The organism is Kitasatospora sp. NPDC059408 (assembly GCF_042751525.1).
Taxonomy (GTDB): Bacteria; Actinomycetota; Actinomycetes; order Streptomycetales; family Streptomycetaceae; genus Kitasatospora.
Genome location: NZ_JBHYWI010000042.1, coordinates 1 through 54,685, shown reverse-complemented (window position 1 = coordinate 54,685; position 54,685 = coordinate 1). Strand labels below are relative to the sequence as shown.

Genomic DNA, 54,685 nt, shown 5'->3' with positions numbered 1-54,685 from the left:
GACGTACAGCCGCCCGGTGCCCGGCCGGCGGGCGGGCGCCGCCAGGGCGCCGATGTCGGCCGGGTGGACGGAGGAGTGGCCGAGCGCGGCGGCCCAGACGCCGCCGTGCGCCGCCCGGTCCGCGTCGGCGAGGAACGCCGCGTGGTCCGCCTCGCCGGTGATCCGCACGACCGTCGGGCCCGCGATCGACAGGTACGGCAGCGAGCAGTAGTCGAAGGTCTGCACGTAGACCTCGTCGGCCACCGACAGTTCGTCACCCGGGTGCGCCAGGCCGCCCCCGACGGAGATCCCGGGCACCCCGGTGCCACCGCCGTCGGCGTCCTCCGCGAACAGCCAGGCCCCGGGAGCGACCAGGCCGGCGGCGAGCACCGGGTCCACGTCGCCGCCCGGCTCGACCAGCACGCCGCCCGGATTCCGCCGGGCCGGCGCCGTGTCGCCGGCGAACCATTCACAGAGCCGGTCCACGCCCTCGCGGAGCTTTTCCTCCACCGCTGTTCTCCCTCTCCGATTGCCGCCGGCGCCGCCTTTTCCCGGCGTGCCCGATCAGGACGAACGTACGGCCGGAAAGCCCATCGGGAACACCGTTGAACGACCCTGGAGTCGACCACAGGTATTTGTCCGCACCTCCGCAGCGAAGAGCCGTCGGACACGTAGCGATCCCCGAAGCAAAAACCGCAAGGTGTTCCCACCGGCCGTACCGGGGGCCAGGATTGGGAGCAACACCGCAACCGGACTGGAGGCACGGAATGCCCGCTGTCGAGTTTGAGAACCTGCCGGAATTCGACGTCGAAGAGCTGGAAATGCTCGACGCGCCGGGTTTCCTCGGCTGGGACAAGGAGACCTGGGCCGGCTTCGCGGTCGGCGCCGGCATCAGCGCGGGAATCCTCGCGACCTGACGAGCGACACCCGATGGACCACACCTGATGGACCACGCCCGATAGACCACGCCCGATAAACGACTGCCAATTGGAGAATCACATGCAGCAGAACCAGGACCAGGATCCGGCCACCCGCCCCGACTTCGCGGTCGAGCCCCTGGAGGAGCTGGACGCCCCCGGCTTCATGGACGGCCTCGGGACCGGCATCACCATCGTCGGCGGCGGCGCCGCCATCCTCGAGGCGGCCGGCGTCATCGCCCTGACCTGACCGCGGTCGACACCCGAGAAATCCCACCGGTCGACCGGTCGACCGATCAACCAGTCAAGGAGAACCAGTGAACCAGGACATCACCACCCAGCCGGAGGCCGCGGACTTCGCGGTCGAGGAGCTCGACACCCTCGCCGCCCCGGGCTGGCTGGACACCGCCCATGACGTCACGCAGATCACCGCCCTCGGTGGCGCGGCCTTCGTCATTGGCCTGAGCATCACCTGATCCACCGTAGGCTGTGGGGGCGGGCGACGGGGGCGACCCCGTGCCCGCCGCCACAGCAGGCGCTGCGAGACCGATGCACCGCCACCTCATGTCCGAAAGGAGCTGGGGGTGCTCCGGTTCCAACCATGGCGGCGCACCTCCGACCGACCATGCGAAGCTTTTACGTAAGCCTGGGCATCGTCAGCCTGGCCATACTCCTCACCAGCCTTCTCGCCCGGCACACCGACGGCCCGCTTCAGACCGGCCTCTGGGTGCTCGTCGGCGTCGAGTGCGTGGCCGCGTTGGCCGTCATGGCCCGCAGGAACTGACCGCCCGGGCTCCATCTGGAGCCACATTTTGAAGCCTCTGATCGTCTGCACAGATCTGACCAAGGAATACGGCGGATTCCGCGCCGTGGACCGGGTCTCCTTCGAGGTCACCGCCGGCAGCGTCACCGCCCTCCTCGGGCGCAACGGGTGCGGCAAGTCCACCACGCTCCGGATGCTGCTCGGGCTGACCGCCCCCACCTCCGGCAGCGCGCTGATCGACGGGGTCCCGTACCGCGAACTCCCTTGCCCCGCACGGGTCGTGGGCGCGGCGGTCACCGACGTCCCCGGACATCCCGCGCTCACCGTGCGGGCCCAGCTGAGCCTGGTCGCCGAAGCCGTCGGCGCCCCGCCCGGGGCCGTCGACGAGGTCCTGCGGACGATCGACCTGGAGGAAGCCGAGTACCGCCGGATCGACGTGCTGTCCCTCGGCATGCGCCAGCGGCTCTCGCTCGGCTGCGCCCTGGTGGGCTCGCCCCGGATCCTGGTCCTGGACGAGCCCGCCAACGGCCTTGACCCGGACGGGATCCGCTGGCTGCGCGGCTTCCTGCGCTCCTTCGCCGAAGGGGGCGGCGCCGTGCTCGTCTCCAGCCACAGCCTGGACGAGGTCCAGCGCACCGCGGACCACGTGGTCGTGCTCGACCGGACGGTCCGGTACGCGGGCCCGCTGGACGGCCTGCTCGACGACGCCCACGCCAGTCTGGACGACGCGTTCCACCACCTCCTGGACGGCACCCGCGACACCGAGGGGGCCGCCGCGTGAACGCCGGACCCACCCACCCCGCCCGGTTCACCACCGTCCTGCGCACCGAGCTGCGCAAGCTGCGCGCCGGCCGCGGCCTGCTCTACACCGTCGGCACCGGCCTCGCCCTGATCGCCCTGGCCGCCATCGGCTCGGCCCGGCACGCCACCGAGGCGGCCATGCCGGCCGAGGAGGCGGCACTGGCCGTCATCCGCCAGGGCTTCGCCGGGCTGCTGTTCGCCACCATCACCGGCTCGCTCCTGGTCACCGGGGAGTACCGGCACCGCACCTGGACCCGCACCTACCTGGTCACTCCGGACCGGACGCGGGTGCTCGCCGCCAAGGCGGCGGCCTCGGTGGCCGTCGGCCTCCCGGTCGGCGTGCTGTCCGCGCTCGTGAGCACCGCCATCGCGGCCGGCTTCGGCCACGCCCCCGTCAACACCTGGGAGGTGTGGCGGCTGCTGCTGACGATCGTGCTGGTCAGCACCCTCGCCGGCCCCTGGGGGGTGGCCCTCGGCTACCTGATCCGCAACCAGGTCGCCACCGTGCTCGCCGTCGTCGCGTACACCAGCGGCATCGAGGCCGTCGTGATCGTCGCGCTCCCCGACTTCGGGCGCTTCCTGCCCGGCGGCACCCAGCTGTCCCTGCTGCACGACCCCGAGCTGACCGCGCCGCTGCCCGGCTGGGCCGCGCTGGCCCTGCTCCTCTGCTACATCGCGGCGGCCCTCCTCGGTGCGGTGTTCCGGGAGCGCACGGCGGAGCCGAACTGACATGGGGACCGCCACTGCCGCACCCGTCCGGGACGTCCCCGCCAGGCCGCAGGTGCGGCCCGGGATCGAGCTCATCGCGCCGGAGAACGGCGAGCGGGCCTGGACGGCCGCCGACCACGACTCGGGCCGGTTCACCCGCCTCGGCGCCGGCGCCGCCACCCTCCTCCAGGGCCTCGACGGCACCCGTGACCTGGACCGGCTCCGGGCCGACCTGGCCCCGTCCGTCCCCGCGGAGGTGCTCGACACCGCGCTGCGCCGCTTCACCGACCTCGGGCTGCTGACCGGCACCGCCCCCGAGAGCCCGGGCAACGGCCGCTTCCAGTACAGGCGCCCGGCCGCCCTGCAGTTCACGGTGTTCCGGCGCCCGGGCTTCCTCGCTCCGGGCCGCCCGCTGCCCCGGCTGATGGCCAACCGGGTGAGCACCGCGCTGTGCGGTGCCGCCGTGTTCGCCGGGCTGGCGGTGGTCCTCTCCGGCGCCGTCCGGATCTCCGAGGCCGCCTGGCGGCCCCAGCCCTGGCAGTACTGGGCGATCGCCATGGGCGTCGTGATCGCGGTCAACGGCCTGCACGAACTCGCCCACGGCGCCTGCCTCGCCCGGTACGGCGGGCACGCCCGCCGGATCGGCGTCATGCTGCTGTACCTGACGCCGGCGATGTTCTGCGACGTCACCGACGTGTGGCGGCTGCGCGACCGCCGCCAGCGGGTCATGGTCGCGCTGGCCGGGGTCACCTGCCAGCTCGGCTGCGCGGGCGTGCTCGCGCTGGGCTCGGCGGTCACCGCCGGCGCCGCCTGCGACCTGCTCGGCGTGTGCGCGACGATGACCACGTTCGCGGGGCTGTTCAACCTGCTGCCGTTCATCAAGCTCGACGGCTACATCGCCCTCATGGCGTGGGTGGACATCCCGAATCTGCGGGAGAAGAGCATGGCCGACGTCCGTGCCCTCGCCGGCTGGGTGGCCTTCGGCGGACCCCGGCCCGCCCGCACCCTGGCCGACGGCTGGGCCGTGTACGGGGCCGTCTGCCTGCTCTTCCCCTGGTTGCTGCTCGGCAACCTGCTCATCGCCGGGCGGGCGGCCCTGATCGGCTTCGGGCCGATGGGGGCGCTGTCCTGGCTGTGCGTCCTCGCCGCGCTGGCCCTCCACATCGCGGTCCGGCTGTTCCACGCCTACCGTGCGAGCGGCGCCCGCACCCCCTTGCGCGGTCTGCTCGCCCTGGGCGCGGGCGCGGCGGTCCTCGCCGGCCTCGCACACGCCCGCCCGTACACCGAGACCGAGTACGGCGCCTACACCGTCACCGGCGACGGCGTCCGTCTGCTGCTCCCGGACGCACCGGGAATCCGCGCCCCCCAGCCGGGTGGCGAGGTCTCCCTCGTGCACCTGGGGATCCTCGGACGACAGCCCGTCGGCACCGCGGTCACCGGAACCTCCACGGGCACGGAGACCGTCCCGGCGGAGCCCTTCCTCCCGGTCACGGGGGTCCCCGGCTCGCTGTCGGCGAAGGTGTACACGCTCTCCCGCCCCACCGGCGCCGAACCGGGGGACCAGGGCATGGCGGTCGTTGCGACCGGGAGCACGGACCTCCTGACCCACCTGGCCAGAGCGGCCGTGCTCGACCCGTGGCGACTCGTGGTCGACGGCTGACGTCGCCTCCGGGGAATCCCCGCCCTACGGACGGCCCGTGAGCCAGTCGGCCGTGGTGGGGAGCCAGTCGGGGAGGGCGGTGCCCAGCAGGTGGTTGCCGTGCGGGACGAGGAGGAGCTCGGCGGCGGGGGCCTCGGCGGCGAGGGGGGTCGCGTTGGTGACGCCCGGGATCACGTCCTCGCCGCCCTCGACGACGAGGACCGGCACGGTCAGCGCGGGCACCAGGCCCGTCACGTCCAGCCGGGCGGCGAACGCGCGGGCGGCCTCGGGGCCGCCGCAGCGCTGGACGAGGGTCGCGCGGACGAACGGGGGGAGCTCGTCCCACGCCAGCCGGTACGGGCCGCTGACCAGTGCGGCGGCCCGTACGCGCGGCTCGTGGGCGGCGGCCGTGGCCGCGTAGTAGCCGCCGAGGCTCAGGCCGACGACCGCGATCCGGTCGGGGTCCAGGCCGTCGCGGCCGGCGAGGGCGTCGATCGCGCGGCCGACGACGCGGTGGTAGTCCGGTTCGGGGGCGCTGCCGGCGGCGAGGACGCCCTGGCCGGGGCCGTCGATCGCGAGGACGGCCGAGCCGCGGGCCAGCAGGGCCTCGACGACGGCGTGGAACTCCTCCTTGCCGGAGTCCATCCCCGGCACGACCAGTACGACCGGCCGGGGTGCCGCCGGGCCGCCGGACGGGCGGCGCAGCCAGCCCGCGAAGCCGTCGCCCTCGACCCGTTCCGCCGCCGGGTCGAGGTGGGCCAGCGCCCGCCGCATGGCCTCGTCCGCGTCGGCGGCGGTCCGGGCGGCGGCCTCGCGGTCGGGGTGCGGGAGCCACCCGGCGACGTGGTGCCAGCGGGCGGCCGTCCGGTACGCCTCGCCGGCGGTGACGCCCCGGCCCTCGGCGGCGGCGCGCCCGGCGGCCTCCGCGTGGCGCTGCCCGGCGGCGGCGCACGCGGCGGGCCAGTCGTGCGCGGAGGCCAGCGGGGCGGTCACCCGGTCGTAGTCGTACGGGTCGAGGCCGGCGCCGTGGGCGCGGGGGCGGCTGACCTCGACGAAGGCGGCGAGGAAGCCGGGGTCGTCGAGGAAGGAGAAGAAGGAGTCGTCGGACATCGTCGGTTCCCTTTCGGCGCGGATCAGTTGACGGTCAGGACGGCCTTGCCGCGGATGCGGCGGTCGCGCAGGTCGGTGAGGGTGGCGGCGGTCTCGGTCCAGGGCGCGACCCGGCCGAGCTCGGGGGTCAGGCGGCCCTCCGCGACCAGGCGGACCAGGGTGGCGAGGTCGCGGCCGTCGGGCACGTCGGAGTCGGCGTAGTGGAAGTGCCGCAGGGTCGCGGACTCCGGGCCGGTGAAGAAGTCGAAGAAGTCGAGCGTGGCGGGCCGCCGGGAGGCCTGGCCGAACCAGATCAGGGTGCCGCGCCGGGCCAGCCGGGCGAGGGCGAGCGGCAGCGCGTCACCGCCGGTGGACTCCAGCACCAGGTCGTACGGGCCGCGCGCCGCGCCGACCTCGTGGACCACCTCGGCCGCGCCGAGCTCGGCGAGCCGCCGGCCGCGCTCGGGGGAGGCGGCGACGACGGTCAGTTCGGCCCCGGCGGCGGAGGCCAGCTCGGTGAAGTAGTGCCCGACGCCGCCGGAGGCACCGGTCAGCAGCACCCGGCGGCCGGCCAGCGCGCCCGCCGTGCGGAGCAGGCGCAGCGCGGTGAGGCCGGCCAGCGGCAGGGCGGCGGCGCGGACGGCGTCGATGGAGTCGGGGAGCTCGGCGAGCGAGCTCGTGGGCACGCGCACGTACTCGGCCCAGCCGCCCGCGGGCGGGTGGCCGACCACGCGGCGGCACACGCCCGGCCCGGAGCCGTCGGCGGCGGCCTGGACGACCAGGCCCGCGACGTCCTTGCCCGGCCGCCAGCCCGGCTCGGGGGCCTCCAGCTTGAAGGTCTCGCCCCGGTTGACCGAGAACGCCTCGACCTTGACCAGGGCCTCCCCCGGTCCCGGCTCCGGCTGCGCGACCTCCGCGAACCCGACCGGTGCGTCCGCCCGGCCGGTCGGTACCAGCGCCTTCATCCCGTTCGCCCCTCTCGGCGTGCGTCCCGTTGACCGGCCCAGCACACCGCGGCGGCCCGGAGCCGGTCCAACAACCGCCGGGCGCCGCCGACAACGGGCGGTTGTCGTCCGGGGAACGGCGGCACCCGGCCTGAGCCGAAAGGCACGTCCTAAGCTGATGCCTCATGGATCTTGATCTCGCGCAGGTGCGGGCGTTCGTGGCCGCCGCCGAGGAGGCGCACTTCGGGCGGGCGGCGGGGCGGCTCGGGGTCAGCCAGCAGGCGCTGTCGAAGCGGGTGGCCCGGCTGGAGGGCGCCCTCGGGGTGCGGCTGCTGGACCGGGACGCCCGGGGCGTGGGCCTCACCGAGGAGGGCCGGCGGTTCCTGGAGCCGGCCCGACGGGTGCTCGACCAGGGGGACCGGGCGGTGGCGGCGGTGACGTGCGCCGCCCGGCCGCTGCGGATCGACGTCTGGGGGCACCTGTTCGCGCCGATGCGCACGGTCGCGCAGGCGCTGGACGGCGCGCCGGGGCTGGAGGTGGAGCCGGTGCCCGGCCGGGACCTGCCGTCGGTCGCGGCGGCGCTGCTGCGCGGGGAGTCGGACGCGGGCTTCGGGCGGGTGCACCCGCTGCCGGAGGGCCGGGACGCGGGGCTGACGCACCGGCTGGTGCGGCTGGAGCCGGTGGACGTGCTGCTGTCGGCCGGCCACCCGCTGGCCGGCCGGGACGTGCTGCGCCCGGCCGAGCTGCGCGGCAGCGTGCTGCGCTACCCGGCGGCGGTGGACCGGCTGGACTTCCTGACCAGGTTCGCGGACCGGTTCGGCATCGAGCGGCGGGCCGGCTCGACCAACCTGGGGCTGGAGCACTTCGTCGAGCAGGTCCGCGCCGCCCCGGACTGCTTCTCCCTCGTCCCCGCCGACGTCCCGCTCCCGGACCGTCCGGGCGTGCGGACCGTCCCGCTGGTCGAGCCGACGCCGCTGTACGCGTGGTCGCTGCTCTGGCGCACCGAGGGCGGCCCGGGTGACGGCGCGGCCGCCGACCAGCACCCCCGGCTCCAGCCGCTGCTGCGGGCGTTCGCCGAGGAGGCCCGGCGCAGCAGGTGGCTGGAGTACGACCCGGCCCGCGACTGGCTGCCGGACCCGGACGAGGCCGCGCTCATCCCGTAGGACCCCCTGGCCCCGTCACGCCACCGCCTGGTACGCGAGCACCTCGAAGTCCCGTGCGACCGCGGGCGGGGTGGGGCCGTCGAACATGCGCTGGGTGAGCAGGATGCCCGTCAGCCGCTCCTTCGGGTCGTTGAACCAGGTGGTGCCGAGGCCGCCGTCCCAGCCGTAGCGGCCGGGGGTGGGCAGGCCGTCGCGGGTGGTGGCGACGGAGACGCCGAAGCCCCAGCCGGTGAGTTCGTCGCGGCCCAGCAGCGGTGCGGAGGCGGTGAGTTGGGCGGGGGTGAGCTGGTTGGTGGTCATCAGCTCGACGGTGGGGCGGGAGAGGATCCGGACGTCTCCGTGGGTGCCGCCGGCGAGGAGCATCCGGGCGAAGGCGAGGTAGTCGTCGACGGTCGAGACGAGGTCGGCGCCGCCGTCGTCGAGGGCCGCGGGCCGGGACCAGGCGCTGTCGGCGGGGTCGTCGTAGACGACGAGGCCGCGGGCGGGGTCGTGCCAGTACTCGACGGGGAGCCGGTGCAACCGGTCGGCCGGGACGGTGAAGCCGGTGTCCCGCATGCCGAGGGGGCCGAGGACGCGCTCGCGCAGCACGTCGCCGAGGGGCTTGCCGCAGGCGCGGGCGAGCAGGATGCCGAGGACGACCGAGCCGGTGTGGTAGTGCCAGCCGGCCCCGGGCTGGTGCAGCAGCGGCAACTCGCCGAGCCGGCGCAGGAATTCGTCCGGCGCTGGGTAGTCGGCGCGCGGCGGCAGGACGTTGACGCCGCGTTCGGCCATGGCGGCGGCGATCGGGGCGCCGCTCGGCGTGGTGAGTCCGTAGCCGAGCCGGAAGGTGAGCAGGTCGCGCAGGCTGATCGGACGGGCGGCGGGCTCGGTGTCGTCGAGCGGGCCGTCCGGCCGGCGCAGCACGCGCCGGCCGGCGAGTTCGGGCAGCAGGTCGTCGAGCGGGTCGTCGAGGCGCAGGACGCGCTCCTCGACCAGGGTGAGCGCGGCCACGGCGGTGACGGGCTTGCTCATGGACGCGATGCGGAAGATCGTGTCGCGCCGCACCGGCGCGCCGCCCCCGGCCGTGTGGCTGCCGAGGACCTCGACGTGCTCGTCGGCGTCCCGGGCGACGGCCGCCACCAGGCCGGGCACGGCACCCCGTTCGACGTGCCCGGCCAGTACCCGGTGCAGGCGCTCCAGCCGTTCCTTCGACAACCCGCTCATCGTCCACCGCCCTTCCGGACCGCTGACGGTCCGTCGATCGACTCGTCCGGCACCACGATGGCGCACGGCGGCGACGATCGGGGCGGAACGGGGCGGGAAGGGGCTGCCGCGGCTCAGTTGGTGCGGAGCCAGTGGTCGGTGGTCCGCAGCACCGAACCGTCCGCGGCGTAGGTGGTGAAGGTCTTGACGCCGGAGCCCGGCTTCGCCATGAGGCCGAACCAGCGCAGCGTGGAGTCCCCGGCCGCGACCGGGACCGCCTCGGTGGAGCCGCCGGTCGCCCAGGTGATCACGACCTTCGCCACCTCGGGCCCGACGCCGCCGGCCACCACCGGCGGGAGGCCGGACTCCGCCGCGTCCTTGAGGCCCAGCGACGTGCTCACGCCGGCGACCCCTCCCTCGTACGGTCCGCCCGGCTCGTTGACCACGTGGACGGAGTCGTCCGGCTGCCGCTTGCCGTCCACGGTGTAGTAGAGGTTCGCCAGGTCGTTGTGCGGGGCCCAGTTGCCGGCCGCGTCCTGCGGGAGCAGCGAGCGCGGGTCCGGGTCGGCGGCGGTCCGTTCCTTCCGCATCGTCTCGATCTGCCGGAGGGCGTCCTGCTCGGTGGCCGGGCCGGGCCACTCGGCGACCCAGGCCTGCCAGGTGTGGCCGTTCGCGCTGCCCTCGCCGATCTTGACGCGGATCGGGGTGAACGGGTCCCGCGCGGCCCCGGCCGGGCTGCCCGGGGCGGACGGCGTACCCGACGAAGCCGGGGAGGCGGAGGGAGCGGCAGCCGTGGAAGGAGCCGCCGCCACCGCGGCGCCGCCCGTCCCCGGCCCGTGGCCGCCGAACGCCGAGGCGACCCCGGCCACCGCGACGACCGCCGCCGCGGCCGCGGCCCCGGCCAGCAGCCGACGGCACCGCAGCCGACGCCTCCCGCCGGCGACCAGCCGGTCGTACGGCACCGCGTCGGCCTCGATGCTCCCCGCCAGGTCACCCAGCGCCCACGAGGCGGCGGCCTCCTCCGCCGCCGTCGGCGCGTGCTCGTTCCCGGGCATGGACTCCGTGCTCATCTGCTACCTCCGATGGTGGTCAGTCCGTCCAGCGAGGAGGACTCCCGGAGCTTGGCCAGCCCCCTGGCCGCCTGGCTCTTCACGTTCCCGACCGAGCAGTCCATCGCCGCAGCGGTCTGGGACTCGCTGAGGTCCTCCCAGTACCGCAGCACCACGGCCTCGCGCTGGCGCGGCGGCAGGGCGGCGAGCGCGGCGAGCAGCACGGCCCGGTCGTCCGGGTCGGCCCCGGCCGGGGCGGGCCGGTCGGGCGGGGCCTCGACCAGGTACTCGGCCGGTCTGCGCCGCCGCCACCGCCGGGCGTGCTCGTTGACCAGGATCCGGCGCACGTACGCGTTCGGGTCGTCCGCCGCGCGGACCTTGTTCCAGTGCACGTACGCGCGCTCCAGCGCCTGCTGGACCAGGTCCTCGGCGCCGTGCCGGTCCCCCGCCAGCAAGTACGCCGTGCGCAGCAGCCGCGTCCACGCGCTGCCGGTGAACGCGCGGAACTCGTCGTCCCGCGCGGCCTTGTGGGCTCCCATGAGCACCTCCTCACCCCACCTGAGTCCGGGGCGCCCGGAAACCGTTGCCCGCACCCGCCCGGAATCCTCCGGGCCCGCCGTGGCGTTCTCGCACCGACCCGGCCACCCGCCGTTCGCGGATCGCCACCGGCGACTGTGACACTGGAGGGGCTCGAAAACCGAGGTGCGCGCCGCCGTGCCTCCTTGCGAACCTAGAGGGATGCCCGCAGTGAGTTCTCCCGCAGTCCAGTCCGCCGCCGCTCCCGCGGAGGGCCCCGGTATCGGCGAGCTGGCCGCCCGCCTGCCCGAGCTGACCCTGCGCGACGAGGTGCGGATCGGACGCCGGCTGGAGGGGGCCCGCCGGGTCCGCAAACCCGAGGCCCGGCAGAAGATCGCCACCGAGATCGCCGCCGACATCGAACGCGCCGAGCTGCTGGTCGAGCAGCGCCGGGGCGCCGTCCCGAAGATCACCTATCCCGCCGAGCTCCCGGTCAGCCAGAAGAAGGACGAGATCCTGGCGGCGATCCGGGACCACCAGGTGGTGATCGTCGCGGGCGAGACCGGCTCCGGCAAGACCACCCAGATCCCGAAGATCTGCCTGGAGCTCGGCCGGGGCGTGCGCGGCCTGGTGGGCCACACCCAGCCCCGCCGGATCGCGGCCCGCACGGTGGCCGAGCGCGTCGCGGAGGAGCTGCGCAGCCCGCTCGGCGAGGCCGTCGGCTGGAAGGTCCGCTTCACCGACCAGGTCGGCCAGGACACCCTGGTCAAGCTGATGACGGACGGCATCCTGCTCGCCGAGATCCAGACCGACCGGGACCTGCACCAGTACGACACCCTGATCATCGACGAGGCGCACGAACGCAGCCTCAACATCGACTTCATCCTCGGCTACGTCAAGCAGCTGCTGCCGCGCCGCCCGGACCTCAAGGTCGTGATCACCTCCGCGACCATCGACCCCGAGCGCTTCGCCCGGCACTTCAACGACGCCCCGATCATCGAGGTCTCCGGCCGGACCTACCCCGTGGAGGTCCGCTACCGCCCGATCCTCGACGAGGACGCCGAGGACGACTCCACCGACGCCGACCGCGACCGGGACCAGATCCAGGCGATCTGCGAGGCCGCCCAGGAGCTCCAGGCCGAGGGGCCGGGCGACATCCTGGTCTTCCTCTCCGGCGAGCGCGAGATCCGCGACACCGCCGACGCGCTCACCCGCCTGAAGCTGAAGTCCACCGAGATCCTGCCGCTGTACGCCCGGCTGAGCTCGGCCGAGCAGCACCGGGTGTTCCAGCGCTCCGGCAGCCGCCGGATCGTGCTGGCCACCAACGTCGCCGAGACCTCGCTGACCGTCCCCGGCATCAAGTACGTGATCGACCCGGGCACCGCCCGCATCTCCCGCTACAGCCACCGCACCAAGGTGCAGCGGCTGCCGATCGAGGCGGTCAGCCAGGCCAGCGCCAACCAGCGCAAGGGCCGCTGCGGGCGCACCTCGGACGGCATCTGCATCCGGCTGTACTCGGAGGAGGACTTCCTCTCCCGGCCGGAGTTCACCGACGCCGAGATCCTGCGCACCAACCTGGCCTCGGTCATCCTGCAGATGACGGCCGCCGGCCTCGGCGACATCGCCGCGTTCCCGTTCCTGGACCCGCCGGACTCGCGCAACATCAAGGACGGCGTGCACCTGCTGCACGAGCTCGGCGCCCTGGACCCGGACGAGAAGGACCCGCGCAAGCGCCTCACCGCGCTCGGCCGCAAGCTGGCGCAGCTCCCGGTGGACCCGCGGATGGCCCGCATGGTGCTGGAGGCGGACAAGAACGGCTGCGTGCGCGACGTCATGGTGATCGCCGCCGCGCTGTCCATCCAGGACCCGCGCGAGCGCCCCACCGAGAAGCGCCAGGCCGCCGACGACCGGCACCGCCGGTTCACCTCGGAGACCTCCGACTTCCTCTCCTACCTGGCGATGTGGCGCTACGTCCGGGAGCAGCAGAAGGAGCTCTCGTCCTCGGCCTTCCGCCGCATGTGCAAGGCGGAGTTCCTCAACTACCTGCGCATACGGGAGTGGCAGGACATCTACACCCAGCTGCGCACGGTGGCGAAGCAGTTGGGGGTGACGATCGAGGAGCCGCATCCGGACGCCGAGCCGGACGCGGACCGGATCCACCAGTCGCTGCTCGCCGGGCTGCTCTCCCACATCGGCCTGTTCGACGTGGAGAAGCGCGAGTACGGCGGCGCGCGCGGCGCCAGGTTCGCGGTCTTCCCGGGCTCCGGCCTGTTCAAGAAGCCGCCGCGCTGGGTGATGTCGGCCGAGCTGGTCGAGACGTCCCGGCTGTGGGCCAGGATCAACGCGAAGATCGAGCCGGAGTGGGTCGAGCCGCTGGCCGGCCACCTGCTCAAGCGCAGCTACAGCGAGCCGCACTGGGAGAAGAAGGCCGGCGCCGTCCTCGGCTACGAGCGGGTGACGCTCTACGGGATGCCGATCGTCGCCCAGCGCAAGATCAACTACGGGAAGATCGACCCGGAGCTGTGCCGCGAGCTCTTCATCCGCAACGCGCTGGTGGAGGGCGACTGGGAGACCCACCACAAGTTCTTCGCGGAGAACCGCAGGCTGCTCGGCGAGGTCGAGGAGCTGGAGAACCGGGCCCGCCGGCGCGACATCCTGGTCGACGACCAGACCCTCTTCGACTTCTACGACGCCCGGCTGCCCGAGGACGTCGTCTCCACCCGGCACTTCGACGCGTGGTGGAAGAAGGCCCGGCACGAGCAGCCGGACCTGCTCAGCTTCGAGAAGTCGATGCTGATCAACGACGCCGCGGACGGTGTCACCGAGGCCGACTACCCGGACCACTGGCAGCAGGGCAAGCTCCGCTTCACGCTGACCTACCAGTTCGAACCGGGCAGCGACGCGGACGGCGTGACCGTCCACATCCCGCTGCCGGTGCTCAACCAGGTCACCGCGGAGGGCTTCGACTGGCAGATCCCGGGCCTGCGCGAGGAGCTCGTCACCGCGTGGATCAAGTCGCTGCCGAAGGCGGTCCGGCGCAACTTCGTGCCCGCGCCGGACTTCGCCAAGGCCGCGCTGCGCGCGGTGAAGGACCGCCAGGAGCCGTTGCTCCCGTCCCTGGAGCACGCGCTCAAGCGCCTGACGGCCGTGACCGTCCCGCCGGAGGCCTGGGACGACGACCGGGTGCCGGACCACCTCAAGGTCACCTTCCGGGTCGTGGACGGCCGCCGCAAGCTCGCCGAGTCCAAGGACCTGGAGGAGCTGCGGCTGCGGCTCAAGCCGAAGCTCAAGGAGACGCTGTCCTCGGCGGCATCCGGCCAGGGCATCGAGCAGGGCGGGCTGACCGCCTGGCCGGCCGGCCTGCCGGTGCTCCAGCGCACGTTCGAGCAGCGCTCGCGCGGCCACTCGCTGCGCGCCTACCCGGCGCTGGTGGACGAGGGGCAGTCGGTCGGCGTGAAGCTGTTCGACACCCCGCAGGCCCAGGAGCGGGCGATGTGGGACGGCACCAGGCGGCTGCTGATGCTGACCACCAACTCGCCCGCCAAGTCGATCCAGGGCCGCCTGGGCAACCAGGCCAAGCTGGCGCTCTCGCACAGCCCGCACGGCTCGATCACCGCCCTGTTCGAGGACGTGGTGGCCTGCGCGACGGACCGCCTGATGACCCTGGGCGGCGGCCCGGCCTGGGACGAGGCGGCCTTCGGCAAGCTGCACGACAAGGTGCGCGCGGACCTCTACGACCTGTCCGCGGACGCCACGCTGAAGACGGCCACCGCGCTGATCGCCTTCCACAAGGCCTCGACCCGGCTGCGGACGGTCGGCAGCCCGGTGCTGCTGAACGCGGTGAACGACGTCCGGCTGCACCTGGCCTCGCTCGTCCACCCGGGCTTCGTGACGGACACCGGCTGGCAGCGCCTGCCGGACCTCAAGCGCTACCTGCTGGCGGTGGACCGCCGGCTGGAGGCGCTGCCCAACCACCCGCAGCGGGACGCCCAGCAGCTGCTGAAGGTCCAGCAGGTGCAGCAGGCCTACGGGGAGCTGCTGGCGGCCGTCCCGGCCGGGCGGCAGCCGTCCGCGGAGGTGCGGGCCATCCGCTGGATGATCGAGGAGCTGCGGGTCAGCTTCTTCGCGCAGTCGCTGGGCACGCCGACCCCGGTGTCGGAGAAGCGGATCATGAAGGCGATGGAGGCGGCGCGGGCCGCGCTCTGAGTTCCCGCCGGTGGCCGGGGGTGGGGCCCTCAGGAGCCAGTTCGACCTGGGGGCCCACCATGGGCTACGATCTGTCTTGTTCGCAGCGCGGCAAGCGAGTGAACGAGATCAGAAAACTCTGGTCCCGTGGAGCAGTTGGTTAGCTCGCCACCCTGTCAAGGTGGAGGTCGCGGGTTCAAGTCCCGTCGGGATCGCCGCAGTGCGAGAGGCCCGGAACCGTTCAGGTTCCGGGCCTCTCGCGTTTTGGGCGCACACCCCTTTACCCCGCACTTGGTCTGGACCACAAGTGACGGAGCGCGTGACGGTCGTCACTTACGTTTTCCCCACAACCGGCGCGGCACGACCTCGCTCGGAAGCCACTAATTTAATATGTAAAATTGTACAGTTATTCACTGTAAATCCCCCCCGCCCCATGGGCATCAAATCGTTATCCGGAGTTCAACATTCCGACAGATCGGCGACCGGCCCCGGGCATGGCAAAGGGGCTGCTTACCGGACCCGGCGGAGTCCGGTAAGCAGCCCCTTTAAAGAGCCTTCGGCCTATCAGGCCTCGGTGCGCTGGGCGGGAATCCCGGCCAGCAGTGCGCGCACCTCCGCCTCGCGGTAACGGCGGTGACCGCCGAGCGTGCGAATCGACGTCAGCTTGCCCGCCTTGGCCCAGCGGGTGACCGTCTTCGGGTCCACGCGGAACATGGTGGCAACCTCTGCCGGCGTCAGCAGCGGCTCAGCATCAGGGGTACGAGCGGTCATGAGCGGCCTCCTCGGGAGAACCGAACCAGGGCGGTTCTATCCTTCAAATTCTGCACCTTGGCCCGCGATGCCCGAAATGGCATAGACGGGCCGAGTCGGTTATAGGACGAACGGCTTGTCCTGGTGTCTACAACTACACCATCCGTCCAGCCCTATCGACCAAACCGCCAAAATTGACCCCTCACGGGTTCAAGGCCGACGGATGGCGATGGACCACCCCATAACGGACAGTCACACGCCAGTGACATCCGGTTACGAGGGGACCAGACCCTCCGTTTCCCCGCAAAGCGCGCATCGACTCCAGAACCACCCAAAAGTGGGCACGCTCGCGTGGAGTTGGGCTGGTTGTCCCATTTTTGCACATAGGGGTAAGTTCGCGTCAACGGTGAGTAGTGTCACGTTCGACAGGTATTGACCCGAACCGGGACCTTCGTCATGCGGCTCGGGCCGAAGGACCCTTCCAGTCATACACGGGCGCTCGGACGCCAGTTCGCCCGCTAGTTCGCGTACCGCAGCGCCAGGACGCGCCGCCAGCGCACCGTCAGCTCCCCGTACACCCGCAGCGCCTCCGCGTCGTCCCCCGCCCGCAGCGCCCGCAGGCCGTCCTCCAGCTCCCCCGCCGAACGGTCCGCCAACAACCGCTCCGGTCCCAGCAGATGCACCAGCCCCCCGTAGTCCAGCTCCACCAGCGAACGCGGATGGAACTCCTCCAGCCACCGCCCGACCTGCTCGGCCCCCCGCACCAGCTCCCCCTCCGGAACCGCCTCGCGCAACGCCCGGTAGGCCCGGGCCACCCGTCGGCGCGCCTGCGACATCGGCGTCAAGTAGAACAGCGCCGGCGCCCGGTGCCCCGCCCCCTCCCCCTTATCCCCCGCTTCCGCCGGAACGAAGCAGCGGTCCTCCTCCCCGAACGGCAGGAACCACCGCACCGGCACCTCCCACCGGCTGGTGAGGATCCACGGCCGGGCGTCCGGGTGCTCGGCCCGCCAGCGCTCCCGGTCCGCCTCCGCGGCGGCCCGCGCCACCGGCGGCAGCGCGGTGTCCAGCAGCGCCACCGGAGTCCCCGCCCGCAGCTCCTCCAGCGCCTGCCAGCTGCGCAGCCTGGTCGCCCACGGGCAGACGTAGAGGACGCCGTCCACCAGCCGCACGAAGGCCCGCTCGCTCTCCCGCTCGGGCAGTGCCCGGGGCGTGCGCCCGACCAGCCCGGCGAGTGCCTCGCGCTGCTCCGCCAGCACCGCCTCGGCCACCGGCCGGGCGGCCTCCGCGGCGTCCGGACCGTGCTGCGCCGCGTACGCCTGCCAGCGCGCCCGCTCGGGCTCCGGATAGGCGGCCAGCGGCTCGTAGACCCGCAGGTGGGCGGCGTACGGCGGCTGTACGGAAGTACGGACGACGGTCACGTCCTGCATGGTCGCACGCGGGGCGCGGCGCCGGGAGGGCGCGCCCCCGAACGGTTCGCGCCCGCACTCCGGGGGCCCTCCCGTCTCACCCCTCGGACAACCGGCACAAGCTCGGACAAGAGGGCCGATCGTCGACGGGCACGCGACTACGCTTCGCCTTAGGCGCCCGCACCACAGCAGCGGGCCTTCGATACTGGAGTCACCACAGTGACCGACGTACAGACATCCGCCACGCACCCCGCACCCGGCGTGCTCAGCAGGATCTTCCGTACCGAGCAGGACGGCGCCCCCGGCGACGGCCACGAGCAGGTCGTCCTCTGCCACGACCGCAGCTCCGGGCTCAAGGCGATCATCGCCATCCACTCCACCGCGCTGGGCCCCGCCCTCGGCGGCACCCGCTTCTTCCCGTACGCCTCCGAGGAGGCGGCCCTGGAGGACGCGCTGAACCTGTCCCGCGGGATGTCCTACAAGAACGCGCTCGCCGGGCTCGACCTCGGCGGCGGCAAGGCCGTCATCATCGGCGACCCGAACAAGGACAAGAACGAGGCGATGCTCCGGGCCTACGGCCGCTTCGTCGAGTCCCTGCGCGGCCGCTACATCACCGCCTGCGACGTGGGCACCTACGTGCAGGACATGGACGTCATCGCCCGCGAGACCGGCTTCGTGACGGGCCGCTCGCCCGAGCACGGCGGCGCCGGCGACTCCTCCATCCTGACCGCCTTCGGCGTCTTCCAGGGCATGCGCGCCAGCGCCCAGGCCCGCTGGGGCCAGCCGACCCTGCGCGGCAAGCGGGTCGGCGTCGCGGGCGTCGGCAAGGTCGGCCACTACCTGGTCGGCCACCTCGTCGCGGACGGCGCCACCGTGGTCGTCACCGACCCGTTCGAGGCCGCGGTCAACCGCGTCCGCGCCGCCCACCCGGAGGTGGAGGTCGTCGCCGACACCACCGCCCTGCTCCAGGCGAAGCTGGACGTCTACGCCCCCTGCGCGCTCGGCGGCGCCCTGACCGACGACGTCGTCGCCGCGCTCGGCGAGTCCGGCACCTCGATCGTCTGCGGCGCGGCCAACAACCAGCTGTCCCACGCGGGCGTCGAGAAGGACCTCGCCGACCGCGGGATCCTCTACGCCCCGGACTACCTGGTGAACTCCGGCGGCGTCATCCAGGTCGCCGACGAGATCGACGGCTTCAACTTCGAGCGGGCCAAGAACAAGGCCACGAAGATCTTCGACACCACTCTGGAGATCTTCACCCGGGCCGCCGCCGACGGCGTCCCGCCGGCGGTCGCCGCCGACCGCCTGGCCGAGAAGCGGATGCGCGAGATCAGCGCGCTGCGCACGGTCCTGCTCCCGGGCGCCCGCCGCGCCTGATCCGGCCCCGTCCGGAGCCGATCCGGTCACTCCGTGCGCGGGGGACGGTCCTCCTCCGTCCCCCGCGCATCACGATGTGGAACCGGATTCTCACTTCTGCGCCCGAACGGGTGATCCGAGGTCCCCCTTGGGGGGATAATCGATCCCGGAACGACGGACCTCAGACACCTCCGGACAGCGCGCAAACCGCCGCAAAACCTCCCTTGACCTGGGAAGACCTGGTCGCGGGTGCGGTCGGTGCGCGCCACGTCACACCGACGACGTACCGTCCAGCGGCGGAAACAGGTACCGTTAATGCTCCAAGGGACGGTCCTCCCCATTCGGGCAGGCCGGTCCTGATCATGAACACGTGTCAGACTCGGGGCCGTGAGCCCCATCGTTGAGGGGGTCGACCCATGGGGCGCGGCCGGGCCAAGGCCAAGCAGACGAAGGTCGCCCGCGAGCTGAAGTACAACAGCGGCGGGTTCGACGCTAACCGTCTGTCCAACGAGCTGGGCGTATCGCCGTCCACCGCTTCGATCGACCCCGAGCCGATCGAGGAGGAAGAGGACGACGACCCGTACGCGGAGTACGCCGCCCGCTACGCCGACCTCGACGACGAGGACGACACCGAGCCGGGCACCGGGCCGTCGCAGGCCTCCCGCCGCTCGTAACCGCCGTACCGCCGGACCGGTCCGGGCGCCCCAGGGCGCCGGGCCGGTCTTCGGCGTTCCCCCTGACGGGCCGTCGGCCGCCGGCGGCCCGGGGACGCGAGAGGGCCCCTCCGGTGCACCGGAGGGGCCCTCTCGTCACATCTGACACACCTGGCGCGCCGGGGGCGCGGTGAGCCTGTCTCAGCCCGCCGTGAAGCCCTCGTAGGCGTTGTAGAGGGCCGCGCCGCCGTCGTGCTCGTCGGTGCGGTCGACGATGTCGCCCAGCAGCCAGGCCTCGACGCCGCGGTCCTCCAGGATCGACAGCACGACGTCCACCGAGTGCGGCGGGACGACCGCGACCATGCCGACGCCCATGTTGAGCGTCTTCTCGATCTCCAGGGTGCTCACCTTGCCGACCTCGGCGACGGTCTGGAAGACCGGCAGCGGGGTCCAGGTGCCGCGGTCCAGGCGGGCGTGCAGGCCGGCCGGGATGACCCGGGCCAGGTTGGCCGCCAGGCCGCCGCCGGTGACGTGCGAGAAGGCGTGGACCTCGGTGGCGCGGGTGAGCGCCAGGCAGTCCAGCGAGTAGATCCGGGTCGGCTCCAGCAGCTCCTCGCCGAGGGTGCGGCCGAACTCCTCGACCTTGCGGTCCAGCTGCCAGCCGGCCTGGTTCAGCAGGACGTGGCGGACCAGCGAGTAGCCGTTGGAGTGCAGGCCGGAGGCGGCCATCGCGATCACCACGTCGCCGGCCCGCACGCGGTCGGCGCCGAGCAGCGCGTCCGCCTCGACGACGCCGGTGCCGGCGCCCGCGACGTCGTACTCGTCCGGGCCGAGCAGGCCCGGGTGCTCGGCGGTCTCGCCGCCCACCAGGGCGCAGCCGGCCAGCGCGCAGCCCTCGGCGATGCCCTTGACGATCGCGGCGACGCGCTCCGGGACGACCTTGCCGACGCAGATGTAGTCGGTCATGAACAGCGGCTCGGCGCCGCACACGACGAGGTCGTCGACGACCATGCCGACGAGGTCGTGGCCGATGGTGTCGTGCTTGTCCATGGCGGCGGCGATGGCCACCTTGGTCCCCACGCCGTCGGTGGCCGAGGCCAGCAGCGGCCGCTCGTAGTTCTTGAAGGCGGACGCGTCGAAGAGGCCGGCGAAGCCGCCGAGACCGCCGACCACCTCGGGGCGGTTGGCCTTCTTCACCCACTGCTTCATGAGCTCGACGGCGCGGTCACCCGCCTCGATGTCGACGCCGGCGGCGGCGTAGGTGGCGCCGTCAGAGGTGTGACGCATGGCGTCTCCGTTGGGGGTGGCGGTGGGCGACGGGTGGGAGGTCACTGCGGTGCGGCCCTCTCGGGTCTGGTGGGGGTGGTTCGGTACGGCGGAAGGGGTCGGAACGACGGTGGGGCCCCGGCTCGCGGGACCCCACCATGGTTTCGCTACGGGCGGCGCAGCGCGTCGGCCGCGCCCGCTCCGCCGAGCAGGGACTGGACGCCGTCCAGGTCGCTGCCGGTCGGCTTGCCGCGGACGGCGGGCGGCTGCTGGCCGCCCTTGATCTCGGCCTCCAGCAGGAGCTTGCCGAGCAGCGCCGGGTCGGGCAGCTCCATCGGGTACTCGCCGTCGAAGCAGGCCCGGCAGAGCTTGTCCTTGGGCTGCTTGGTGGCCTCGATCATGCCGTCGATCGAGATGTACGAGAGCGAGTCCGCGCCGAGCGTGCGCCCGATCTCCTCGATGGTCATGCCGTTGGCGATCAGCTCCGCGCGGGTGGCGAAGTCGATGCCGAAGAAGCAGGGCCACTTCACCGGCGGCGAGGAGATCCGGATGTGGACCTCGGCGGCGCCGGCCTCGCGCAGCATCTTCACCAGCGCGCGCTGGGTGTTGCCGCGGACGATCGAGTCGTCCACGACCACCAGGCGCTTGCCCTGGATGACCTCGCGCAACGGGTTCAGCTTGAGCCGGATGCCGAGCTGGCGGATGGTCTGGCTGGGCTGGATGAAGGTGCGGCCGACGTAGGCGTTCTTCACCAGGCCGGAGCCGTACGGGATGCCGCTGGCCTCGGCGTAGCCGATCGCGGCGGGGGTGCCGGACTCGGGCGTCGCTATCACCAGGTCGGCCTCGACCGGGGCCTCCTTCGCCAGCCGGCGGCCCATCTCCACGCGGGAGAGGTGGACGTTGCGGCCGGCGATGCTGGTGTCCGGGCGGGCCAGGTAGACGTACTCGAACACGCAGCCCTTGGGCTTCGCCTCGGCGAAGCGGGAGCTGCGCATGCCGTTCTCGTCGATGGCGATGAGCTCGCCGGGCTCGACCTCGCGGATGAACGAGGCGCCGCAGATGTCCAGCGCCGCGGTCTCGGAGGCGACCACCCAGCCGCGCTCCAGCCGGCCGAGCACCAGCGGGCGGATGCCCTGCGGGTCGCGGGCGGCGTAGAGGGTGTGCTCGTCCATGAAGACGAGCGAGAACGCGCCCTTGACCTTCGGCAGCACGACCTTGGCCGTCTCCTCGATGGAGAGGTCCGGGTGGCCGGCGAGCAGCGCGGTCACCAGGTCGGTGTCGTTGGTCGCGGCGGTCCGGCCGGAGCGGGAGACGTGCTCCTCGCCCGGCAGTTCGGCGACCATGGCCGCCAGTTCGGCGGTGTTCACCAGGTTTCCGTTGTGCCCGAGGGCCAGCGAACCGTGGACGGTCGCGCGGAAGGTCGGCTGGGCGTTCTCCCAGACCGAGGAACCGGTGGTCGAGTAGCGGGCGTGTCCGACGGCGATATGCCCGTGCAACGACCCCAGGGAGGCCTCGTCGAAGACCTGGGAGACGAGTCCCATGTCCTTGAAGACGAGAATCTGGGAGCCGTTGCTCACTGCGATGCCCGCGGATTCCTGACCGCGGTGCTGCAGGGCGTAAAGGCCGAAGAACGTGAGCTTGGCGACCTCCTCGCCGGGAGCCCAGACACCGAAGACGCCGCAAGCGTCCTGGGGGCCTTTCTCGCCGGGAAGAAGATCGTGGTTGAGTCTTCCGTCACCACGTGGCACGCCTTCGAGTCTAGGGCAGTTGGCACAGGCTTCCGGAACCCGGGATGCCGGGATTGTTGGGCGATCGTTCGGCAACGCGCGTAGACAAAACCCCTTACCGGGTGGGTATTTCGACCCGGGGGAATTCCCGCGGGCCGGGGATGGCCTTGTGGTTCGCGCCTGTTGGGGCATTCCGGGTGCGAAGGGCCGGTCCTCGGGACCGGGGCGAACGTGAGCCTGCTCACCCGGAGTTCACGAAGGCGTCACCGGGCACCCTCACGCCGCCGGCAGCAGCAGGCCCCACGCACCCGGGTGGACCGTCCAGGTGCGGGCGCGGACCGGGCCGACCGGGCGGCCGTCGACCTCGTAGCCGAAGCCGCGGCCGGCCACCGAGACGCTCGCGGCGCGGGCGCGCACCAGGGCGCCGGGCGCGCGGACGACGACCTCCATGACGCCCGAACCGTCCGACGCGCCGAAGGGGAGGGAGACCTGCACCAGCCGGACCGGCCGGTGGACGTCCGCGAGGAGCCGGCCGTCGGCCTCGACCCGGATCCGGGAGCTCTGCTCGGCGGCCTCGACGGTGAGTGCGTTCCCCTGCTCGGCCGCAGCCAGTTTCGCCCATAGCGAACGCCAGCCGCCCGGACGGCCGATCAGCCGCCGGGCTCCCGCACCCGCGATCCGCACCCCGCCCAGCGCGACCCCGCCGCCGTCGTCGACCAGCAGGTCGAGCTTGCGCGGCGTCCCCGACAGCACCGCCCGCGCGGCCGGCACCGGCTCGCCCGGGACCCCGAGCGCGCGGGCCGCCGCCAGCTCCTCCGAGCGGCCGACCGGAACCATGCCCACCGGATCCGTGCCCAGCTCACGGTGCCGGTGCAGGGCCTGGAGCACCCGCTGCAGGGCGAGATCGGAACCGATCACCACCGGTCGCCGCCGACCCCGGTGCGAAAGCACCCGATCGAGTTCGGAAGGGCTCTCCGGGTACGCCACCTTGACGTCCGCACCTCCGCAGAGCACGTCCTTCGCGATCCGCACCGACTCCCCGTCGGTCTGCCGGGCCACCGGGTCGAGGAGCAGCAGGAGCGGCTCGGAGCCGCCGGTTGCAGGCGTGGACAGGGACGACACGACCGGTCCTTCCTCAGGTAATCTCTCGGTGCAAGAGCCCCTTGCGCTACTGCGCCAGGGGCTTCGTCTATCTCGGGGCAGACTGCGGCCTACGCAGGATGCCCCAACCGGAAGGGGTGTACGCCTGTGCCGGCACTCGTGCTCGTTGGCGCTCAGTGGGGGGACGAGGGCAAGGGGAAGGCGACCGACCTCCTCGGCGGCTCCGTCGACTACGTCGTCCGCTACCAGGGCGGCAACAACGCCGGTCACACGGTGGTCATCGGCGACCAGAAGTATGCCCTGCACCTGCTCCCCTCCGGCATCCTCAGCCCGAACGTGACGCCGGTGATCGGCAACGGCGTCGTGATCGACCCGGGCGTGCTGCTCTCCGAGCTGGCCGGCCTCAACGAGCGCGGCATCGACACCTCGAAGCTGCTGATCTCGGGCAACGCCCACCTGATCACGCCGTACCACCGCACCCTGGACAAGGTCACCGAGCGCTTCCTCGGCAAGCGCCGGATCGGCACCACCGGCCGCGGCATCGGCCCGACCTACGCGGACAAGATCAACCGCGTCGGCATCCGGGTCCAGGACCTGTTCGACGAGTCGATCCTGCGCCAGAAGATCGAGGCGGCGCTGCACGACAAGAACCAGATCCTGGTCAAGCTCTACAACCGCCGCGCCGTCCCGGCCGAGCTGGTCGTCGAGGAGTACCTGGGCTACGCGGACAAGATCAAGCCCTTCCTCGCCGACACCACCCTCGTCCTGGACCAGGCCCTCAAGGCGAACAAGGTCGTCCTGCTGGAGGGCGGCCAGGGCACCCTGCTCGACGTCGACCACGGCACGTACCCCTTCGTGACCTCGTCGAACCCGACCTCGGGCGGCGCCTGCACCGGCGCCGGCATCGGCCCCACCAAGATCGACCGGGTCATCGGCATCCTCAAGGCGTACACGACCCGCGTCGGCTCCGGCCCGTTCCCGACCGAGCTGCTCGACGCGGACGGCGAGGCGCTGCGCCGCATCGGCGGCGAGCGCGGCGTGACCACCGGCCGCGACCGCCGCTGCGGCTGGTTCGACGCCGTGATCGCGCGCTACGCGACCCGGGTCAACGGCCTCACCGACTTCTTCCTCACCAAGCTCGACGTCCTGACCGGCTGGGAGCAGATCCCGGTCTGCGTCGCGTACGAGATCGACGGCCGCCGGGTCGAGGAGCTCCCCTACAACCAGTCGGACTTCCACCACGCCAAGCCGATCTACGAGACGCTGCCGGGCTGGACCGAGGACATCAGCAAGGCGAAGACCTTCGCCGAGCTGCCGAAGAACGCGCAGGCCTACGTGAAGGCGCTGGAGGAGATGTCGGGCGCGCCGATCTCCGCCATCGGCGTCGGCCCGGGCCGTGACGAGACGATCCAGATCAACTCGTTCATCTGATCCGGCTCCGGACCGCCGTCCGGACCACCGGCCCGAGGGGCCCTGCGGGAGCGATCCCGCAGGGCCCCTTCCGTTTGCCCCGGGCTTTTGCACTAGGACATAACTCCGTTGCATCTAGTGCAGTTCGGCAGTACGTTCGGGTCATGACCGCGAAGCTGCCCGAGCCCGTCACCCTGACCGGCCGCCACGTCCGCCTGGAGCCCCTCGGGCGCCACCACGTCCCCGAGCTCTGGGCCGCCGTCGGCCCCGACCCGGACGTCTGGCGCTGGATCCCCTTCCTCCCGCCGCAGAGCGAGGAGGAACTGGGCGGGATCATCGAGCACCGGATCGGGGAGGTGGCGGCCGGCACGGCGGTGAAGTTCGCCGTGATCGACCTGGCGAGCGGCAGGGCCGTCGGCATCACCGGCTTCTACGACTTCAGCGCGACGCACGAGCTCGTCGAGATCGGCGGCACCTGGTACGCCCGCTCGGTGTGGCGCTCGGCCGTGAACTCCGAGTCGAAGCTGCTGCTCCTGCGCTACGCCTTCGGCGAGCTGGGCATGGGCCGGGTCATGTGGAAGACCGACGCGCTCAACGACCGCTCCCGCAACGCGATCCTGCGGCTCGGCGCCCAGTACGAGGGCACCTTCCGCCGCGACCGCCTGCGTGCCGACGGGGTCTGGCGGGACAGCGCCTACTTCTCGATGCTCGCCGACGAGTGGCCCGCCGCCGAGGCCCGGCTGGTCGAACGGCTCGCCCGCGGCTGACGGCCGCGCGGCTCCCGGTGGCAAGCTGGGGCGCAGACCCGAGCCTTCACCGAGGAGCCACCATGAGCGACTGGCAGCGGCCTTCCACCGGCGACCCGTCCGGCGAGTGCCTTGAGGTGCGGTTCGTCGACGGCGTCGTCGAGATCCGCGAGTCGGACGGGAGCGGCGTCGTCGTCCGCACCACTCCGGAGAAGTGGGAGGCCTTCCTCCTCGGCGTCCAGGCCGGGGAGTTCGACCACTTCGTGGCCGACGTCTGACGGTACGACGACGGCCGGTCGGGTGGCCGGCGCCCCGCGGGCGCCGGCCACTGGTTCTCGTCTGGTTCTCGTCTAGTTCTCGTCGGCGGAGCGGGAGTGCCGGGCGGCGAACTCCGGCTTCGCCGAACGGGGCTCCCTGGGCTGGACGTTGACCAGCCAGACCAGCCAGCCGACGAACAGCACGGCGAGCAGCAGGAGGGAGAGGCCGGCGACGATCAGAGCGTTCACCGGCTCACCGGGACGCGTCGGGAACGACGGAGGGGCGACGGAAGCGGCATGGGTGTCTCCGGTCGGGGATGGCGAGCCTGCCGGCCGTTCATCTGGTCGGGATTCAGGGCCGCTTGACGGGCCGTGGGCGACAACCGGTCGGCGAGTGACTCGGCTTCGACCCTAGGGTCGAAGTACAAGACTTGCTACCGAGAGAGTGGACGTTCACTCCATCGTGGGGTATCCCCCGTTTCGGTAGCTAGGGTCCGGTTTGCACGGCACACTTCACCGGAAGCATCGACGGACCCCGCGACCCGGAGAAGAGAGTCATGCCACCCCGCTTGTCGCCGACCGTGCGCCAGCAGCGCCTTGGCATCGAGCTGCGCAAGATGCGCGAACGCGTGGGCGTGACGCCCAAGACCCTGGCCGCCGCCCTGGGCACCGACCTGCCCAAGATCTCCCAGATGGAGAACGGGAAGTCCGGCATCAGCGCCGACCGGCTCCGGGCCTGGGCGCGCACCTGCGGCCTCACCGGTGGCCGCTACCTCGACGCGCTGCTCACGATGACCCAGGACCGCCGCAAGTACTGGTGGGACGGCTACCGCGGGCGCATCCCGAGCGGGATCATCGACATCGCGGAGATGGAGCACCACGCCGAGTCGCTCACCATCCTGCACACCAGTTTCATCCCCGGGCTCCTGCAGACCTCCGCCTACGCCAACGCCGTGTTCGCGCGCCTGCGCCCGCCGCTGCCCCGGCAGGAGACCGACGTGCGCACGGCGTTCCGGATCCAGCGCCAGCGCGTCCTGGTCGAACGGCCGAAGCCGTACACCGCCTTCGTCCACGAGTCCGCGCTGCGCATGCAGTTCGGCGGCCCGGTCGTGCTGCGCGACCAACTGCTCAGCCTGCTGGAGGACTCCGAGCGCCCCGGCGTGGAGATCCGCGCGATCCCGTTCAGCGTGGACACGTTCCCCGGCTCCGGGGAGAGCATGTACCTCGCCTGCGGGCCCGTTCCGGAGCTCGACACCGTCCAGATCGACCTCTCGCAGGGGCCGAAGTTCGTGCACACCGAGGCCGACCTGCGGGCCTACCGCGAGATCAGGACGGAGACCGACGCGATCGCCCTCGGCGCCGACGAATCACGGGAGTTCATCCGGACCATACTGAAGACAGCGTCCTCATGAACAGCTGGCAGAAGTCCTCGGCGAGCGCCGAGGCCAACGAGTGCGTCGAGATCCGCACCGCCGACGGGCTGGTGGAGATCCGCGAGTCGGAGAGCGCCGAGGTCGTCGTGCGCACCACCCCGCGCAAGTGGGCGGCCTTCGTGCGGGGGGTGAAGGCCGGGGAGTTCGACCGCCACGGCGACTTCGGCGGGTTCCAGGCGCCGGGCGCGCCCTGACCGCCGGGGCGCGCCGTTAATCCACGGTCCGGCCGCACCCGCGACGGTAGGCTTTGGCACCCACAGTGGAACCCTGCGCCTGGCACGGCACCCCGGGCGGGGTGCGCGTGCGGGAGAAATCGGAGCATCCCAGGATGGCTCGGCACCTGATCACCAGCGCCCTTCCGTACATCAACGGGATCAAGCACCTGGGCAACATGGTCGGGTCCATGCTCCCGGCGGACGTCTACTCCCGCTACCTGCGCCAGCGCGGCCACGAGGTGCTGTACATCTGCGCGACGGACGAGCACGGCACGCCCGCCGAACTCGCCGCGCAGGAGGCCGGACTGCCGGTCGCCGAGTTCTGCGCACGGGCGCACGACGCGCAGCGCGCGGTGTACGACGGCTTCGGCCTCTCCTTCGACCACTTCGGCCGCAGCTCCTCGCCGCAGAACCGGGAGATCACCCAGGAGATCGCCCGCGAGCTCCAGCGCAACGGCTTCATCGAGGAGCGCGCGATCCGCCAGGTGTACTCCAACGCCGACGGCCGCTTCCTGCCGGACCGCTACATCGTCGGCACCTGCCCGCACTGCGGCTACGACAAGGCCCGCGGCGACCAGTGCGAGAACTGCACGCGCGTGCTGGACCCGACCGACCTGCTGGAGCCGCGCTCGGCCATCAGCGGCAGCGCCGACCTGGAGGTGCGGGAGACCAGGCACCTGTTCCTGCTCCAGTCGAAGCTGACCGATGAGGTCGAGGAGTGGATCTCGGCCCACGCCGACGACTGGCCGGTGCTCGCCTCGTCGATCGCCCGCAAGTGGCTCACCGAGGGCCTGCAGGACCGCTCGATCACCCGTGACCTGGAGTGGGGCGTCCCGGTGCCGGCCGACGTGTGGCCGGAGCTGGCCGCCGAGGGCAAGGTGTTCTACGTCTGGTTCGACGCCCCGATCGAGTACATCGGCGCCACCAAGGAGTGGGCGGACGCGGCCCCGGCCGGGCAGCTGCGGGACTGGAAGTCCTGGTGGTACGAGGCCGACGACGCCGTCCGCTACACCGAGTTCATGGCCAAGGACAACGTCCCGTTCCACACCGTGATGTTCCCGGCGACGATCCTCGGCTCGCGCCGCCCGTGGAAGAAGGTCGACCAGGTCAAGGCCTTCAACTGGCTGACGTACTACGGCGGGAAGTTCTCCACCAGCCAGAAGCGCGGCATCTTCACCGACGTCGCCCTGGAGCTGCTGCCGGCCGACTACTGGCGCTACTTCCTGATGGCGCACGCGCCCGAGTCGGACGACTCCAGCTTCACCTGGGACCTCTTCGCCGCCGTCGTCAACAAGGACCTCGCCGACACCCTCGGCAACTTCGTCAACCGGGTGCTGACCTTCAGCCGCAAGCGCTTCGGCGACGACGTCCCCGGCGGGCACGCCGCCGGCGAGGCGGAGGAGCGGCTCGGCGCGCAGGTCGCCGGCCTCCTCGCCGAGTACGAGGCGCAGCTCGACGCGCTCAACTTCCGCAAGGCGGCGCAGGCCCTGCGCGCCCTGTGGAGCGCCGGCAACGCGTACCTGGACGAGAAGGCGCCGTGGCTCCAGGTGAAGACCGACCCGGAGGCGGCGGCGCTGACGCTGCGCACGGCGATGAACCTGATCCACCTGTACGCGGTGGTGTCGGAGCCGTTCGTCCCGGCCACCGCGGCGGCGATGCGCGGCGCGTTCGCCGTGGCCGACGACTCCCCGGCGGCGTCCCGGCGCTGGGTCGCCCCGGAGGAGGCGCGGTCGCTCGACCTGGTGCCGGCCGGGACGGGGTTCACCGTGCCGCCGGTGCTGTTCGCCAAGATCACCGACGACGACCTGGCGGCGTGGACGACGCGCTTCGGCGGCGAGTAGGGGCTCGCGGGCGGACTCCCGGGGAACGCGGGGCGTCAGGGAGCGGCCGTCTCGGCGGTGACCCACGCGAGGTAGCCGGGGCTGCCCGCGACCACCGGGACGGCGATCACCTCGGGCGTCTCGTACGCGTGGCGCGCGGTGAGGAACGCACTCAGCCGGTCGGCGAGTCCGGCCCTCGTCTTGAGGTCGATCCGCCACTCCTCGGCGTCCTGCACCTCGCCCTCCCACCGGTAGACGGACCGGACCGGGTACACCTGCGCGCACGCGGCCAGCCGCTCGCGGACGGCGGCGGACGCCAGGGCCCGGGCCAGGTCCTCGGTCTCGTGGGTGGTCGTCACGACGACGAAGCCGGGCGCGGTTCCGGGGTCGTCCGCGTGCTCGGTTCCGAGCCCGGTTCCGGGCTCGTTCTCGTGCTCGTTCTCGTGCTCGTCGGCGGTCATGTGGCGACGGTACCGGTCCCCGGACGCGTTGGTCCCCGGGGCGGCACCGGCGTCCCGGCGCCACCCCGGGGGGCTCCGGGGCTACCGGGCCGCGCGGGCGGTGTGGACCGTCATCGCGGACAGGTAGAAGGCGTCCGTCCGGTGCAGGATCCCGGTCGGGGCGTCCTCGTCCAGCAGGGCCGCCAGCGTCGCCGCGTCCTGCGGGTCCAGGTGGTCGGCGAGCTGGTCGTGCAGGCGGGCGAGCTGGGCGTGCAGGTGCTGGCGGGCGGGGGCGGCGAGCGGGGCCGGGTGGTCGATCAGGAAGGTCCGGGTGCCGGTCGGGGTCAGGCCGGCCCGGCCGAGCATGGCCGGCCAGTCCTCGATCTCCTCGGTGGCGCCCGGCAGTTCGGCGCGCATCGTGCTGAAGCCCGCCTCGTGGGCCGCGTCCAGCCGGGCCTGGAAGCCGGCCTTGCCGAGGCCGAAGTCGCGCGGCAGGTAGCGCAGCGGCAGCCCGCGCTCGGCGACGGCCAGCAGCCCGCCGGGGCGCAGCAGGCCGGCCAGGCCGGTGAGCGCGGTCTGCTGGTCGCCGAGGTGGTGGATCGCGTTCGCGGACCAGATCAGGTCGGCCTCGCCGAGCTTGCCGAACTCCTCGGGCAGATCGGCCTGCCGGGTCTTCAGCCGACCGCCGGAGCGGGTCCGGGCGCGATCCAGCAGCGCCGCCGACTGGTCGACCGCGACCACCTCGGCGGCCGGGAAGGCCTCGGCGAGCAGCCCGGCGAGCACGCCCGGGCCGCTGCCGACGTCGAGCACCCGGCGGACCTCGCCGCCGGTCAGCCCGCGCAGCCAGTGGGCGGCCGCGGTGACGGCGGGGGCCTTCAGCTCGGCCTCGCGCTCCAGGTGGGCGGCGAGCGCGTCCCAGTCGAAGTCGGCGGCGGGGACGTGGTCGTGGCCGTGCTCGTGGCCCTGGCCCTTGGTGGGGTGGTGATGGTGGTGGCCGGACATCCGGGGTCTCCGATCGTCGTGGTCGTCGGTGCGGTGGTGCGGCGTACGGGAGGGAGCCTCCCCGCTCGGGCCGTCGGCGCGGCGGCGGACGCGCGGTGCGCGGTCACCTCCACCGCCAGGCTGCGGCCGTTCCACCGCCAGGCTGCGGCCGTCGCCGCCGAATCGGCAAGCTTTGTTGCCGTTCCCGCAAATCGGGCCCAGCCGCGGCCCCGCGCTCAGCCGCCCGTGCGCCGCCAGTACGACCGGACCGCGACCGCCAGCGCCACCCCGTACACGGCGAACGCGCTCATCCCGACCCAGCCCACCATCAGCGCGTCGTCCGGCGTCGGCAGGTCGCCCGTCCGGATCGTCGTCACGCCGACCGTGCACAGCGACAGGTAGCCGACCCCCAGCAGCCCGTACGGCGCCAGCGTGCCGGCCCCGATCAGCGCGGGGGCGAGCGGCAGCCAGCGCGGCACCCGGCGGCCGCTCAGCACCAGGGTCCACCGCGGGAAGACCTGCCCCCACGGCCGGACCAGGCCCCACAGCAGGAACACCCCGAGCACGGCCATCAGCGCGGTGGCGTCGATCCCCCAGTCCTCCAGGATGAGCCAGAGCCCGGAGGCTCCGTTGCGCTCGTTGGTCACCCGCATCCGGGCGCCGTCGATCCCCGCGAAGCTGCCGCCGAAGGCCCAGTCGAGCTTCATCACGACGTACGGGACGAAGGCCAACGTGCCTGCCCATGCGGTGAGTTGAACGGCCGCCGGGGCCTCCGACGGAGCCGGCGCCGGAGCCCGGTGCCCGGCGGGCGGCCGCACGCGCGTGGCACCCACCAGCAGCACGACGCCGACCGCCGACAGCACGTGCAGCACCGCCCCCGGTCCGCTGTCCACGGCCTCCCCGGTCAGCAGCATCAGCACGTCCATCAGCAGCCCCCAGGCCGCTACCGCCGCCGGCCCGGCCAGCCCCCACAGCACCGCCCGCAACCCCGGCCCCGGCCTCCCCCGGGCCGACGCCACCCCGGCCGGCACCGCGACCACCCCCGCCCCGGCGACCGCCCAGCCCGGCCAGACGGCCCCGAACAGCTCCGTCCCGCTCAGCGCGCAGCCCGTCCCGAACCCGGCACAGGCGACACCCCAGCCGACCACACCCCACGCGTTCCTCGTCATGCCCCCACGCTCGCCCGCGCGGCCCCGCCCCGGCCTCCTCCGCCCCGACGAACCCGCTCCCCCCGCCGGGGGATCCCGCGCGCCGGGCCGCGGACGGACGCTTGCGTTGGAGTGCACTCCAACTCCTAGCCTCTGACGCAACGAACGGGACACCCAAGACCTTCGGGGGAGAACCACCATGCGCTACCGCGTCCTCGGCGGCACCGGCATCGAAGTCAGCGCCTACTGCCTCGGCACCATGATGTTCGGCGCGATCGGCAACCCCGACCACGACGACTGCGTCCGGATCATCCACACCGCGCTCGACCGCGGGATCAACTTCGTCGACACCGCCGACATGTACTCGGCCGGCGAGTCCGAGGAGATCGTCGGCAAGGCGCTGGCCGCCCGCGGCGACCGGGACGACATCGTGCTCGCCACCAAGGTGCACTTCCCGATGGGCGAGGGCCGCAACCGGGGCGGCAACTCCCGGCGCTGGATCGTCCGGGAGGTCGAGGAGAGCCTGCGGCGGCTGCGCACCGACCGGATCGACCTCTACCAGGTGCACCGGCCGGACCACACCACCGACGTCGAGGAGACCCTCTCCGCGCTCGGCGACCTCGTCCGGGCCGGCAAGATCCGCGCCTTCGGCTGCTCGACCTTCCCCGCCGAGCAGATCGTCGACGCCCATCACGTCGCCGAGCGCCGCGGCCTGCCGCGCTTTCGCACCGAGCAGCCGCCGTACTCGCTGCTCGCCCGCGGCATCGAGGCGAACGTGCTGCCCACCGTCCAGCAGCTCGGCATGGGCGCGCTGACCTGGGGACCGCTGGCCGGCGGCTTCCTCACCGGGCGCTACCGCAAGGGCCGGGCGATCGACCTCACGCAGGGCCGCGCCGCCCTCCACCCGGGCCGCTTCGACCCGGAACTGCCGCTCACCCAGGCCAAGCTGGACGCCGTCGAGGCCTTCACCGCCCTCGCCGAGGGCCTCGGCCGCACGCTCCCCGAGCTGGCCGTCGCCTTCCCGCTCGCGCACCCGGCCGTCACCTCGGTGATCCTCGGCCCGCGCACGATGGAGCAGCTCGAATCCGCGCTCAAGGGCGCCGACCTCGTCCTCGACGACGCCACCCTCGACCGCATCGACGCGATCGTCCCGCCCGGCACCGACCTCTACCGGGCGGACGGCGTCTGGCAGCCGCCCGCACTCACCACCCCCGCGCTGCGCCGCCGCCCCGCCGCGGACCGCTCCGCGGACTGACGGGCCCCCGCGGGGGAGCCGGTGCCGCCGGCTCCCCCGCCGCCCTCACGGCTCCCGGGGCGCCGCGAAACAGTGCACGACGACGGTCCGTCCGCCGCCCCACTGCTGGTCGGCGCTGCCCAGCCAGGTCCAGCCGAGACGCCGGTAGCAGGCCACCGCCGCCGCATCGGTGGCGAGGACGTCGAGGACCGGGTGCAGTCCGAGCGCCCGCGCGTGGGTCAGCGCGTTCGCCAGCAGGCGCGCCCCGACGCCCCGCCCGCGCGCGGCGGGGGCGACGTACAGCCGGTTCACCACGGCGGTGAGCTCGGGCCGGGCGCCGGTGCGGCGGCTCCACAGCACCGGGGCGGCGTCCCCCGGGGCGCTGCGGGAGAGGGCGACGTGCCCGAGGATGCGGCCGTCCGCCTCGGCCACCCAGGCGGCGAGGAGCCCCTCGGGGGTGAGCCAGGCGGCGGGGCGGTCGGGCCAGTCGGACGGGTAGCCGTCGGTGGCGTGGACGTCGCCCAGCAGCCGGACGCATTCGGCGAGGTCCGGGACGCGGCGCCGGCGGACCGGCACCCCCGCCCCGGTCTGCCGGGCACCGGACGCGACGACGTTGGCGCGTTCTTCAAGGTCAGCCATGCCGGTACGTTACCGGCCGGGCCTCAGCCCCGCAGCAGGTCGACCACCCCCGCCAGGTCCTCCTCACCGCCGCCGAGCGCGAGCCTGCGCTCCATCAACCGGAAGTACGGCGCCAGGAGTTCGTCGCTCACGCCCTGCTCCTCGGCCGTGCCCAGCAGCGTCCGGCGCCCGGCCACCTGCATCGCCAGGTTCGAGACCACGTCCTTGGCGTAGTCGCCGCTCTCCAGCTGGTCCGCCGTCCTGGCGATCGACCCGGTCATCGCCGTCAGCCACCCGGCCAGCAGCTGCGCGAGGTCGCCGGGCGTGACCGCGCCCTCCGCCCTGACCAGCGCGAACGCGTGCGCGACCCCGGCGAACATCCCGTACATCGCGCTGAGCAGCGCCACGTCGTGCAGCGCCGCGTGCCCCGGGTCCGCCCCGACGTACCGCGGGCCGGCCGGCACGGCGAGCACCTCCGCGTGCTCCTCGAACAGCGCGGACGAACCGCTGTAGAACACGTACGGCCCGGCCGCCGGGACGCCGATCATCGGCGGGACGGCCATGATCCCGCCGTCCAGGTAGCGCGCGCCGCGCCCGGCGGCCCACCCGGCGCGGGCCCGGGCCTGGGCGGGGGTGCCGGTGACCAGGTTGACCACGTCCTTCCCGGCGAGGTCCGCGTCGGCCAGCGCCTCCGCCACGGAGGCGTCGTCGAGCAGGCACACGACCACCAGCCGGTTGGCCGCGACGGCCTCCGCGGCACTCGCGGCGACGACCGCGCCCTCGGCGGCGAGCACCCCGGCCCTGGCCGGGCCGCGGTTCCAGACGGTCAGCGGGTGCCCGGCGGCGAGCCAGGCACGGGCCAGGGCGGTGCCCATGGCGCCGAGCCCGAGCAGGGTGCCGGGGGTCTTCTCAACTTCGGTGCTTCCCATGGGAATCAGCCTCTTCGCGGCACCGTTGGCGATCAAGTACGCACGTGGAAGTGGGTGGTTACCCTGAGGTGAGCGACGAGGTCCCGCCCCGGGTCGAGTACACGCTGACCGACGCCGGCACGCGCCTCAACGCGGCACTGACGCCACTCGGCGCGTGGGGACGGGACCACGTCCTCGGCACGAGCCCGCACCCGCACTGAAAGGCCCCGGACGGACCCATGCACCCCTACACCACCGCCACCCTGCACGGCGAACGCCTCGACCTCGTCCCGCTGCGGCCCGAACACGCCGAAGAGATGGCCGCCGCCCTCGCCGATCCGGCCCTGCACGCCTTCACCGGCGGCACCCCGGACGGCGCCGACGCCCTGCGCACCCGCTACGCCCGGCTCGCCGTCGGCTCCCCCGACCCCGCCGAGACCTGGGGCAACTGGGCGCTGCGCCTGCACGCCGACGGCCGCCTCGCGGGCTACGTCCAGGCCACGGTCCGCGGGGACGGCGCCGAGCTCGCCTGGGTGGTCGGTACGCCCTGGCAGGGCCGCGGCCTCGCCGCCGAGGCCGCCCGCACCCTGCTCGCCCACCTCACCGCCGCCGGCATCACCACCGTGACGGCCCACATCCACCCCGACCACCACGCCTCCGCCGCCGTGGCCCGCGCCCTCGGCCTCACCCCGACCGCCGAGCAGCAGGACGGCGAGACCCGCTGGCAGGCACGCGTCGGCCCGGCCGCCTGACCCCACCGCCACCACCTGCCCCACCCTCCCCGGAATGCCGCCCCCACCCGATGGGGTTGGATACAGCCATGGCATCACGTGCACGAGTACGCGCCCCCGAGCTGGTCGGCGCAGGCGGTTGGCTGAACACCGGCGGCAAGGAGCTCACCCTCACCGACTTCCGGGGCAAGATCACCGTCCTGGACTTCTGGACCTTCTGCTGCATCAACTGCCTCCACGTCCTCGACGAACTGCGCGAGCTGGAGGAGAAGCACCGCGACACCGTGGTGATCGTCGGCGTGCACTCGCCCAAGTTCGTGCACGAGGCCGACCACCAGGCCGTCGTCGACGCCGTCGCCCGGTACGAGGTGCACCACCCGGTCCTGGACGACCCGGCGCTCGTCACCTGGAAGCAGTACGCGGTGCGCGCCTGGCCGACGCTCGTGGTGATCGACCCCGAGGGGTACGTCGTCGCCCAGCACGCCGGCGAGGGCCACGCGCACGCGATCGCGCGGCTGGTGGAGGAGCTGGAGGAGGAGCACGCCGCCAAGGGCACGCTCCGCCGCGGCGACGGCCCGTACGTGGCGCCGGAGCCGACCGCCGGGGACCTCAAGTTCCCGGGCAAGGCGGTGCGCCTGGGCGACGGCCACTTCCTGGTCGCCGACTCCGGCCACCACTCGCTGGTCGAGCTGGCCGAGGACGGCGAGACGGTGGTGCGCCGGATCGGCGACGGGCAGCGCGGCCTGGTGGACGGCACCGACCCGCGGTTCAGCGAGCCGCAGGGCCTCGTGCTGCTGCCCGAGGGCCACCCGTACGACTACGACGTGATCGTCGCCGACACCGTCAACCACGCCCTGCGCGGCGTCCGGCTGGCCGACGGCCACGTCACCACGCTGGCCGGCACCGGCCGCCAGTGGTGGCAGGGCTCGGCCACCGAGGGCCCGGCCCGCGAGGTGGACCTCTCCTCGCCGTGGGACGTCGCCTGGTTCGACGGCCGGGTGTGGATCGCCATGGCCGGCGTGCACCAGCTGTGGGCGTACGACCCGGCGGCCGGGACGGTCGCCGTCGCGGCCGGCACGACCAACGAGGGCCTGGTGGACGGGCCCGCCGACGAGGCCTGGTTCGCCCAGCCGTCCGGCCTCGCGGTCTCCGCGGACGGCGAGAAGCTCTGGGTCGCCGACTCCGAGACCTCGGCGCTCCGCTGGGTTTCACGTGAAACCAAGACGGTCGAGACGGCCGTCGGCACCGGCCTGTTCGACTTCGGCCACCGCGACGGCGCCGCCGACCAGGCCCTGTTCCAGCACCCGCTGGGCGTCACCGTCCTGCCGGACGGCTCGGTGGCCGTCGCCGACACCTACAACCACGCGCTGCGCCGCTTCGACCCGGCGACCGGCGAGGTCAGCACGCTGGCCACCGACCTGCGCGAGCCGTCCGGGGCCGTCCTGGTGGACGAGGACATCGTCGTGGTCGAGTCGGCCCGGCACCGGCTGACCAGGCTGCGGCTGCCCGAGGAGGCGGTGCGGGTCGAGTCGGTCGCGCACCGCACCCAGCGCGCGGCCACCGAGGTCGCGCCGGGCCCGTTCCGGCTGGACGTGGTCTTCTCCGCACCGAGCGGCCAGAAGCTGGACGAGCGCTACGGTCCGTCCACCCGGCTACTGGTCAGCTCCACGCCGCCGGAGCTGCTGGTCTCGGGCGCGGGCGCGGACTCCGACCTCTCGCGCGAGCTGGTCCTGTCCGGCGAGGTCGCCGAGGGCGTGCTGCACGTGTCGGCGATGGCCGCCTCCTGCGACGACGACCCGGAGATCGAGTACCCGGCCTGCCACGTGCACCAGCAGGACTGGGGCGTGCCGGTGAAGCTGGTCGCCGACGGCGCCCGCCGCCTGCCGCTGGTGCTCGCGGGCATGGAGTAGCCCGCAGGACGTGCGGAAGGGCCCGACGGGAGTCTCCCGTCGGGCCCTTCCGCACGTCCGGGCGGCTCAGCCCTCCAGGAAGGCCTTGATCGCGCCGGCCAGCAGGTACGGGTCGTCCGCGCCGCACAGCTCGCGCGCCGAGTGCATGGACAGCGCCGCGATGCCGCAGTCGACCGTCCTGATGCCGAGGCGGGCCGCGGTGATCGGGCCGATCGTCGTGCCGCAGGGCATGGCGTTGTTGGAGACGAAGGACTGCCACGGCACGCCGGCCCGCTCGCAGGCCGCCGCGAACACGGCCCGGCCGACGCCGTCGGTCGCGTAGCGGTTGTTGACGTTGACCTTGAGGATCGGGCCGCCGTTCGGCATCGGGTGGTGGCCCGGCTCGTGCCGCTCGGTGTAGTTCGGGTGGATCGCGTGGCCCATGTCCGAGGAGAGGCAGACGGTACCGGCCAGCGCCCGGGCGCGGTCCTCCGGGGAGCCGCCGCGCGCGTAGACGGTGCGGTCCAGGACGTTGCCGAGCAGCGGGCTCTGCGCGCCGGTGTCCGACTCGCTGCCGGTCTCCTCGTGGTCGAAGGCGGCCAGCACCGGGATGTACGGCAGGTCGGCGGCGCCCTCGGCGGTGGCGACGGCGGCGAGCGCCGCGGTGGCCGCGTGCACGGACAGCAGGTTGTCCAGGCGCGGGCCGGCCAGCAGCTCGCGGTCGCGGCCGAGGTAGGAGGCGGGCTGCACGTCGTGCGTCATGAGGTCCCAGCCGACCACGTCGGCCGGCTCCAGGCCGGCCCGCTGGGCGACGTAGGAGATCAGGCCGCCCTCGTCGACCGGGCCGAGGCCCCAGATCGGGGTGAGGTGGCGCTGCTTGTCGAGCTTCATGCCGTCGTTGACCTGGCGGTCCAGGTGGATCGCCAGCTGCGGCACGCGCAGCAGCGGCTCGTCCAGCTGCACCAGGCGCCAGCTGCCGTCCTTCAGGGCCAGCCGGCCGGACAGGCCGAGGTCCCGGTCGAGCCAGGTGTTCAGCGGGACGCCGCCGTAGATCTCCACCGCGACCTGCCGCCAGCCGGCCGAGCCGGTGTCCGGCACCGGCTTGACCCGCAGGTTCGGCGAGTCGGTGTGCGTCCCGACCACGCGGAAGGGCGTCTCGGGCCCGGCGCCCTCGGGCAGGTACCAGGCGATGAGCGCGCCGCCGCGGATGACGTAGCGCCCACCGGCCGCGGCGTCCCACGCGTCCGTCTCGGCGACCTGCCGGAAGCCCGCCTTCTCCAGCCGCTCGGCGGCGCTCGCGACCGCGTGGTACGGGGAAGGCGAGGTTCCGAGGAACGCGATCAGATCATCGGTGTGCGTCCGGTCGAAGAACGCCTGTCGGGCGGCGGGCGACATACTGCTCCTGAGTCGATGGAGGGTCGGAGCCGAATGGGGGTCGGCTTCGCACCCTGAGCATATGCCCGTACACGGACAGGGCACTCGCAACGTCGCAACGGATGCGAAACACAGACACAACCGTGAAGTACCGTCGCCCCCAGCACCTTTCACCCAGTGAACGCCCCTGGTCGCAGACGGTCATCCGCCCGCCGGGGGCCGCGGGCGCCGGCGGTGGCGCGACGGACGGGCCGGGCGGCCGATTCCGGACCGCGGCGGCGTCCGGTCGACGATACTTCGGTGCAGTGAAGTCACCGTGGGGAGGGGCGCGTTGACCGCAACGACGATGACCGCCGGGGGCGCCGACGACGAGGTCGCCGATCCACCGGCCGGGCCGTCCCGGGGTGCCCGGCGCAGGCGGGTGCTGGTGGGGGTGGCGGTGGCGGCGGCGCTGGTGGCGGTCGGCGGGCTGGGGGCCGCGGCGTTCGTGAAGTCGCCGGCCGAGCGCGCGGCCCGGACGGCGCCGCCGCCGGAGAGCCTGCTCACCGCGCCCGTGGTGAGCCAGGTGCTGACGAGGTCGGTGACGGCGCGGGCGGTGGTGTACCCGCCGGCGCAGTACGACGTGGTGCCGTCGGCCGCGTCGCCGGAGATCACCCGGCTGTTCGTGTCGAAGCTCGGGGTCAGGACCGGGGACACCGCGGCGGCGGGTCGGCTGCTCGCGGAGGTGTCCGGGCAGCCGCTGTTCGCGCTGCCGGGGCCGGTGCCCGCGTACCGGGACGTCAGGCCGGGCGCCACCGGCCCGGACGTCGCCGAACTCCAGGACGCGCTGTCGGGGTTGGGGCACCCGATCGGCGACGACGACAAGGGGACGTTCGGCCCGGGGACGGCAGCGGCGGTGACGGCGTTCTACCGCGGGCTCGGCTACCCGGTGCCGACCACCGGCGCCACCACCCAGCAGGCTGTGGACACGGCGCAGAAGGCGGTGGACGCCGACCGCCGGACGGTGGACGGCCTCACCGCGCGGAAACGGGCCGGCGCCACCCGGGCACCCGCCCCGGCCCCGGTCGCCACTCCCGCCACACCCCCGGCACCCGGCCCCGACACCGACATCGACATCGACCAGCAACTGGCCGCCGCCAGGAAGCAGTTGGCCGCCGACCAGGTCGCACTGGAGAAGGCCAGGGCGGTGAACGGCCCGATGGTGCCCGCCGCCCACGTGCTGTTCCTGCCCGTGCTCCCGGCCGCCGTCACCGCCGTCAACGGGTCGGTGGGCTCGCCCGCCGCCGGCACGCTGCTGTCGCTGACCAGCGGCGGCCTGGACGTCACCGGCCAGCTGACACCGGGCCAGGCGGCGGGCGTCAAGCCGGGCATGGCCGCGGAGATCCTCGCCGAGGACACCGGCACCACCGTGTCCGGCACGGTCACCGAGGTCGGCGCCCCGACGACCGCGCCCCCGGCCGGCAGGGTGATCACCCTCGGCGGCGGAGCGGCGGCGCCCGGCGGCGCACCCCCGGGCGGGCCGGGCGCGGCCGGCGGCGCGACGGGCGGCGCCGCCGGGGCACCACCCAACAACGCGGCCGGCACGCCGAGTTACGTCCCCGTCACGATCGCCCCGAGCGGCCCGCTCCCACCCGCCCTGAACGGGAAGAACGTCCGCCTCACGATCCGCCGGGACGCGGCGACCGCTCCCGTCACCGCCGTCCCGGTGGCCGCCGTCTCGACCGACGCCGCCGGACGGACGTCCGTCACCAGGGTCGACGCGGCCGGCAGCCGGACCACCGTCCCCGTGACCACCGGCGTCTCCGCCGACGGCATGGTGGCCGTGACCCCGGCGGACGGCGCCGGACTGCGCCCCGGCGACCGGGTGGTGGTCGGGAAGTGACCCCCGGGCCCCCGGTCATCGCCCTCTCCGGCGTGGGCCGCACCCACCCCGGCCACCCGCCGGTGGTCGCCCTGCGCCCCTGTGACCTGACCGTCCGCCGCGGCGAGTACCTCGCCGTCACCGGCCCGTCCGGCTCCGGCAAGTCCACCCTGCTGCACCTGCTCGGCCTGCTCGACACCCCCACCACCGGCCGCTACGAGCTGGACGGCATCGACACCGGCGGTCTGCGCGACCGGGACCGCTCGACGCTGCGCGGGCGCCGGATCGGCTTCGTCTTCCAGTCCTTCCACCTGCTGGCGCACCGCACCGCGGCGGAGAACGTCGCCCTCGCCCAGGTCTACAACCGCACCCCGCCGCGGGCCCGCCGCGCCGCCGCCCTGGAGGCGCTGCGCCTGGTCGGGCTCGGCCACCGCACGGAGGCGCTGCCCGGCACGATGTCCGGCGGCGAGCGCCAGCGGGTGGCGATCGCCCGCGCCCTGGTGAACCGGCCGAGCCTGCTGCTGTGCGACGAGCCGACCGGGAACCTGGACTCGGCCGGCACGGAGACCGTCCTGGAGCGGTTCGACGCCCTGCACGCCCAGGGCTACACGCTGGTGGTGATCACCCACGACCCGGCCGTCGCCGCGCGGGCCGACCGCCGGGTGGCCATCCGCGACGGCGTGCTGGCCGAGGCCGGGGCGGCGGCCCCGTGAGGCGCCGCCCCGCACTGCCCGGGCCGCCCTCCCGGCTGAGCCCGCGCGACCTCCTCGCCGAGGCGCTCGCCGGCGTCCTGCAGCGCCCCGCCCGCTCGGCGCTGACGATGCTGGGCACGGTGCTGGGCATCGGCGCGTTCGTCGCCGTGCTCGGCCTCACCGCGACGGCCGCCGGCCAGATCGGCGCCCGGTTCAGCCTGACCGCGGCGACCACCGTCACGGTGACCGGCCACCCGCGCACCGACGGCGCCGCCCCCGGCACCAACCCGCCGAGCGACTTCCCGGCGGACACCGACCGGCGCCTCGCCGCGATCGACGGCGTCCGGGCCGGCGGCGTCTGGTGGCCGCTCCCCGGCGCCCCGGCGGTCTCCGCCCGCCCGGACGGCCCGGACGAGGGCGCCGGCCTGTCCGTGTTCGCGGCCACGCCGGGCGCCGTGGCCGCGATGGAGCCGACGCTGACGGCCGGCGTCACCATGGACCCGTTCGTCCAGCGGACGGCGCAGCCGGTGGTGCTGCTGAGCGAGGCCGCGGCGCGGCGCCTCGGGGTGAGCCGGCTGGACGCCCGGCCCGCGGTGTTCATCGACGCCGTCCCGTACACGGTGATCGGCGTCTACGCGGACGTCCGGCGGCAGCCGGGCGCCCTGCTCGGCCTGGTGATCCCCGCCAGTACGGCGCTGGAGCGCTACGGCAACCCGGCCCCGCAGCCGGACCGCGGCGTCCAGGCCCTGGTGGCGACCAGGGTCGGCGCGGCGCCGGTGGTGGCCGCGCAGATCCCGCTCGCCCTGCGGCCGGACGCCCCGCAGGCGTTCACCGTCGTGCCGCCGCCGGACCCGCACGGCCTGCGGGACGGCGTGACCTCCGACCTGACCGGCCTGTTCCTGGGCCTGGCCGGGATCTGCCTGCTGGTCGGCGCGGTCGGCATCGCCAACACGACGCTGGTGGCCGTGCTGGAGCGGACGGAGGAGATCGGGCTGCGCCGCTCGCTGGGCGCCCGCACCGGCCACGTCGCGGCCCAGTTCCTCACCGAGTCGACCGCGCTGGGCACGCTGGGCGGCCTGGTCGGCACGAGCCTCGGCGTGGTGACGGTGGTCGGGGTCGCCGCCGCCCGCGGCTGGACCGCCGTGCTCCAGCCCGCCGCCACCCTGCCGGCCCCGCTGATCGGCACGCTGGTGGGTCTCCTGGCCGGCCTGTACCCGGCGCTCCGGGCGGCCCGCACGGACCCGCTGAAGGCCCTGCGGAGCGGGTGAGCGGGGAATGGCGAAGGGCCCGACCGAGTGGGTCGGGCCCTTCGCCATGAGGGTTTCGCCAGGTGGTTCAGGTAGCGCGAGGGCCTTAGAAGGCCTCCTCCGCCAGGTCCATGATCTCGTTGTCGATGCCCTCGGCGATCAGGCGCTGCGGGGCGACGGTCGGCAGGACGTTCTTGGCGAAGAAGCGGGCCGCCGCGACCTTGCCCTGGTAGAACGGGACGTCCTTCTCCGAGGCGCCGGCCTCCAGCTTGGCCAGGGCCACCGCGGCCTGGCGCAGCAGCAGCCAGCCGACCACGACGTCGCCGGAGACCATCAGCAGGCGGGTGGTGTTGAGGCCCACCTTGTACATGTTCTTGACGTCCTGCTCGACCGAGGAGAGGTCGGCCAGCAGCTTGCCGACGATGCCCTCCAGGTCGCCGGCGGCCTTGGCGAGCAGCTCGCGCTCGGCGGCCAGGGCGTCGCCGCCCTCGGCCGAGGCGAGGAACTTCTGGATCTGCTCGGACAGCGCGGTGAGGGCCTGGCCGCCGTCCTTGACGATCTTGCGGAAGAAGAAGTCCTGGCCCTGGATCGCCGTGGTGCCCTCGTAGAGGGTGTCGATCTTGGCGTCGCGGATGTACTGCTCGATCGGGTACTCCTGCAGGTAGCCGGAGCCACCGAAGGTCTGCAGGGACTGGGCGAGCTGCTCGTAGGACTTCTCCGAGCCGTAGCCCTTGACGATCGGCAGGAGCAGGTCGTTCAGGCGCTCGGCGGCCTCGTCGCGCTCACCGCGCAGCTTGGCGGCCATCATGTCGTCCTGGGTGGACGCGGTGAACAGGACCAGCGCGCGCATGCCCTCGGCGTAGGCCTTCTGGGTCAGCAGCGAGCGGCGCACGTCCGGGTGGTGGGTGATGGTGACGCGCGGGGCGGTCTTGTCCAGGAACTGCGAGATGTCGGCGCCCTGCACGCGCTCCTTGGCGTACTCCAGGGCGTTCAGGTAGCCGGTGGAGAGGGTGGCGATGGCCTTCGTGCCGACCATCATGCGGGCGAACTCGATGATCTTGAACATCTGGCGGATGCCGTCGACCTTCTCGCCGAGCAGCCAGCCCTTGGCCGGGTGCTTGGCACCGAAGGTCATCTCGCAGGTGTTCGAGGCCTTGAGGCCCATCTTGTGCTCGACGTTGGTGGCGTAGACGCCGTTGCGCTCGCCGAGCTCGCCGGTCTCCCAGTCGAAGTCGAACTTCGGGACGATGAACAGACCGAGGCCCTTGGTGCCCGGCTTACCGCCCTCGGGGCGGGCCAGCACCATGTGGATGATGTTCTCGGACATGTCGTGCTCGCCCGAGGTGATGAAGCGCTTGACGCCCTCGATGTGCCAGGAGCCGTCCTCCTGCCGGATCGCCTTCGTGCGGCCGGCGCCCACGTCGGAGCCCGCGTCGGGCTCGGTGAGGACCATGGTGGAGCCCCACAGGCGGTCGGTCATCCGCTTGGCGACCTCCAGCTGCTCCTCGGTGCCCTCCTCGGCGATGACGCCGGCGAAGGCCGGGCCGGAGGAGTACATCCAGATGGCCGGGTTCGAGCCGAGGATCTGCTCGGCGAAGGCCCAGATCAGCGAGTTCGGGGTGACCTGGCCGCCGATGGACTCCGGGATGCCCAGGCGCCACCACTCGGCGTCCATGAAGGTCTGGTAGCTCTTCTTGAACGTGGCCGGGACCGGGGCGGTGTTGGTCTCCGGGTCGAAGACCGGCGGGTTGCGGTCGGCGTCGACGAAGGACGCGGCGAGGTCGTTCTCGGCCAGGCGCGCGATCTCGCTCAGGATGTTCTTCGCGGTCTCGACGTCCATGTCGGCGAACGGTCCGGTGCCGTACACCTGGTCGCGGCCGAACACCTCGAAGAGGTTGAACTCCACGTCCCGCAGGTTGGACTTGTAGTGACCCATGGCCGTTTTCTCCGGTTCGTCGCTTCCGGGTGACCGCCGCGTTCGGGCGTCCCGTACCCACCAGTAGGCATCATGATGCTACCCAGCGGTAACTTGGGCAAGCCCCCGGCGGTGAATCCGCTATGAACGTGGTCACGTCCCACAAGGCGGGACGACGACTCCTTGTCAGGATCGACGCCAGCACGGGCGGGTGCGCTCCCGCTAGCCTGTCCGTGTGTACGGATATGACCAGAACGCATACCCGGGCGACCCCTACCAGCAGCAGGCGGGTCCGCAGCCGGGCATGAACGGCATGCCCGGCGCCGACGCCTACGGCGCGCAGTCCCAGGCGTCCCAGCAGTCGCTCTACCCGGAACCGTCCCCGCCGTCCCTCGCGGACGCCGTCCGGGCCTTCACCACCGGGTCGATGGCCGTCGAGGACTTCCAGGCCATCTTCATCACCTCCAAGGTGCACTGCCCGCGCGGTGAGCGCCCCGGCTTCCTGGCGCTGCACAACACGCCCACGCCGGTGATCCCGATGTTCAGCTCGCTGAAGGAGCTGCGCCGCTACGCCGGCAAGGACTCCAAGCACTTCACCGTGACCGGCGCCGAGGTCCTGGACCTCCTGCCGACCGGCTACGGCTTCGCACTGGACATGGAGGGCGAGCACCGGATGGTCTTCGACGCGAAGGCCGTGGAGCAGATGGTGGACTTCACCATGCGCCGCATGTACGGCTGAGACAGCCTGGAGCGGGACGTCCGAAGCAGGAGCCGAACTCCGCCACACCCACATAGTTCAACTTTCAACTTGCTACTTGTTGAGAATTGAACTACTCTCGTGGACGTAGGCCAGAGGAACCCCCCGAAGGAGGCCGACATGCCCGCCGTGACCGTCGAGAACCCGCTGACCCTCCCGCGCGTCGCCACCCCCGACCCCGCCGCCACCAGTGCACGGCCCGTCCTCACCGTGGTCACCGCGCCCGAGGGCTTCGAGGGCGAGGGCTTCCCGGTGCGCCGCGCCTTCGCCAAGATCAACACCAAGTACCTCGACCCGTTCATCATGATGGACCAGATGGGCGAGGTGGAGTACGCCGCCGGCGAGCCCAAGGGCACGCCCTGGCACCCGCACCGCGGCTTCGAGACCGTCACCTACCTGATCGACGGCGAGTTCATCCACAAGGACTCGCACGGCGGCGGCGGCCACCTCGGCGGCGGCGACACCCAGTGGATGACGGCCGGCTCCGGCATCCTGCACATCGAGACCCCGCCGGAGTCGCTGGTGCTGTCCGGCGGCCTGTTCCACGGCATCCAGCTGTGGGTCAACCTCCCGGCGTCCGACAAGATGACCGCCCCGCGCTACCAGGACATCCACGGCGGCCACGTCAAGCTGCTCTCCACCCCGGACGGCGGCTCGATCCTGCGGCTGATCGCGGGCGAGCTGGACGGGTACCAGGGGCCGGGCGTCACCCACACCCCGATCACCCTGCTGCACGCCACCATCACCCCGGGCGCTCAGATCACCCTGCCGTGGAAGCAGGACTTCAACGCGCTGGCGTACGTCCTGAACGGCGACGGCACGATCGGCGCCGAGCGCCGGCCGATCCGCAGCGGACAGGCCGCGGTGTTCGGCGAGGGCGACACGATCACCATCGCCGCCGACGCCAAGCAGGACTCCCGGCACCCCAACCTGGACGTCATCCTCCTGGGCGGGCAGCCGATCCGGGAGCCGGTCGCCTGGTACGGGCCGTTCGTCATGAACAGCCACCGCGAGCTGGAGCAGGCCATGCGGGACTTCCAGTCCGGCAGCTTCGGCCACCCGGTCGACTGACCGGACCCGCGGACCCGGACGCCTCGGTCGCCTACAGCAACGCGTAGACGGCCGAGGCGTCGTCCTGCGCCTTGCCGCGCGGCCACCGCTCGCACGCGGCGTCCGCCCGCTCGACCTCGCGGACCTGGGCGATCAGCTCCCCCGGTCCCGACTCGGCGAGCAGCCGCAGGGCGTCCGCCCAGCTGCCCAGGCCGAAGCGCTCGGTGTAGCGCGAGGCGCCGTCGGTCAGCGCCGCCAGCGCCCGCAGGCGCTCCAGCCGGACGAAGCCCGTCTCGGCGTGCCCGGCCGCGCGCGGGCTGGCCGCGGCGATCCACGGGCCGTTCCCGGTGTTGCGCGCGGCGCGGACGGCGAGCGCGTACTCCATGTGCAGCGCGGCCCGCTCGGTGGAGCCGGGCACGGTCTGCCAGATCTGCCGGCGCAGTCCCTCGCCGCCGGGGAAGCGCTGGTTGTCCCCGATCACCCGCGGCGGGCCGTCCTTGAACTCCAGCACCAGCAGCGAGTCGCCGAGCACCAGGTACTCCAGCGACTCGCCGTGCCGCCGCGCGGCGACGACCATCGCGGCGGGCGTGTTCGGGTGGGCCAGGTCGCACCGGCCGCCGTGCAGCGCGGCCGTCTCGACGATGGCGTCGGCCAGGCACTCGGCGATCGAGCGGTCCACCCGGTCGGTGAGCCGGGCGAGCAGGTGCACGCCCAGCCGGCGGACGTACCAGGCCGTCCCGTGCCGGCAGCCGGACTCCAGGCCGGCCGGTGAGCTCGCACCGTCCAGCAGTACCAGCGCTTCCGGCGAAGCCGCCGCGAAGTCCTCGCTCTCGCGGCCGGGCCGCCGTGCTTCCCCTGCGAGCTGTAGCTGCATCCCGACAGTGTGGCCGCCTCCCCCGGCCCGCGCCCAGACCCTTGCGCCGGTGTGGCGCGAGCCGGGGCCCTCGGGGTGACCGGCGTCCGGTGGCAGCCGGGGCAATCCGGCCATACCGTCGGATACCGAGTGGACAATTCGGCCAATCAGGGCCGGTCGGGTTTGCGGTCCACCTTCGGGTGGCGGGCCGCACCCGGGACTGACGGTTCCGGCGGCCCCGCCCCCGACGGCTCCCGATCGACGAGGAGCGGGACATGTTCTGGCAGTTCATCGTGGTGCTGGCGGCCGGGCTCGGCTTCCCGACCGCCGCACTGCTCTTCCTGATCGGCGGGCCGCGCTTCCCCGACGAGGAGCGCGGGCCCGAGCGGCCGCGCGGCTGACCGCCCGGCGGGGTCCGGGGCCCCGCCGGCTCAGGGCGTCCAGGCCGGGTCGCGGCCGAGCAGCGCCAGCGCGCGCTCGAACGGCCCGTGGGCGCCGTCCTGCCGGAGGCGCTCGCGGAACGCGCGGTCCGGCCCGCGGCTCTCCGGCCCGGCCGGGACCAGCTCGGACACCGACACCAGCGCCCCGGCCAGCACCGGGTCGGCGTCGACGGCCGCGGCGAGGCCGGACGGCGTGCCGAGGGCGGCCGCGACGTCCCAGCCGTGCACCAGCGTGTCGACGAGCTGGAAGCCCACCGCCAGCTCCAGCGGGAACGGGCCGCCGTCGCGGATCTCGGGCAGCCACAGCTTGCGGTCCGCCGCGGCGGCCTCGGCGAACGCCGCCTTGAGGTCCTCCGCCGTGCGCCGGAAGGCGCCCGCCGGGTCGTCGCCCACCGGGGCGTCGGCCCACAGCGCGAGGTCCGGCCCGGCGCCGCGCGCGGCGGCGGCGAAGCCCTGGTGCTGGCCGACCACGTGTTCCATCAGCCGGCGCAGGTTCCAGTCCCCGCACGGGGTCGCCAGCTCCAGGTGCTCCGGCGTGACGGTGTCGACGACCTCGGCGGCCAGTTCCACCGAGCGGGCGTACAGCGCTGTCAGTTCCATCGGATCGCACTCTCCTGGCCGGCGGCCACGCAGCCGACGGCTTGGTCGATGACGGTGGGTTCGGTGACGATCCTGCGGTGGCCCGGCCCCGGGTGAGCAGCAGGCCGGGGCGGTCGCCGTGGGCGGCCTTGAGCCGGTGGGCGTGGTCCGGGCCGACCGCGGTGTCGCCCTCATCGTGCACGACGGGGATCCGGGCGTCGATCTCTTTCGGACTCTTCCCGGACGGTGAGCGGCGTCGAGGCGCGCTGCCACGGGTTCTCGACTCCGGCGAACGGCTCGCACTCCAGACGATGCGTCAAGTCCCGTTCCACTGCCGCATAAGGCCAGGACCGGCCGACACCACCTAGAGCGGGCGCTTCGCCAACTCCGTTTCCAGGAAGGCAGCGAAGGACAGCAGGGATTCGTCCCGCCCTGCCGCGCCGACGAGTTGGAGGCCCAGCGGCAGCCCGTCCGCCGTCCGTCCGGCGGGCAGGCTCACGGCGGGCAGGCCCAGGTGGCTCCACGGCAGCGACATCGCCCCGTCCCCCGTGCCGTGCAGGCCCTTCGGCGCCCCGCCGGTGGCGGACGGCGCCAGCCAGAGGTCCACCGCGTGCTCGCGCATCGACCCGGCGACCAGCTCGCGCAGGTGCTCGCGCGCCCGCAGCGCGGCCTCGTGGTCCTCCGGCGCGACGGCCTGGCCCTGCCGGATGCTCGCGACCGTCTCCGGGCGGTAGAGGGAGCCGAAGCGGGCGAACCAGTCGGCGTGACTGCGGGCCAGCTCGAAGCGGTTGACCGTCTGCAACTGCCGGACGATCTCCTCGAACCCGATGCCGAAGCCCAGCCGCCGCACCGTCATCCCGGCCGCCTCGAACCGCTCCACCTGCGCGTCGTACGCCCGCAGCGCCTCCGCGTCGGCCCGCTCCAGGTACCGGCGGTCCGGCACGCCGAGCACCGGCGGCCTCCGGACGGCGCCCGCCCCGGCCCGCTCCCAGCCGTCGCAGAGCAGTCCGGCCGCCAGGGCCGCCCCGGCCACGTCCGCGGCGAACACGCCCAGCGTGTCGAAGGACGGCGCGTTCGGGATCACCCCCGCCATCGGGATCCGCCCGTACGTCGGCCGGAAGCCCACCACCCCGCAGTACGCGGCGGGCCGGATCACCGAGCCGACCGTCTGCGTCCCCACGGCGAGCGTCACCAGCCCGGCCGCGACCGCCGCCGCCGAACCGCTGCTCGACCCGCCCGGGGTGTGGTCCGGGTGGTGCGGATTGCGGGTCGGACCCGGCGCGGTGGCCGCGAACTCGGCCGTCGCCGTCTTGCCCGCCACGAGCGCCCCGGCCGCCCGCAGCCGGTCCACGACGACGGCCTGCGGCCCGGCGAGCACGCCCGGCGGCAGGGCGGATCCGGCGTGGGTGGGCAGGCCGTCCACGTGGATGATGTCCTTGATCCCGACCGCCACCCCGTACAGCGGCGGCCGCCCGGCCGGCCCGGGGTACCTGCGGGCCAGCGCGCGGGCCTCCTCGTGCAGCCGGTGGTGGCGCCCCGGCTCGGGGACGAAGGCGTGGATCAGCGGGTCGATCCGCTCGACGCGGGCGCACAGCCGCTCGACGTACTCGGTCAACGGCGGCTCACCGGCGCGCAGTTCGGCGGCCTCGCGGGTCAGCGACCGGGGCCGGACAAGGGGTTCCTCCATGCCGATCACGGTAGCCCGCGCGCCGGGGGCGCTACTGGTGCTCGGCGCCCAGGTACGGCGACTCGCGCAGGAAGTACGCCCCGCAGGTGTGGCAGCAGAGTTCGGGGGTCTTCCCCCAGTCCACCGCGTCCCGGACCGGCGCCCCCGCCTCCAGCTCCCGGCCGCACATCGCGACCTGCTCGGCACCCCGGACCACGTGCCACAGCCGCACCCCGTCCGACGGACCGCCGGCGCCGTACTCGGCTCGCATCTGGTGCATCATGCCCCCATCGTCCGACCCCCCGAACGGCCCGGCAACCGGGCCGGACCCGGGCCGGACCCGGGCCGGACCACGGGCCGCACCGAGCGTCCCTTTATATCGATCGTATTTCGACAGCCCCTGATCGAGATCAGGCCACCACCGGCCGGTATGGTTCGCGGGCGCGACCACCGCCGACGCCCCGCCGTCGCCGCCCCAAGTCGCCTGAAAACGGACACAATTCACCCAAAGCTGGAGCATTGACCGTGCGCTCTTCCCGCCTCCTGGCCGCGTCCACCCTCGTGGCGCTCTCGCTCGGCGCCACGGTTGGCACCGCCACCGCGAGCGCCGTCGGCATCACGCCGGCCCCGACCGCCACCGAGACCTCCACCTCGACGGCCACCCCGGGCACCCCGGCACCGACCGCCCCCACGGGCGCGCCGACCACCAAGCCGACCGGCCTGCCCAACCCGACGCCGACCAACAGCGACCGCTGCAACGGCGGCGTCTACCAGAGCGGGCTCCTCAAGGTCACCGGCACCGGCCTGTACGGCACCACCCTGGTCAAGGGCGGCCCGGCCGCCGAGGTCAGCCTGACCTGGGAGAACAACAGCGGCGTCGACCTGCCGGTCGTTCACAACTCGCTCTACCTCACCGACGAGATGCAGGAGCGCCCGGTCGACTGGAGCCCGGAGTTCTTCACCGTCCAGCTGAAGACCGCCGGCGGCTGGAAGCAGCTGACCGACAAGGACCGCGTCCTGCAGATGCAGGACTTCAAGCTGGCCAAGGGCGAGAAGTTCACCGTCCAGCTGCGGATCACCGCCAACGCCAAGGCCCCGGCCGGCAAGTACGGCGGCAACTACGAGGCCGGCTCGGACGCGTTCGACAACGACAAGGTCCCCACTCCGGCCAACACCAAGCCGAACGCCTGCACCCAGTTCCTCGCCGACTTCGAGGGCAACTTCCAGGTCGCCGAGGCGGGTGCCGCCACCGCCCCGGCCACCGCCGCCCCGGCCGCCACCACCCCGGCCACCGCCGCCTCCGCGTCGCCGTCCGCCCCGGCCGCCGCGGGCCCGCACCTGGCCGAGACCGGTGCCTCGTCCACCACCCTGCCGATCGCCGTCGGCGGTGCCGCGGTGCTCGTCGCGGGCGCCGGCACCCTGTTCTTCCTGCGTCGTCGCAAGGCCGGCACGAACAGCTGACCAAGTCACCGGGGGGCGGGGACAACCGTTCCCGCCCCCCGGTGGTCTTCCCAGCCGGAGTAGCGACACCCGACCCCACCGCTGGAGCCCCGACCATGCGTTCCCCCCGGCTGCCCGCCGCCTGCGCCCTGCTCGTGCTCACCACCGGCACGGTCGCCGCCGGCGCCGCCCCGGCCCTCGCCGACCCGGCCCCCACGACCTCGGCGGGCCCGACCGCCCCGGCCACCGGGGAACCGACCGCGCCCGCCACCACTGCGGCGGCGACGCCCACCGCGACCGGCACGCCCACCACCGCCGCGACCCCGACGGCCACCGGCTCGCCGTGGCCCTACAACTGCCCCGAGGGCCCGATGGCCGCCCCGATGCCGGCCACCGCCGTCGGCCCGGCCGGCGGCGCCGTGGTGACCGGCGGAGCACCCGGCGAGCTCTCGGTGACCTTCGACAACACCAGCAGCGCCACGGTCCGCGAGCTGGCCACGACCTTCACGCTGGCCGGCAAGGACGGCGCGGCCACCGGGCTCGACGTCAAGCTGCGCGCGCCCGGCGGCGACTGGAAGCCGCTCACGGGGACGAACACCGGCACCTACGGGATCGAGCACGGCCAGAAGCTGACCCTCCAGGTGCGGGTGACGGCCGGAGCGGGCGCGGCGCCCGGGGACTACCGCTTCGCGTTCGCGGCCAGGTCCGAGGTGCTGCCGATCGGTTCGGCCCCGGCGAAGAAGTACACCTGCCCCCAGCTGACCGCGAGCACCGGCGGCACCTTCACGGTGACCGACCACGCCCCGGCCGGCGCCTCCGGCACGACCGCCCCGGCCGCCGCACCGAGCCCGGCCCGCACCGCCGACCGGCTCGCCGACACCGGCGGCGGCACCGGCTCCACCCCCATCGCGGTCACCGGCGCCGCCACCATCGCGCTGGGCGCCGCCCTCCTGCTGCTCACCCGCCGGCGCACCACCGCGGTCGAAGAGGACTGATCCGGGGGGGCGACTACGACGCCGCCTGGAGCAGCGCACCGTCCTGCCACTTGAGGATCTTGTCGAAGCTCACGATCGCCCCCCGCAGGGGGTGGTTGCGGAGCTGGACGTGGTCGGTGAGCGCGTGGATGAGGAAGAGGCCCCGGCCGGATTCGGCGGTGAGGTCGGGAAGGGTGTCGAGGTCCACCGGACGCAGCGTCGGGGGCTGGGGGCGACAGGGCAGGACGTGGGTGTCGTAGGGGCGGCCGTCGCGGCGCGGGCGGTGCCCGGTCAGCACCCGGGCGGGGACGGTCGCGCGCCCGCGGCGGGAGCGGCGCGGGGCCGGGTGGGCCTGCGCCTGGGGCGGGGCCGGCGGGCGGCGCCGGGGCAGCGGCGAGGGGGCCGCGGTCGGCGCGGGCAGGCCCGGGCCGGAGTCGGTGACCTCGATCCGCAGGCGGTCGCCGCAGATCGACGCGGTGACCTGGAAGCCCTCGTCGGGCCGCCCGCCGGCGCCGTGCTCGACGGCGTTGGCGCAGGCCTCGCTGAGCGCGACGCCGAGGTCGTCGGCGATCTGCGGGTCGACGCCCGCCGTCGCCATGGCACCGAGCAGGATGCGCCGGGCCAGCGGGACGCTGGCCGGGTCGCGCTTGAGGTGCAGAGTCCACCAGATGTCCACGGGAGGTCCCTCCTGGCTGCGGCTCCACATACAACTAGGTATCTCCGGCCGTTCCGCCGGTGAACCGTGACGGAGGTCCGCGACCGCCCGTTCGGCGGATGGACTGGCGCGGTGGTCTGTGCCGAGCGGCGCACACGCGAGCGCACGCGCCTCGGCCGGACGGGGGATTCGTAGGCATTTCCCACCCTGCCCCCGGTGGCGTGGTAGGCGATGAGATGATGGCCCGGCCATGACTGCCCTCGCCGCCGCCCCGCACCCGGGCGCCCCCGCACCGGACGCGCCGGTGGGGGCCGCCGCCTGGGACCTGCGGCTTGCCAGGGCCGTTCCGTTCGCCCTCGTCTGCACCCTGATCGCGGCCGCCGGGCACGCCCTGACGGGCGGCGGCGACGTCGCCCTGCCCGCCCTCGCGACGGGCTTCGCGGCGGTGCTGGTGCTCGCGGTGGCGTTCGGCGGGCGGGAGCGTTCGCTGGCGGCCATCGCCGGTGCGCTGGGCGCGGGCCAGCTGGGTCTGCACTGCCTCTTCCACGGCTTCGGCGCCCTCTTCGGCGACTCCGGCGCCGGGTCGATGGCCGGGATGCACCACGGCGCTTCCGGCCCGCTGACCCTGCCGCAGGTGGCCGGCCGGCTGATCTGCAACGAGGCGCACCCGGGCACGCTGACCGGGCTGCCGGGCGGTCCGACGGCCGAGCAGCTGGTGTCGTCGGCCGGGCTGGACCCGGCCGCGTTCCCCGCCGTGCCGTGGTGGCAGGGCGGCGTGTTCGGCATGACGCCGGCGATGCTGGCGGGCCACCTGGCCGCGGCCCTGGTGGCCGGCTGGTGGCTGCGGCGCGGCGAGGCGGCGCTGTGGCGGCTGGTGCGGGTGGCCGCGACGGCCGCGCGCGAGCACTGGGCGGCGCCCCTGCGGTCGGCGTTCGCGCTGGTCGCGGCGCTGCTGCGGGGTCTGTTCGGGGCGGCGGGCCCGGCCCGCCGGTTCGGTGTCCGGGGCGGGGAGCACCCGCTGCCCGGGGGTGCCGTGCTGCGGCACAGCGTGGTGCGGCGCGGGCCGCCGGCCGGGGTGTTCGCGTACTGACCGGCCCCCTGGTGCCCCGTTCCTGCCGGGCACCGGGCGTGCGCAGGTCGCCGGGCCGCACCCGCGTTCACGTCGCGGCGGTCCGTGCGCCGTTCCACCCCCACACGTCCCCACGCGCGGACCCCGACCGGGCCTGATCCCGGCGGGCCGGTCCGCCGAGCTCCGAACGGAGACCCCGAACCCATGCGTTCCCTTCCCACCCGCCGCATCGCCGCCGCCCTCACCGTCGCCGCCACCTCCGTCGTGGTGCTGGCCGGACCGGCCTTCGCGCACGTCACCGTGAACCCGGGCTCGGCCGCCCAGGGCGGTTACACGGCCGTCGACTTCCGGGTGCCGAACGAGAGCGACTCGGCGAGCACCGTGAAGCTGGAGGTCAACCTCCCGCTGGACCACCCGCTCGCCTCGGTCCGGACGCTGCCGATGCCGGGCTGGACCGCGACCGTCGAGAAGGCCAAGCTCGACAAGCCGATCAAGGTGCACGGCGCCGACGTCAACGAGGCCGTCTCCAAGATCACCTGGACCGCCGACGCCGGCACCAAGATCGCCCCCGGGCAGTTCCAGGAGTTCCGCGTCTCGCTCGGCCCGCTGCCGTCCGACGCCGACAGCATGGCCTTCAAGGCCCTGCAGACCTACGACAACGGCGACGTCGTCCGCTGGATCGACGAGTCCCAGGCCGGCCAGCCCGAGCCGGCCCACCCCGCGCCCGTCCTGAAGCTCACCAAGGCCGCCGGCGACGACGGCCACGGCGTCTCCGCCACCGCCTCCCCGGCCGCGGGCGGCCACGGGCACGGCGACAGCGCCGACCAGGCCCAGGCCTCGGACGGCGACAAGAAGAGCAGCGACTCCACCGCCCGGGTGCTCGGCGTCGTCGGCATCGTCGTCGGCGTCATCGGGACCGCCGTCGGCGTGATCGGCCTGCGCCGCAAGAGCGGCACCGCCTCCTGACCCCCGCGCCGGCGGGGCCGCTCGTTGAAGCACCGCGTCGGCCTGATCGAACTGGAGGACATCGCGGCCGTACGGGAGTGGTCGGTGGCGTCCGGACTCGCGGACCCGGAGCGGCTGGTCCTG

General features: G+C 73.6%; 54 protein-coding genes, 1 tRNA gene and 1 pseudogene (1 of these 56 cut by a window edge). 32 read left to right on the top strand and 24 right to left on the bottom strand.

What is annotated here, in order from left to right; genetic code table 11:
* Positions 1 to 489, bottom strand: partial view of a daptide biosynthesis RiPP recognition protein gene (gene mpaB / locus ACFXDE_RS26075; protein ID WP_380497169.1) — the start only. 552 nt of this gene lie to the left of the window's left edge; the window shows 489 of its 1,041 coding nt (coding positions 1-489); it begins with the start codon at positions 487 to 489; its stop codon lies beyond the left edge, outside the window.
* A gap of 257 nt (positions 490 to 746) precedes the next feature.
* Between mpaB and ACFXDE_RS26070 the strand changes: the two genes are divergently transcribed.
* The 7 genes from ACFXDE_RS26070 (at position 747) to mpaP (ending at position 4,828) form a co-directional block, all read left to right on the top strand.
* Positions 747 to 896, top strand: coding sequence for a hypothetical protein (locus ACFXDE_RS26070; RefSeq protein ID WP_380440650.1), 150 nt, complete (start codon positions 747 to 749; stop codon positions 894 to 896).
* Between the two features lie 82 nt (positions 897 to 978).
* Positions 979 to 1,146 carry a hypothetical protein gene (locus ACFXDE_RS26065; protein WP_380440652.1) on the top strand — a complete coding sequence of 56 codons (168 nt, stop codon included), beginning with the start codon at positions 979 to 981 and terminating at the stop codon, positions 1,144 to 1,146.
* 67 nt (positions 1,147 to 1,213) lie between these two features.
* A complete protein-coding gene (locus ACFXDE_RS26060; protein WP_380497168.1) occupies positions 1,214 to 1,372 on the top strand; it encodes a hypothetical protein in 159 nt (52 codons plus the stop codon).
* A 149-nt stretch (positions 1,373 to 1,521) separates the two neighbouring features.
* Positions 1,522 to 1,680: a hypothetical protein gene (locus ACFXDE_RS26055; RefSeq protein WP_380440656.1), complete on the top strand. Its 159-nt coding sequence runs from the start codon at positions 1,522 to 1,524 to the stop codon at positions 1,678 to 1,680.
* Positions 1,681 to 1,708: 28 nt separating this feature from the next.
* The gene (locus ACFXDE_RS26050; RefSeq protein ID WP_380440658.1) at positions 1,709 to 2,440 is read left to right on the top strand and encodes an ABC transporter ATP-binding protein; all 732 of its coding nucleotides are present in this window, start codon (positions 1,709 to 1,711) and stop codon (positions 2,438 to 2,440) included.
* A complete protein-coding gene (locus tag ACFXDE_RS26045) occupies positions 2,437 to 3,189 on the top strand; it encodes an ABC transporter permease (protein ID WP_380497166.1) in 753 nt (250 codons plus the stop codon). Before ACFXDE_RS26050 ends, ACFXDE_RS26045 begins: the two co-directional genes overlap by 4 nt.
* A 1-nt stretch (position 3,190) precedes the next feature.
* A complete protein-coding gene (gene mpaP, locus ACFXDE_RS26040; RefSeq protein ID WP_380497165.1) occupies positions 3,191 to 4,828 on the top strand; it encodes a daptide biosynthesis intramembrane metalloprotease in 1,638 nt (545 codons plus the stop codon).
* 24 nt (positions 4,829 to 4,852) lie between these two features.
* Here the strand turns inward: mpaP and ACFXDE_RS26035 are convergent, their stop codons facing one another.
* Together ACFXDE_RS26035 and ACFXDE_RS26030 are read right to left on the bottom strand one after the other, a co-directional pair.
* Positions 4,853 to 5,917, bottom strand: coding sequence for an alpha/beta hydrolase family protein (locus ACFXDE_RS26035; protein ID WP_380497164.1), 1,065 nt, complete (start codon positions 5,915 to 5,917; stop codon positions 4,853 to 4,855).
* Positions 5,918 to 5,940: 23 nt separating this feature from the next.
* Positions 5,941 to 6,861 carry a zinc-binding dehydrogenase gene (locus ACFXDE_RS26030; RefSeq protein ID WP_380440666.1) on the bottom strand — a complete coding sequence of 307 codons (921 nt, stop codon included), beginning with the start codon at positions 6,859 to 6,861 and terminating at the stop codon, positions 5,941 to 5,943.
* A 164-nt stretch (positions 6,862 to 7,025) separates the two neighbouring features.
* On the opposite strand from ACFXDE_RS26030, the gene ACFXDE_RS26025 reads away from it, so the two are divergent.
* On the top strand, positions 7,026 to 8,003 hold the full coding sequence (locus ACFXDE_RS26025) for a LysR family transcriptional regulator (RefSeq protein WP_380497163.1): 978 nt from the start codon (positions 7,026 to 7,028) through the stop codon (positions 8,001 to 8,003).
* A gap of 15 nt (positions 8,004 to 8,018) precedes the next feature.
* Here ACFXDE_RS26025 and ACFXDE_RS26020 read toward each other — a convergent pair whose 3' ends face one another.
* The 3 genes from ACFXDE_RS26020 to ACFXDE_RS26010 all read right to left on the bottom strand — a co-directional run bounded on the left by ACFXDE_RS26020 (position 8,019) and on the right by ACFXDE_RS26010 (position 10,773).
* Positions 8,019 to 9,206, bottom strand: coding sequence for a serine hydrolase domain-containing protein (locus tag ACFXDE_RS26020; RefSeq protein ID WP_380497161.1), 1,188 nt, complete (start codon positions 9,204 to 9,206; stop codon positions 8,019 to 8,021).
* Between the two features lie 113 nt (positions 9,207 to 9,319).
* Complete coding sequence (locus ACFXDE_RS26015) at positions 9,320 to 10,255, bottom strand: hypothetical protein (RefSeq protein WP_380497160.1); 936 nt, start codon at positions 10,253 to 10,255, stop codon at positions 9,320 to 9,322.
* Complete coding sequence (locus tag ACFXDE_RS26010; RefSeq protein ID WP_380440673.1) at positions 10,252 to 10,773, bottom strand: SigE family RNA polymerase sigma factor; 522 nt, start codon at positions 10,771 to 10,773, stop codon at positions 10,252 to 10,254. Before ACFXDE_RS26010 ends, ACFXDE_RS26015 begins: the two co-directional genes overlap by 4 nt.
* 199 nt (positions 10,774 to 10,972) lie before the next feature.
* On the opposite strand from ACFXDE_RS26010, the gene hrpA reads away from it, so the two are divergent.
* Both hrpA and ACFXDE_RS26000 read left to right on the top strand, forming a co-directional pair.
* Positions 10,973 to 14,956 (top strand): ATP-dependent RNA helicase HrpA, encoded by a 3,984-nt coding sequence (hrpA, locus tag ACFXDE_RS26005; RefSeq protein ID WP_380497159.1) that lies wholly within the window; start codon positions 10,973 to 10,975, stop codon positions 14,954 to 14,956.
* A 120-nt stretch (positions 14,957 to 15,076) separates the two neighbouring features.
* Positions 15,077 to 15,150, top strand: a tRNA-Asp gene (locus tag ACFXDE_RS26000).
* Between the two features lie 349 nt (positions 15,151 to 15,499).
* Here the strand turns inward: ACFXDE_RS26000 and bldC are convergent.
* Positions 15,500 to 15,706: a developmental transcriptional regulator BldC gene (bldC, locus tag ACFXDE_RS25995; RefSeq protein WP_014137253.1), complete on the bottom strand. Its 207-nt coding sequence runs from the start codon at positions 15,704 to 15,706 to the stop codon at positions 15,500 to 15,502.
* 497 nt (positions 15,707 to 16,203) lie between these two features.
* The gene (locus tag ACFXDE_RS25990) at positions 16,204 to 17,112 is read right to left on the bottom strand and encodes a hypothetical protein (protein WP_380440677.1); all 909 of its coding nucleotides are present in this window, start codon (positions 17,110 to 17,112) and stop codon (positions 16,204 to 16,206) included.
* Positions 17,113 to 17,310: 198 nt separating this feature from the next.
* Here ACFXDE_RS25990 and ACFXDE_RS25985 point away from each other — a divergent pair, with 198 nt between their 5' ends.
* Positions 17,311 to 18,468: a Glu/Leu/Phe/Val dehydrogenase dimerization domain-containing protein gene (locus ACFXDE_RS25985; protein ID WP_380440679.1), complete on the top strand. Its 1,158-nt coding sequence runs from the start codon at positions 17,311 to 17,313 to the stop codon at positions 18,466 to 18,468.
* A gap of 395 nt (positions 18,469 to 18,863) precedes the next feature.
* Positions 18,864 to 19,121: a DUF3073 domain-containing protein gene (locus tag ACFXDE_RS25980; RefSeq protein WP_280674041.1), complete on the top strand. Its 258-nt coding sequence runs from the start codon at positions 18,864 to 18,866 to the stop codon at positions 19,119 to 19,121.
* 180 nt (positions 19,122 to 19,301) lie between these two features.
* Here the strand turns inward: ACFXDE_RS25980 and purM are convergent, their stop codons facing one another.
* From purM to ACFXDE_RS25965, 3 genes are all read right to left on the bottom strand, one after another.
* The gene (gene purM / locus ACFXDE_RS25975) at positions 19,302 to 20,387 is read right to left on the bottom strand and encodes a phosphoribosylformylglycinamidine cyclo-ligase (RefSeq protein WP_380497158.1); all 1,086 of its coding nucleotides are present in this window, start codon (positions 20,385 to 20,387) and stop codon (positions 19,302 to 19,304) included.
* A 146-nt stretch (positions 20,388 to 20,533) separates the two neighbouring features.
* Positions 20,534 to 22,114: an amidophosphoribosyltransferase gene (purF, locus tag ACFXDE_RS25970; RefSeq protein WP_380440683.1), complete on the bottom strand. Its 1,581-nt coding sequence runs from the start codon at positions 22,112 to 22,114 to the stop codon at positions 20,534 to 20,536.
* 255 nt (positions 22,115 to 22,369) lie between these two features.
* Complete coding sequence (locus ACFXDE_RS25965) at positions 22,370 to 23,215, bottom strand: diacylglycerol kinase (RefSeq protein ID WP_380440685.1); 846 nt, start codon at positions 23,213 to 23,215, stop codon at positions 22,370 to 22,372.
* Positions 23,216 to 23,341: 126 nt separating this feature from the next.
* Between ACFXDE_RS25965 and ACFXDE_RS25960 the strand changes: the two genes are divergently transcribed.
* The 3 genes from ACFXDE_RS25960 to ACFXDE_RS25950 all read left to right on the top strand — a co-directional run bounded on the left by ACFXDE_RS25960 (position 23,342) and on the right by ACFXDE_RS25950 (position 25,628).
* Entirely contained in the window at positions 23,342 to 24,625 is a 1,284-nt protein-coding gene (locus ACFXDE_RS25960; RefSeq protein WP_380440687.1) for an adenylosuccinate synthase, read from the top strand.
* A gap of 143 nt (positions 24,626 to 24,768) precedes the next feature.
* A complete protein-coding gene (locus ACFXDE_RS25955) occupies positions 24,769 to 25,371 on the top strand; it encodes a GNAT family N-acetyltransferase (RefSeq protein WP_380497157.1) in 603 nt (200 codons plus the stop codon).
* A gap of 62 nt (positions 25,372 to 25,433) precedes the next feature.
* Positions 25,434 to 25,628, top strand: coding sequence for a DUF397 domain-containing protein (locus ACFXDE_RS25950; protein WP_380440691.1), 195 nt, complete (start codon positions 25,434 to 25,436; stop codon positions 25,626 to 25,628).
* Between the two features lie 72 nt (positions 25,629 to 25,700).
* Here the strand turns inward: ACFXDE_RS25950 and ACFXDE_RS25945 are convergent, their stop codons facing one another.
* Positions 25,701 to 25,856, bottom strand: coding sequence for a hypothetical protein (locus tag ACFXDE_RS25945; protein ID WP_380440693.1), 156 nt, complete (start codon positions 25,854 to 25,856; stop codon positions 25,701 to 25,703).
* A gap of 308 nt (positions 25,857 to 26,164) precedes the next feature.
* Between ACFXDE_RS25945 and ACFXDE_RS25940 the strand changes: the two genes are divergently transcribed.
* The 3 genes from ACFXDE_RS25940 to metG all read left to right on the top strand — a co-directional run bounded on the left by ACFXDE_RS25940 (position 26,165) and on the right by metG (position 29,096).
* Positions 26,165 to 27,019, top strand: a complete 855-nt coding sequence (locus ACFXDE_RS25940) for a helix-turn-helix domain-containing protein (protein ID WP_380497156.1) — start codon at positions 26,165 to 26,167, stop codon at positions 27,017 to 27,019.
* Positions 27,016 to 27,234 carry a DUF397 domain-containing protein gene (locus ACFXDE_RS25935; RefSeq protein ID WP_380440696.1) on the top strand — a complete coding sequence of 73 codons (219 nt, stop codon included), beginning with the start codon at positions 27,016 to 27,018 and terminating at the stop codon, positions 27,232 to 27,234. Before ACFXDE_RS25940 ends, ACFXDE_RS25935 begins: the two co-directional genes overlap by 4 nt.
* A gap of 134 nt (positions 27,235 to 27,368) precedes the next feature.
* Entirely contained in the window at positions 27,369 to 29,096 is a 1,728-nt protein-coding gene (gene metG, locus ACFXDE_RS25930; RefSeq protein WP_380497155.1) for a methionine--tRNA ligase, read from the top strand.
* 35 nt (positions 29,097 to 29,131) lie between these two features.
* Here metG and cutA read toward each other — a convergent pair whose 3' ends face one another.
* The 3 genes from cutA to ACFXDE_RS25915 form a co-directional block, all read right to left on the bottom strand.
* Entirely contained in the window at positions 29,132 to 29,536 is a 405-nt protein-coding gene (cutA, locus tag ACFXDE_RS25925; protein ID WP_380497154.1) for a divalent-cation tolerance protein CutA, read from the bottom strand.
* An 81-nt stretch (positions 29,537 to 29,617) separates the two neighbouring features.
* Positions 29,618 to 30,517, bottom strand: a complete 900-nt coding sequence (locus ACFXDE_RS25920; RefSeq protein WP_380497153.1) for a class I SAM-dependent methyltransferase — start codon at positions 30,515 to 30,517, stop codon at positions 29,618 to 29,620.
* Positions 30,518 to 30,732: 215 nt separating this feature from the next.
* A complete protein-coding gene (locus tag ACFXDE_RS25915; RefSeq protein ID WP_380497152.1) occupies positions 30,733 to 31,665 on the bottom strand; it encodes a hypothetical protein in 933 nt (310 codons plus the stop codon).
* Between the two features lie 178 nt (positions 31,666 to 31,843).
* Here ACFXDE_RS25915 and ACFXDE_RS25910 point away from each other — a divergent pair, with 178 nt between their 5' ends.
* Complete coding sequence (locus tag ACFXDE_RS25910; protein ID WP_380497151.1) at positions 31,844 to 32,899, top strand: aldo/keto reductase; 1,056 nt, start codon at positions 31,844 to 31,846, stop codon at positions 32,897 to 32,899.
* Between the two features lie 45 nt (positions 32,900 to 32,944).
* Here ACFXDE_RS25910 and ACFXDE_RS25905 read toward each other — a convergent pair whose 3' ends face one another.
* Positions 32,945 to 33,517, bottom strand: a complete 573-nt coding sequence (locus ACFXDE_RS25905) for a GNAT family N-acetyltransferase (RefSeq protein ID WP_380440708.1) — start codon at positions 33,515 to 33,517, stop codon at positions 32,945 to 32,947.
* A 23-nt stretch (positions 33,518 to 33,540) separates the two neighbouring features.
* Positions 33,541 to 34,425: an NAD(P)-binding domain-containing protein gene (locus tag ACFXDE_RS25900; RefSeq protein WP_380497150.1), complete on the bottom strand. Its 885-nt coding sequence runs from the start codon at positions 34,423 to 34,425 to the stop codon at positions 33,541 to 33,543.
* Between the two features lie 65 nt (positions 34,426 to 34,490).
* Between ACFXDE_RS25900 and ACFXDE_RS25895 the strand changes: the two are divergent.
* From ACFXDE_RS25895 to ACFXDE_RS25885, 3 genes and pseudogenes are all read left to right on the top strand, one after another.
* Positions 34,491 to 34,625, top strand: a pseudogene (locus ACFXDE_RS25895) (winged helix-turn-helix transcriptional regulator); the annotation flags it as partial.
* A gap of 18 nt (positions 34,626 to 34,643) precedes the next feature.
* Positions 34,644 to 35,156 carry a GNAT family N-acetyltransferase gene (locus ACFXDE_RS25890; RefSeq protein WP_380497149.1) on the top strand — a complete coding sequence of 171 codons (513 nt, stop codon included), beginning with the start codon at positions 34,644 to 34,646 and terminating at the stop codon, positions 35,154 to 35,156.
* A 68-nt stretch (positions 35,157 to 35,224) separates the two neighbouring features.
* Complete coding sequence (locus ACFXDE_RS25885) at positions 35,225 to 37,045, top strand: NHL domain-containing thioredoxin family protein (RefSeq protein WP_380497148.1); 1,821 nt, start codon at positions 35,225 to 35,227, stop codon at positions 37,043 to 37,045.
* Positions 37,046 to 37,111: 66 nt separating this feature from the next.
* Here the strand turns inward: ACFXDE_RS25885 and ACFXDE_RS25880 are convergent, their stop codons facing one another.
* Positions 37,112 to 38,419: a M18 family aminopeptidase gene (locus ACFXDE_RS25880; protein WP_380440717.1), complete on the bottom strand. Its 1,308-nt coding sequence runs from the start codon at positions 38,417 to 38,419 to the stop codon at positions 37,112 to 37,114.
* A 310-nt stretch (positions 38,420 to 38,729) separates the two neighbouring features.
* On the opposite strand from ACFXDE_RS25880, the gene ACFXDE_RS25875 reads away from it, so the two are divergent.
* From ACFXDE_RS25875 to ACFXDE_RS25865, 3 genes are read left to right on the top strand one after another with little or no spacing between them, the layout of a single operon-like run.
* A complete protein-coding gene (locus ACFXDE_RS25875) occupies positions 38,730 to 40,280 on the top strand; it encodes a peptidoglycan-binding protein (protein ID WP_380497147.1) in 1,551 nt (516 codons plus the stop codon).
* Complete coding sequence (locus tag ACFXDE_RS25870; RefSeq protein WP_380497145.1) at positions 40,277 to 40,972, top strand: ABC transporter ATP-binding protein; 696 nt, start codon at positions 40,277 to 40,279, stop codon at positions 40,970 to 40,972. The genes ACFXDE_RS25875 and ACFXDE_RS25870 overlap by 4 nt, the downstream gene beginning before the upstream one ends.
* Entirely contained in the window at positions 40,969 to 42,219 is a 1,251-nt protein-coding gene (locus ACFXDE_RS25865) for an ABC transporter permease (RefSeq protein ID WP_380497144.1), read from the top strand. Before ACFXDE_RS25870 ends, ACFXDE_RS25865 begins: the two co-directional genes overlap by 4 nt.
* 85 nt (positions 42,220 to 42,304) lie before the next feature.
* Here ACFXDE_RS25865 and ACFXDE_RS25860 read toward each other — a convergent pair whose 3' ends face one another.
* Positions 42,305 to 44,134 carry an acyl-CoA dehydrogenase gene (locus ACFXDE_RS25860; RefSeq protein ID WP_380497143.1) on the bottom strand — a complete coding sequence of 610 codons (1,830 nt, stop codon included), beginning with the start codon at positions 44,132 to 44,134 and terminating at the stop codon, positions 42,305 to 42,307.
* Between the two features lie 214 nt (positions 44,135 to 44,348).
* On the opposite strand from ACFXDE_RS25860, the gene ACFXDE_RS25855 reads away from it, so the two are divergent.
* A complete protein-coding gene (locus tag ACFXDE_RS25855; protein WP_380440727.1) occupies positions 44,349 to 44,852 on the top strand; it encodes an SseB family protein in 504 nt (167 codons plus the stop codon).
* 138 nt (positions 44,853 to 44,990) lie between these two features.
* A complete protein-coding gene (locus ACFXDE_RS25850; RefSeq protein ID WP_380497142.1) occupies positions 44,991 to 45,941 on the top strand; it encodes a pirin family protein in 951 nt (316 codons plus the stop codon).
* Between the two features lie 31 nt (positions 45,942 to 45,972).
* Here the strand turns inward: ACFXDE_RS25850 and ACFXDE_RS25845 are convergent, their stop codons facing one another.
* Positions 45,973 to 46,794, bottom strand: a complete 822-nt coding sequence (locus ACFXDE_RS25845) for an integrase (RefSeq protein ID WP_380440731.1) — start codon at positions 46,792 to 46,794, stop codon at positions 45,973 to 45,975.
* 254 nt (positions 46,795 to 47,048) lie between these two features.
* Between ACFXDE_RS25845 and ACFXDE_RS25840 the strand changes: the two genes are divergently transcribed.
* Positions 47,049 to 47,174, top strand: a complete 126-nt coding sequence (locus tag ACFXDE_RS25840; RefSeq protein WP_380497141.1) for a hypothetical protein — start codon at positions 47,049 to 47,051, stop codon at positions 47,172 to 47,174.
* Between the two features lie 30 nt (positions 47,175 to 47,204).
* On the opposite strand, the gene ACFXDE_RS25835 is transcribed toward ACFXDE_RS25840, so the two are convergent.
* The 3 genes from ACFXDE_RS25835 to ACFXDE_RS25825 form a co-directional block, all read right to left on the bottom strand.
* Entirely contained in the window at positions 47,205 to 47,813 is a 609-nt protein-coding gene (locus ACFXDE_RS25835) for a TIGR03086 family metal-binding protein (RefSeq protein ID WP_380497140.1), read from the bottom strand.
* A gap of 343 nt (positions 47,814 to 48,156) precedes the next feature.
* A complete protein-coding gene (locus ACFXDE_RS25830; RefSeq protein ID WP_380497139.1) occupies positions 48,157 to 49,479 on the bottom strand; it encodes an amidase in 1,323 nt (440 codons plus the stop codon).
* Between the two features lie 31 nt (positions 49,480 to 49,510).
* A complete protein-coding gene (locus ACFXDE_RS25825; protein ID WP_380440739.1) occupies positions 49,511 to 49,741 on the bottom strand; it encodes a hypothetical protein in 231 nt (76 codons plus the stop codon).
* A gap of 242 nt (positions 49,742 to 49,983) precedes the next feature.
* On the opposite strand from ACFXDE_RS25825, the gene ACFXDE_RS25820 reads away from it, so the two are divergent.
* Together ACFXDE_RS25820 and ACFXDE_RS25815 are read left to right on the top strand one after the other, a co-directional pair.
* Positions 49,984 to 50,919 (top strand): LAETG motif-containing sortase-dependent surface protein, encoded by a 936-nt coding sequence (locus ACFXDE_RS25820; protein ID WP_380497138.1) that lies wholly within the window; start codon positions 49,984 to 49,986, stop codon positions 50,917 to 50,919.
* A gap of 95 nt (positions 50,920 to 51,014) precedes the next feature.
* Entirely contained in the window at positions 51,015 to 51,893 is an 879-nt protein-coding gene (locus ACFXDE_RS25815) for an NEW3 domain-containing protein (RefSeq protein WP_380497137.1), read from the top strand.
* A gap of 13 nt (positions 51,894 to 51,906) precedes the next feature.
* On the opposite strand, the gene ACFXDE_RS25810 is transcribed toward ACFXDE_RS25815, so the two are convergent.
* The gene (locus tag ACFXDE_RS25810) at positions 51,907 to 52,548 is read right to left on the bottom strand and encodes an ATP-binding protein (protein WP_380440745.1); all 642 of its coding nucleotides are present in this window, start codon (positions 52,546 to 52,548) and stop codon (positions 51,907 to 51,909) included.
* A gap of 229 nt (positions 52,549 to 52,777) precedes the next feature.
* On the opposite strand from ACFXDE_RS25810, the gene ACFXDE_RS25805 reads away from it, so the two are divergent.
* Both ACFXDE_RS25805 and ACFXDE_RS25800 read left to right on the top strand, forming a co-directional pair.
* Positions 52,778 to 53,617, top strand: coding sequence for a hypothetical protein (locus ACFXDE_RS25805; protein WP_380497136.1), 840 nt, complete (start codon positions 52,778 to 52,780; stop codon positions 53,615 to 53,617).
* Positions 53,618 to 53,800: 183 nt separating this feature from the next.
* Positions 53,801 to 54,562 (top strand): YcnI family protein, encoded by a 762-nt coding sequence (locus tag ACFXDE_RS25800; RefSeq protein WP_380497135.1) that lies wholly within the window; start codon positions 53,801 to 53,803, stop codon positions 54,560 to 54,562.
* Positions 54,563 to 54,685 lie beyond the last annotated feature (123 nt).

Coding starts and splice junctions, on each gene's coding strand:
- ACFXDE_RS26070 (WP_380440650.1), top strand. CDS start 747: ATGCCCGCTGTCGAGTTTGAGAACCTGCCGGAATTCGACGTCGAAGAG.
- ACFXDE_RS26065 (WP_380440652.1), top strand. CDS start 979: ATGCAGCAGAACCAGGACCAGGATCCGGCCACCCGCCCCGACTTCGCG.
- ACFXDE_RS26055 (WP_380440656.1), top strand. CDS start 1,522: ATGCGAAGCTTTTACGTAAGCCTGGGCATCGTCAGCCTGGCCATACTC.
- mpaP (WP_380497165.1), top strand. CDS start 3,191: ATGGGGACCGCCACTGCCGCACCCGTCCGGGACGTCCCCGCCAGGCCG.
- ACFXDE_RS26035 (WP_380497164.1), bottom strand. CDS start 5,917: ATGTCCGACGACTCCTTCTTCTCCTTCCTCGACGACCCCGGCTTCCTC.
- ACFXDE_RS26030 (WP_380440666.1), bottom strand. CDS start 6,861: ATGAAGGCGCTGGTACCGACCGGCCGGGCGGACGCACCGGTCGGGTTC.
- ACFXDE_RS26025 (WP_380497163.1), top strand. CDS start 7,026: ATGGATCTTGATCTCGCGCAGGTGCGGGCGTTCGTGGCCGCCGCCGAG.
- ACFXDE_RS26020 (WP_380497161.1), bottom strand. CDS start 9,206: ATGAGCGGGTTGTCGAAGGAACGGCTGGAGCGCCTGCACCGGGTACTG.
- ACFXDE_RS26015 (WP_380497160.1), bottom strand. CDS start 10,255: ATGAGCACGGAGTCCATGCCCGGGAACGAGCACGCGCCGACGGCGGCG.
- ACFXDE_RS26010 (WP_380440673.1), bottom strand. CDS start 10,773: ATGGGAGCCCACAAGGCCGCGCGGGACGACGAGTTCCGCGCGTTCACC.
- hrpA (WP_380497159.1), top strand. CDS start 10,973: ATGCCCGCAGTGAGTTCTCCCGCAGTCCAGTCCGCCGCCGCTCCCGCG.
- bldC (WP_014137253.1), bottom strand. CDS start 15,706: ATGACCGCTCGTACCCCTGATGCTGAGCCGCTGCTGACGCCGGCAGAG.
- ACFXDE_RS25990 (WP_380440677.1), bottom strand. CDS start 17,112: ATGCAGGACGTGACCGTCGTCCGTACTTCCGTACAGCCGCCGTACGCC.
- ACFXDE_RS25980 (WP_280674041.1), top strand. CDS start 18,864: ATGGGGCGCGGCCGGGCCAAGGCCAAGCAGACGAAGGTCGCCCGCGAG.
- purM (WP_380497158.1), bottom strand. CDS start 20,387: ATGCGTCACACCTCTGACGGCGCCACCTACGCCGCCGCCGGCGTCGAC.
- ACFXDE_RS25955 (WP_380497157.1), top strand. CDS start 24,769: ATGACCGCGAAGCTGCCCGAGCCCGTCACCCTGACCGGCCGCCACGTC.
- ACFXDE_RS25950 (WP_380440691.1), top strand. CDS start 25,434: ATGAGCGACTGGCAGCGGCCTTCCACCGGCGACCCGTCCGGCGAGTGC.
- ACFXDE_RS25940 (WP_380497156.1), top strand. CDS start 26,165: ATGCCACCCCGCTTGTCGCCGACCGTGCGCCAGCAGCGCCTTGGCATC.
- ACFXDE_RS25935 (WP_380440696.1), top strand. CDS start 27,016: ATGAACAGCTGGCAGAAGTCCTCGGCGAGCGCCGAGGCCAACGAGTGC.
- metG (WP_380497155.1), top strand. CDS start 27,369: ATGGCTCGGCACCTGATCACCAGCGCCCTTCCGTACATCAACGGGATC.
- cutA (WP_380497154.1), bottom strand. CDS start 29,536: ATGACCGCCGACGAGCACGAGAACGAGCACGAGAACGAGCCCGGAACC.
- ACFXDE_RS25920 (WP_380497153.1), bottom strand. CDS start 30,517: ATGTCCGGCCACCACCATCACCACCCCACCAAGGGCCAGGGCCACGAG.
- ACFXDE_RS25915 (WP_380497152.1), bottom strand. CDS start 31,665: ATGACGAGGAACGCGTGGGGTGTGGTCGGCTGGGGTGTCGCCTGTGCC.
- ACFXDE_RS25910 (WP_380497151.1), top strand. CDS start 31,844: ATGCGCTACCGCGTCCTCGGCGGCACCGGCATCGAAGTCAGCGCCTAC.
- ACFXDE_RS25905 (WP_380440708.1), bottom strand. CDS start 33,517: ATGGCTGACCTTGAAGAACGCGCCAACGTCGTCGCGTCCGGTGCCCGG.
- ACFXDE_RS25900 (WP_380497150.1), bottom strand. CDS start 34,425: ATGGGAAGCACCGAAGTTGAGAAGACCCCCGGCACCCTGCTCGGGCTC.
- ACFXDE_RS25890 (WP_380497149.1), top strand. CDS start 34,644: ATGCACCCCTACACCACCGCCACCCTGCACGGCGAACGCCTCGACCTC.
- ACFXDE_RS25885 (WP_380497148.1), top strand. CDS start 35,225: ATGGCATCACGTGCACGAGTACGCGCCCCCGAGCTGGTCGGCGCAGGC.
- ACFXDE_RS25880 (WP_380440717.1), bottom strand. CDS start 38,419: ATGTCGCCCGCCGCCCGACAGGCGTTCTTCGACCGGACGCACACCGAT.
- ACFXDE_RS25860 (WP_380497143.1), bottom strand. CDS start 44,134: ATGGGTCACTACAAGTCCAACCTGCGGGACGTGGAGTTCAACCTCTTC.
- ACFXDE_RS25850 (WP_380497142.1), top strand. CDS start 44,991: ATGCCCGCCGTGACCGTCGAGAACCCGCTGACCCTCCCGCGCGTCGCC.
- ACFXDE_RS25845 (WP_380440731.1), bottom strand. CDS start 46,794: ATGCAGCTACAGCTCGCAGGGGAAGCACGGCGGCCCGGCCGCGAGAGC.
- ACFXDE_RS25840 (WP_380497141.1), top strand. CDS start 47,049: ATGTTCTGGCAGTTCATCGTGGTGCTGGCGGCCGGGCTCGGCTTCCCG.
- ACFXDE_RS25835 (WP_380497140.1), bottom strand. CDS start 47,813: ATGGAACTGACAGCGCTGTACGCCCGCTCGGTGGAACTGGCCGCCGAG.
- ACFXDE_RS25830 (WP_380497139.1), bottom strand. CDS start 49,479: ATGGAGGAACCCCTTGTCCGGCCCCGGTCGCTGACCCGCGAGGCCGCC.
- ACFXDE_RS25825 (WP_380440739.1), bottom strand. CDS start 49,741: ATGATGCACCAGATGCGAGCCGAGTACGGCGCCGGCGGTCCGTCGGAC.
- ACFXDE_RS25815 (WP_380497137.1), top strand. CDS start 51,015: ATGCGTTCCCCCCGGCTGCCCGCCGCCTGCGCCCTGCTCGTGCTCACC.
- ACFXDE_RS25805 (WP_380497136.1), top strand. CDS start 52,778: ATGACTGCCCTCGCCGCCGCCCCGCACCCGGGCGCCCCCGCACCGGAC.
- ACFXDE_RS25800 (WP_380497135.1), top strand. CDS start 53,801: ATGCGTTCCCTTCCCACCCGCCGCATCGCCGCCGCCCTCACCGTCGCC.